Annotated in this window: 53 protein-coding genes; 33 read left to right on the forward strand and 20 right to left on the reverse strand. The window is 57.2% G+C overall.

Going from position 1 to position 57,671, the window contains the following annotated elements:
* The 4 genes from AKL27_RS20470 to AKL27_RS20480 form a co-directional block, all read left to right on the forward strand.
* A partial coding sequence (locus AKL27_RS20470) for a peptide deformylase (protein WP_198156031.1) occupies positions 1-154 on the forward strand: 154 nt, incomplete at its 5' end.
* A 507-nt stretch (positions 155-661) separates the two neighbouring features.
* Positions 662-820 (forward strand): hypothetical protein, encoded by a 159-nt coding sequence (locus AKL27_RS27890; RefSeq protein WP_157057028.1) that lies wholly within the window; start codon positions 662-664, stop codon positions 818-820.
* A gap of 143 nt (positions 821-963) precedes the next feature.
* Positions 964-2,235, forward strand: a complete 1,272-nt coding sequence (locus tag AKL27_RS20475) for an HlyD family secretion protein (protein ID WP_157057029.1) — start codon at positions 964-966, stop codon at positions 2,233-2,235.
* A gap of 11 nt (positions 2,236-2,246) precedes the next feature.
* A complete protein-coding gene (locus tag AKL27_RS20480; protein ID WP_050464787.1) occupies positions 2,247-4,379 on the forward strand; it encodes a peptidase domain-containing ABC transporter in 2,133 nt (710 codons plus the stop codon).
* On the opposite strand, the gene AKL27_RS20485 is transcribed toward AKL27_RS20480, so the two are convergent.
* Positions 4,363-5,436 (reverse strand): MBL fold metallo-hydrolase, encoded by a 1,074-nt coding sequence (locus AKL27_RS20485; RefSeq protein ID WP_050464723.1) that lies wholly within the window; start codon positions 5,434-5,436, stop codon positions 4,363-4,365. The two genes, AKL27_RS20480 and AKL27_RS20485, sit on opposite strands and share 17 nt — an antisense overlap.
* Before the next feature lie 220 nt (positions 5,437-5,656).
* Here AKL27_RS20485 and AKL27_RS20490 point away from each other — a divergent pair, with 220 nt between their 5' ends.
* The 11 genes from AKL27_RS20490 to AKL27_RS20540 all read left to right on the forward strand — a co-directional run bounded on the left by AKL27_RS20490 (position 5,657) and on the right by AKL27_RS20540 (position 17,660).
* Complete coding sequence (locus tag AKL27_RS20490; RefSeq protein ID WP_050464724.1) at positions 5,657-6,088, forward strand: MerR family transcriptional regulator; 432 nt, start codon at positions 5,657-5,659, stop codon at positions 6,086-6,088.
* A 121-nt stretch (positions 6,089-6,209) separates the two neighbouring features.
* Positions 6,210-7,394, forward strand: a complete 1,185-nt coding sequence (locus AKL27_RS20495; RefSeq protein WP_050464725.1) for an isovaleryl-CoA dehydrogenase — start codon at positions 6,210-6,212, stop codon at positions 7,392-7,394.
* A gap of 102 nt (positions 7,395-7,496) precedes the next feature.
* Positions 7,497-9,299, forward strand: a complete 1,803-nt coding sequence (aceK, locus tag AKL27_RS20500) for a bifunctional isocitrate dehydrogenase kinase/phosphatase (protein ID WP_050464726.1) — start codon at positions 7,497-7,499, stop codon at positions 9,297-9,299.
* The gene (locus AKL27_RS20505) at positions 9,296-10,492 is read left to right on the forward strand and encodes an acetyl-CoA C-acetyltransferase (protein WP_050464727.1); all 1,197 of its coding nucleotides are present in this window, start codon (positions 9,296-9,298) and stop codon (positions 10,490-10,492) included. The genes aceK and AKL27_RS20505 overlap by 4 nt, the downstream gene beginning before the upstream one ends.
* A gap of 50 nt (positions 10,493-10,542) precedes the next feature.
* Positions 10,543-11,145 (forward strand): 2-hydroxychromene-2-carboxylate isomerase, encoded by a 603-nt coding sequence (locus tag AKL27_RS20510; RefSeq protein WP_050464728.1) that lies wholly within the window; start codon positions 10,543-10,545, stop codon positions 11,143-11,145.
* Positions 11,146-11,571 (forward strand): YchJ family protein, encoded by a 426-nt coding sequence (locus tag AKL27_RS20515; RefSeq protein ID WP_050464729.1) that lies wholly within the window; start codon positions 11,146-11,148, stop codon positions 11,569-11,571. It abuts the gene before it with no gap.
* Positions 11,572-11,640: 69 nt separating this feature from the next.
* Positions 11,641-13,263: a carboxyl transferase domain-containing protein gene (locus AKL27_RS20520; RefSeq protein ID WP_050464730.1), complete on the forward strand. Its 1,623-nt coding sequence runs from the start codon at positions 11,641-11,643 to the stop codon at positions 13,261-13,263.
* Positions 13,264-13,516: 253 nt separating this feature from the next.
* A complete protein-coding gene (locus AKL27_RS20525) occupies positions 13,517-14,650 on the forward strand; it encodes a dienelactone hydrolase family protein (protein ID WP_050464731.1) in 1,134 nt (377 codons plus the stop codon).
* 157 nt (positions 14,651-14,807) lie between these two features.
* A complete protein-coding gene (locus tag AKL27_RS20530; protein ID WP_050464732.1) occupies positions 14,808-15,740 on the forward strand; it encodes an MBL fold metallo-hydrolase in 933 nt (310 codons plus the stop codon).
* A gap of 76 nt (positions 15,741-15,816) precedes the next feature.
* Positions 15,817-16,746: a 2-hydroxyacid dehydrogenase gene (locus AKL27_RS20535; RefSeq protein WP_050464733.1), complete on the forward strand. Its 930-nt coding sequence runs from the start codon at positions 15,817-15,819 to the stop codon at positions 16,744-16,746.
* 2 nt (positions 16,747-16,748) lie between these two features.
* On the forward strand, positions 16,749-17,660 hold the full coding sequence (locus tag AKL27_RS20540) for a hydroxymethylglutaryl-CoA lyase (RefSeq protein WP_050464734.1): 912 nt from the start codon (positions 16,749-16,751) through the stop codon (positions 17,658-17,660).
* A gap of 20 nt (positions 17,661-17,680) precedes the next feature.
* On the opposite strand, the gene AKL27_RS20545 is transcribed toward AKL27_RS20540, so the two are convergent.
* A complete protein-coding gene (locus tag AKL27_RS20545) occupies positions 17,681-19,498 on the reverse strand; it encodes a methyl-accepting chemotaxis protein (protein WP_083439187.1) in 1,818 nt (605 codons plus the stop codon).
* A 253-nt stretch (positions 19,499-19,751) separates the two neighbouring features.
* Positions 19,752-19,934 (reverse strand): hypothetical protein, encoded by a 183-nt coding sequence (locus tag AKL27_RS27895; protein ID WP_157057030.1) that lies wholly within the window; start codon positions 19,932-19,934, stop codon positions 19,752-19,754.
* Positions 19,935-20,164: 230 nt separating this feature from the next.
* On the opposite strand from AKL27_RS27895, the gene AKL27_RS20550 reads away from it, so the two are divergent.
* Together AKL27_RS20550 and AKL27_RS20555 are read left to right on the forward strand one after the other, a co-directional pair.
* Positions 20,165-21,127: an NAD(P)H-dependent flavin oxidoreductase gene (locus AKL27_RS20550; protein ID WP_050464735.1), complete on the forward strand. Its 963-nt coding sequence runs from the start codon at positions 20,165-20,167 to the stop codon at positions 21,125-21,127.
* A 91-nt stretch (positions 21,128-21,218) separates the two neighbouring features.
* Complete coding sequence (locus tag AKL27_RS20555) at positions 21,219-21,473, forward strand: hypothetical protein (protein ID WP_050464736.1); 255 nt, start codon at positions 21,219-21,221, stop codon at positions 21,471-21,473.
* 52 nt (positions 21,474-21,525) lie between these two features.
* Here AKL27_RS20555 and AKL27_RS20560 read toward each other — a convergent pair whose 3' ends face one another.
* The 4 genes from AKL27_RS20560 to AKL27_RS20575 all read right to left on the reverse strand — a co-directional run bounded on the left by AKL27_RS20560 (position 21,526) and on the right by AKL27_RS20575 (position 25,724).
* The gene (locus tag AKL27_RS20560) at positions 21,526-22,221 is read right to left on the reverse strand and encodes an alpha/beta fold hydrolase (RefSeq protein WP_050464737.1); all 696 of its coding nucleotides are present in this window, start codon (positions 22,219-22,221) and stop codon (positions 21,526-21,528) included.
* A complete protein-coding gene (locus AKL27_RS20565) occupies positions 22,218-23,702 on the reverse strand; it encodes a sensor domain-containing diguanylate cyclase (RefSeq protein WP_050464738.1) in 1,485 nt (494 codons plus the stop codon). The genes AKL27_RS20560 and AKL27_RS20565 overlap by 4 nt, the downstream gene beginning before the upstream one ends.
* A 44-nt stretch (positions 23,703-23,746) precedes the next feature.
* On the reverse strand, positions 23,747-24,475 hold the full coding sequence (locus AKL27_RS27265; RefSeq protein ID WP_157057031.1) for an META and DUF4377 domain-containing protein: 729 nt from the start codon (positions 24,473-24,475) through the stop codon (positions 23,747-23,749).
* A 94-nt stretch (positions 24,476-24,569) separates the two neighbouring features.
* Complete coding sequence (locus tag AKL27_RS20575; RefSeq protein WP_050464739.1) at positions 24,570-25,724, reverse strand: MFS transporter; 1,155 nt, start codon at positions 25,722-25,724, stop codon at positions 24,570-24,572.
* Between the two features lie 118 nt (positions 25,725-25,842).
* Between AKL27_RS20575 and AKL27_RS20580 the strand changes: the two genes are divergently transcribed.
* Together AKL27_RS20580 and AKL27_RS20585 are read left to right on the forward strand one after the other, a co-directional pair.
* Positions 25,843-26,403: an HD-GYP domain-containing protein gene (locus tag AKL27_RS20580; protein ID WP_050464740.1), complete on the forward strand. Its 561-nt coding sequence runs from the start codon at positions 25,843-25,845 to the stop codon at positions 26,401-26,403.
* Positions 26,404-26,554: 151 nt separating this feature from the next.
* Positions 26,555-27,784, forward strand: coding sequence for a YbfB/YjiJ family MFS transporter (locus AKL27_RS20585; RefSeq protein ID WP_050464741.1), 1,230 nt, complete (start codon positions 26,555-26,557; stop codon positions 27,782-27,784).
* Here the strand turns inward: AKL27_RS20585 and hisC are convergent.
* A complete protein-coding gene (hisC, locus tag AKL27_RS20590) occupies positions 27,756-28,823 on the reverse strand; it encodes a histidinol-phosphate transaminase (RefSeq protein WP_050464742.1) in 1,068 nt (355 codons plus the stop codon). The two genes, AKL27_RS20585 and hisC, sit on opposite strands and share 29 nt — an antisense overlap.
* A 182-nt stretch (positions 28,824-29,005) precedes the next feature.
* On the opposite strand from hisC, the gene AKL27_RS20595 reads away from it, so the two are divergent.
* Entirely contained in the window at positions 29,006-29,584 is a 579-nt protein-coding gene (locus tag AKL27_RS20595; protein WP_050464788.1) for a DUF4337 domain-containing protein, read from the forward strand.
* Here AKL27_RS20595 and AKL27_RS20600 read toward each other — a convergent pair.
* Both AKL27_RS20600 and AKL27_RS20605 read right to left on the reverse strand, forming a co-directional pair.
* Positions 29,514-30,164 (reverse strand): helix-turn-helix transcriptional regulator, encoded by a 651-nt coding sequence (locus AKL27_RS20600; protein ID WP_050464743.1) that lies wholly within the window; start codon positions 30,162-30,164, stop codon positions 29,514-29,516. The two genes, AKL27_RS20595 and AKL27_RS20600, sit on opposite strands and share 71 nt — an antisense overlap.
* Before the next feature lie 113 nt (positions 30,165-30,277).
* Positions 30,278-30,961 carry a Crp/Fnr family transcriptional regulator gene (locus tag AKL27_RS20605; protein ID WP_050464744.1) on the reverse strand — a complete coding sequence of 228 codons (684 nt, stop codon included), beginning with the start codon at positions 30,959-30,961 and terminating at the stop codon, positions 30,278-30,280.
* A 122-nt stretch (positions 30,962-31,083) separates the two neighbouring features.
* On the opposite strand from AKL27_RS20605, the gene AKL27_RS20610 reads away from it, so the two are divergent.
* Complete coding sequence (locus AKL27_RS20610) at positions 31,084-32,721, forward strand: acyl-CoA synthetase (protein WP_050464745.1); 1,638 nt, start codon at positions 31,084-31,086, stop codon at positions 32,719-32,721.
* A gap of 29 nt (positions 32,722-32,750) precedes the next feature.
* Here the strand turns inward: AKL27_RS20610 and AKL27_RS20615 are convergent, their stop codons facing one another.
* On the reverse strand, positions 32,751-33,344 hold the full coding sequence (locus AKL27_RS20615) for a molybdopterin-dependent oxidoreductase (protein ID WP_050464746.1): 594 nt from the start codon (positions 33,342-33,344) through the stop codon (positions 32,751-32,753).
* 293 nt (positions 33,345-33,637) lie between these two features.
* Between AKL27_RS20615 and AKL27_RS20620 the strand changes: the two genes are divergently transcribed.
* Positions 33,638-34,579 carry a bestrophin family protein gene (locus AKL27_RS20620; protein ID WP_050464747.1) on the forward strand — a complete coding sequence of 314 codons (942 nt, stop codon included), beginning with the start codon at positions 33,638-33,640 and terminating at the stop codon, positions 34,577-34,579.
* Between the two features lie 53 nt (positions 34,580-34,632).
* On the opposite strand, the gene panS is transcribed toward AKL27_RS20620, so the two are convergent.
* The 6 genes from panS to AKL27_RS20650 all read right to left on the reverse strand — a co-directional run bounded on the left by panS (position 34,633) and on the right by AKL27_RS20650 (position 43,952).
* On the reverse strand, positions 34,633-35,589 hold the full coding sequence (gene panS / locus AKL27_RS20625) for a ketopantoate/pantoate/pantothenate transporter PanS (RefSeq protein WP_050464748.1): 957 nt from the start codon (positions 35,587-35,589) through the stop codon (positions 34,633-34,635).
* A 320-nt stretch (positions 35,590-35,909) separates the two neighbouring features.
* On the reverse strand, positions 35,910-37,577 hold the full coding sequence (gene ettA / locus AKL27_RS20630) for an energy-dependent translational throttle protein EttA (RefSeq protein ID WP_050464749.1): 1,668 nt from the start codon (positions 37,575-37,577) through the stop codon (positions 35,910-35,912).
* A gap of 54 nt (positions 37,578-37,631) precedes the next feature.
* A complete protein-coding gene (gene rarD, locus AKL27_RS20635; protein WP_050464750.1) occupies positions 37,632-38,510 on the reverse strand; it encodes an EamA family transporter RarD in 879 nt (292 codons plus the stop codon).
* 157 nt (positions 38,511-38,667) lie between these two features.
* The gene (locus tag AKL27_RS20640; protein ID WP_050464751.1) at positions 38,668-39,888 is read right to left on the reverse strand and encodes a Bcr/CflA family multidrug efflux MFS transporter; all 1,221 of its coding nucleotides are present in this window, start codon (positions 39,886-39,888) and stop codon (positions 38,668-38,670) included.
* A gap of 206 nt (positions 39,889-40,094) precedes the next feature.
* On the reverse strand, positions 40,095-42,836 hold the full coding sequence (locus tag AKL27_RS20645) for a DbpA RNA binding domain-containing protein (protein ID WP_083439189.1): 2,742 nt from the start codon (positions 42,834-42,836) through the stop codon (positions 40,095-40,097).
* Between the two features lie 213 nt (positions 42,837-43,049).
* Positions 43,050-43,952 (reverse strand): DMT family transporter, encoded by a 903-nt coding sequence (locus tag AKL27_RS20650; protein WP_050464752.1) that lies wholly within the window; start codon positions 43,950-43,952, stop codon positions 43,050-43,052.
* A gap of 165 nt (positions 43,953-44,117) precedes the next feature.
* Between AKL27_RS20650 and AKL27_RS20655 the strand changes: the two genes are divergently transcribed.
* The gene (locus AKL27_RS20655) at positions 44,118-44,900 is read left to right on the forward strand and encodes an AraC family transcriptional regulator (protein WP_050464753.1); all 783 of its coding nucleotides are present in this window, start codon (positions 44,118-44,120) and stop codon (positions 44,898-44,900) included.
* 19 nt (positions 44,901-44,919) lie between these two features.
* Here the strand turns inward: AKL27_RS20655 and AKL27_RS20660 are convergent, their stop codons facing one another.
* Positions 44,920-45,807: a LysR family transcriptional regulator gene (locus AKL27_RS20660; RefSeq protein ID WP_408609780.1), complete on the reverse strand. Its 888-nt coding sequence runs from the start codon at positions 45,805-45,807 to the stop codon at positions 44,920-44,922.
* 111 nt (positions 45,808-45,918) lie between these two features.
* Between AKL27_RS20660 and AKL27_RS20665 the strand changes: the two genes are divergently transcribed.
* Complete coding sequence (locus AKL27_RS20665; protein ID WP_050464754.1) at positions 45,919-47,085, forward strand: mandelate racemase/muconate lactonizing enzyme family protein; 1,167 nt, start codon at positions 45,919-45,921, stop codon at positions 47,083-47,085.
* An 89-nt stretch (positions 47,086-47,174) separates the two neighbouring features.
* Here the strand turns inward: AKL27_RS20665 and AKL27_RS20670 are convergent, their stop codons facing one another.
* A complete protein-coding gene (locus AKL27_RS20670) occupies positions 47,175-47,786 on the reverse strand; it encodes a S24 family peptidase (protein WP_198156032.1) in 612 nt (203 codons plus the stop codon).
* Between the two features lie 264 nt (positions 47,787-48,050).
* On the opposite strand from AKL27_RS20670, the gene AKL27_RS20675 reads away from it, so the two are divergent.
* On the forward strand, positions 48,051-49,052 hold the full coding sequence (locus tag AKL27_RS20675) for a 2-hydroxyacid dehydrogenase (protein ID WP_050464756.1): 1,002 nt from the start codon (positions 48,051-48,053) through the stop codon (positions 49,050-49,052).
* A 12-nt stretch (positions 49,053-49,064) separates the two neighbouring features.
* On the opposite strand, the gene AKL27_RS20680 is transcribed toward AKL27_RS20675, so the two are convergent.
* Complete coding sequence (locus AKL27_RS20680) at positions 49,065-49,316, reverse strand: hypothetical protein (protein WP_050464757.1); 252 nt, start codon at positions 49,314-49,316, stop codon at positions 49,065-49,067.
* 544 nt (positions 49,317-49,860) lie between these two features.
* Here AKL27_RS20680 and infA point away from each other — a divergent pair.
* The 8 genes from infA (at position 49,861) to urtA (ending at position 57,641) form a co-directional block, all read left to right on the forward strand.
* Positions 49,861-50,124: a translation initiation factor IF-1 gene (gene infA, locus AKL27_RS20685; RefSeq protein ID WP_050464758.1), complete on the forward strand. Its 264-nt coding sequence runs from the start codon at positions 49,861-49,863 to the stop codon at positions 50,122-50,124.
* A gap of 11 nt (positions 50,125-50,135) precedes the next feature.
* Positions 50,136-50,447, forward strand: coding sequence for a hypothetical protein (locus AKL27_RS20690; protein WP_232311056.1), 312 nt, complete (start codon positions 50,136-50,138; stop codon positions 50,445-50,447).
* A 230-nt stretch (positions 50,448-50,677) separates the two neighbouring features.
* Positions 50,678-50,887, forward strand: coding sequence for a cold-shock protein (locus AKL27_RS27270; RefSeq protein ID WP_083439190.1), 210 nt, complete (start codon positions 50,678-50,680; stop codon positions 50,885-50,887).
* A 701-nt stretch (positions 50,888-51,588) separates the two neighbouring features.
* A complete protein-coding gene (gene epsC / locus AKL27_RS20700) occupies positions 51,589-52,509 on the forward strand; it encodes a serine O-acetyltransferase EpsC (protein ID WP_050464760.1) in 921 nt (306 codons plus the stop codon).
* Positions 52,510-52,581: 72 nt separating this feature from the next.
* Positions 52,582-53,499, forward strand: a complete 918-nt coding sequence (locus AKL27_RS20705; RefSeq protein ID WP_050464761.1) for a family 2A encapsulin nanocompartment shell protein — start codon at positions 52,582-52,584, stop codon at positions 53,497-53,499.
* The gene (locus tag AKL27_RS20710; RefSeq protein ID WP_050464762.1) at positions 53,486-55,219 is read left to right on the forward strand and encodes a family 2A encapsulin nanocompartment cargo protein cysteine desulfurase; all 1,734 of its coding nucleotides are present in this window, start codon (positions 53,486-53,488) and stop codon (positions 55,217-55,219) included. Before AKL27_RS20705 ends, AKL27_RS20710 begins: the two co-directional genes overlap by 14 nt.
* Positions 55,220-55,363: 144 nt before the next feature.
* Complete coding sequence (locus AKL27_RS20715; RefSeq protein ID WP_050464763.1) at positions 55,364-56,020, forward strand: HD domain-containing protein; 657 nt, start codon at positions 55,364-55,366, stop codon at positions 56,018-56,020.
* A 367-nt stretch (positions 56,021-56,387) separates the two neighbouring features.
* A complete protein-coding gene (gene urtA / locus AKL27_RS20720; protein ID WP_050464764.1) occupies positions 56,388-57,641 on the forward strand; it encodes an urea ABC transporter substrate-binding protein in 1,254 nt (417 codons plus the stop codon).
* The last annotated feature ends 30 nt before the right edge of the window (positions 57,642-57,671 follow it).

Consider the following 57,671-nt stretch of genomic DNA (forward strand, 5'->3'; position numbering starts at 1 on the left):
GGAAGCCGATGGTTTGCTGGCGGTCTGCATTCAGCATGAGATGGATCATCTGAAAGGCAAGGTATTCGTCGAGTATCTGTCGCAACTCAAACGCAATCGCATCAAGACCAAGATGCTGAAAGAAGAACGCGAACTGCAGCGCAATACCCGGTAATTCCTGAAGTGCCGCTCCGGCACCATCGTCACGCAAGCGTTGCTGCAGTCGCCGGTTCAATGTCTGCACCACGCTTGCCGCCCTCCCTGAATGCATCACCAACTGGCGGTACCTCCATGGCGTGCCAGGTATTCGCGCGCCACATCTGCTCGGGCGTGAATTGCCTCGCGCCGGCACCTCGTTCGTCAGCGCATCTCCGCGCAAGATAAGGCGAAAGAACTACGTCCCCGACGCTGAAAATTCACACAAAATCCTGTCGTGTTTTTTTGTCTTTTCCGCTCACAGGTATCCGAAGCGGCGCTTCCGGTCAACCCTGCGCAGTAGCGTGCCAGCACGCCGCACAATGCTTGCCACCGCATTTGCAATGCGCTCATCAAACAACCTGGCGACAGCATTCCCTTTCCCAATTTATTCTATATACAAGATTCCCGATAAGAAAGATTATGTGGCCACGCACTGGATCCATGTGTGTTTCCGTCACTCGATAACTTTTACTCAGAAGCCAATATGCAAGTACTGAATCGGCAAGAAGTAAAGGAGGGGTCTGGTGGTGTCGAATTATTCCCTGGCATTCCCGGCCTGGGTGGTGGCCAGGTCACCATTTTTAGCAACGTGACGCTGGGTCTGGCCCGGATTCTTGGCGTTCCGGCGCCCAGGCTGCGTTGATGCAGACACCCGATAATCGCGGGCACACGTAGCCTGATCTCTGGCCGCCATCGGGCAACGCCACCCGCGACGTGGTCGGGTCGGGCCGGCCGACACGCGCAGCAGTCGGCCCGAAACTGAATTGGTCCACTACCTGATACGACATGAGCAATGAACGCCAGCTGTTCCGTCCCGAAGTCATTGAGTTCAACCAGCCCAGGTGGTTAGGCGACATTGTTCTGATACGGCCGCTGTCATTCCGGATTTATGCCGCAATGACACTGATGCTGATTACCCTGATTGCCACCTTCTTCATCGCCGGCAGCTATACCCGACGCAGCACCGTCAGTGGTGAGCTGGTCCCCACCAGCGGCGTCATCAAACTGTATTCGCAGCAACCGGCAATCGTGCAAGAGATGCAGGTCACGGAAGGACAGGAAGTCACGCGCGGCCAGCTTCTGTACGTGCTATCCGGCGAACGCACCAGCAAGACCATGGGCGATACGCAGGCCGCGATCAGCCGTCAGGTCGAACTGCGCAGGCAATCGCTGACGCAGGAGCTGGGTCAGACCAGAACACTCTACAACGATGCGCAGCGCGCGCTGACCTACAAAATAGAAACACTCAAGGACGATCTGAAAACCCTGGAGGCGCAACTCGAAGGACAGAGCACGCGCACCAGACTGGCGGAAGAAAACACCACGCGTAATCAACATCTGTTCGAACAACATTACATCTCCAAAGACATGCTCCAGCAAAAGCAGGGAGAATTGCTGGAACAGCGCCAGCGTCAGCAAAATCTGCAGCGTGATCTGATTCGCGCCAGACGCGAACTGCGCGAACAACAGAACGAACAGATCAACGCCGCACTGAAACAACAAATTCAGGTGTCCCAGCTTGATCGCAATATGGCGACCATCGAGCAGGAACTGGCAGAGAGCGAAGCCAGACGCCGTATCGTCATCAGCGCACCGGAAGACGGTATCGTCACCGCCGTCAATGCGCAGCAGGGGCAACTGGTCGATGGCGGCAAATCGCTGCTCAGCATCGTGCCGCGCAGCAGCGTATTGCAAGCCCAGTTATATGCGCCGAGCAAGGCCATCGGCTTCATCAAGACCGGTGATCCGGTACGACTGCGCTATCAGGCCTATCCCTATCAGAAATTCGGCCACGGCAGCGGCCGCGTGATATCGGTTTCGAAAACCTCGATCTCCGGCGCTGAACTGAGCGCCGCTGCCTTGCCGACCTCGCGCGCCGGCACTTCCGAACCGCTTTACCGGATCACGGTCGGGATCGAACAACAAACCGTCAATGCCTATGGCAAGCCACAAGCATTGCAAGCCGGGATGTTGCTCGAAGCCGATATCTTGCTTGAAACCAGACGCTTGTTCGAGTGGGTGCTGGAGCCGCTGTACAGCATTTCCGGAAAACTTTGACCACGCCTGCCATGTCCATTCTGAATCGCCTGCATCTCTCTTCGTCATCGCGTCTTCCGGTCCTGCTGCAAACGGAAGCAACCGAATGTGGTCTGGCCTGTCTCGGCATGATCGCCGCGCATCACGGCTACCACAGCGATCTGGCCTCGCTGCGCAGCCGGTTTCCGGTATCGCAGAAAGGCAGCACGCTATTGCATCTGATCCAGATTGCCGAACAGATGCAATTGGCCAGCCGTCCGCTCAAGCTGGACCTGGACGAGCTGGGCGATCTGCGGTTGCCCTGCATCCTGCACTGGAATCTGCAGCATTTCGTGGTCTTGAAAAGTGTCAGGAAAAATACCGCCGTCATTCATGACCCGGCATTCGGCGTGCGCAAATTGTCGCTGGCCGAAGTATCCAATTCGTTCACCGGGATCGCGCTGGAATTGTGGCCGAATGCCGACTTCAAACAACAGGAAGTCAAACAGCATATTTCATTGCGCGCGATGATGGGCCGGATCACCGGACTTAAAGGAGCGTTGACGCAAATCCTGTTGCTGGCGTTCGGACTGGAACTGTTTTCACTGATCAGTCCGTTATACATGCAATGGATACTGGATAACGTACTCGTCACCGCCGATACCAATCTGCTGACCACGCTGGCCGTCGGTTTCGGGTTACTGGTGCTGGTGCAGCAGACCATCAGCACCTTGCGCTCATGGATGCTGATCTACCTCGGCACGACCCTGAGCATTCAATGGCGCAGCAATGTCTTCACGCATCTGATCCGATTGCCGGTACAGTATTTCGAGAAGCGCCATCTGGGCGATGTGGTGTCGCGCTTCGAATCGGTCGGCACCATTCAGGGCACGCTGACGTCGTCGTTTCTGGAAGGCATTCTCGATGGCGTCATGGCGATCCTGACACTGACCATGATGTTCATCTACAGCACCACCCTGCCCTGGGTTTCGTTGTCGGCGATGCTGCTCTATACCGTTGGACGCTGGCTCTGGTATGCGCCGTTACGCAACGCCACCGAGGCGCAACTGGTGCACGCTGCCAAACAGCAAAGCCATTTTCTGGAATCGATGCGCGGCGTCAAAACCATCAAGCTGTTCCAGAATCAGGATGCCCGCCGTGCTTCCTGGCTGACGCTGCTGATCAATCAGATCAACGCCGATTTGCGGACCCAGAAACTGCAACTCGCCTACAAGGCAATGAATGGTGTCCTGTTCGGGCTGGAGCGGGTGTTGCTGATCTGGCTCGGCGCCTCGTTGGTGATTGATGGCAATTTCACTGCCGGCGTCTTGATTGCATTCATCAGTTATCGCGAGCAATTCAATGGCCGCGTCAGCTCCCTGATCGACAAATTCTTTGAGCTCAGGATGTTGCGCCTGCATGGCGAACGCCTGGCCGATATTGTCTTTAGTGAACCAGAGAATCTGACCGGCAAGAACCTGTCCGGCGAACGTCTGACGTTACAGCCATCAATCGCCATACGCGATCTGGCATTCCGCTATGCAGAACAGGAACCGCTGGTACTGGATGGCATCACTGTGTCTATCGCGGCGGGCGAATCGGTAGCGATTGTCGGGCCGTCCGGCTGCGGCAAATCAACGCTGGTCAATATCATGCTCGGTATTCTTCCCCCCACCCGCGGTGAAGTGCTGATTGGTGATATGGAATTGAGCAAGATCGGGCTGGCCGGTTTGCGCGATATGGTGGGTACCGTGATGCAGGACGATGTCCTGTTTTCCGGGTCGATTGCCGACAACATCAGCTTCTTCTCCCCCACGGCCGATCCGGAGTGGATTGCGCAATGCGCGGTAATGGCGGCGATCCATGATGAAATCATGATGATGCCAATGGGTTACAACACGCTGACCGGCGATATGGGCACGGTGCTGTCAGGCGGCCAGAAACAACGCATCATTCTGGCACGGGCCCTGTATAAACGACCGAAGATTCTGATTCTGGATGAAGCCACCAGTCATCTCGATATCGCCCGCGAACATCAGGTCAACCATGCAGTCAATCACTTGAGCATTACCCGCATCATCGTTGCGCACCGGCCGGAAACCATTGCGTCCGCCAGCCGCGTGATCGTTCTGGAGAATGGCAAGGTGGCGGCCGACCAGCAGTTGCCGGTCAAGCCTGAGCGTTGACCACAAAACGGATGATGCCGTCGGCGCCGATCTTTCTTTGCAACACGCCATCAAACCAGAGCTTGTGCAAATGCGCGAGCGCTTCGCCGAGGGCAAAACTGAGCTGATGGGTATCGAGCGGACGACGGAACATCACCGGCAGAATATCCACCGCCGATTGCGGCGTGGCACATGCCGCCACCACTTCCGCCAGACGATCGCGATGATGATCATTCAGTTGCGTGATGCGGGTATGCAAACCACGGAACGGTTTGCCATGCGATGGCAACACCAGTGCATCGGCCGGCAGGCCGGCGTATTTCTTGAGTGAGTCCAGATACGATTGCACCGGATTGGCTTCCGGTTCGATGGCCAGCACCGACACATTGGTCGAAATGCGCGGCAATACCATGTCACCCGAAATCAGCAGATTCAGATCGGCACAATATAGAGAAGCATGTTCGGGCGAATGGCCGAAACCGGTGATGACGCGCCAGTCATGACCACCGATGTGCACCAGTTGGCCATCCTGCATGCGCCGATACGCCAATGGCATGGTCGGCACCAGTGTCTGATAATAATTATTGCGTCCCTGCAGCTTGCTGATGGTTTCCGGATCGACCAGACCGTGACGCTGAAAATGCGGCGTGGCCGCAGTGCCTTCGGCCCCGGGCAACGCTGCCGACATCACGCGCGCAAAGGCATATTCACCGGTCGTCATCCATAACTGTACATTCCAGCGATTGCATAGCCAGTCACCGAGGCCAATATGATCAGGATGGCAATGCGTGGCAATGACGCGCACAATCGGCAGGCCGCGCAATTGCGTCGCGAATATCTGTTCCCAGCCGGCACGCGTGGCGTCGTTCGAGATGCCACAGTCAATCACGGTCCAGCCGCGTACGCGGCCATCGAGGGTTTCGACTTCGTCTTCCAGCAGCCACAGATTGATATGATCCAGTGCGAACGGCAACACCATGCGCAACCACAATACCCCCGGCGCCACTTCCAACGTGGTGCCCAATTCGGGCAAGGTGTCGCCAAAGGCGTATTCGAGCTGGGATTCAAGAGCGTTCATGAGTTACCTGACGTGAATTTACGGAATGGGTGTTGCCGGCATGTGCGTATCGCGGCGTCAACCGCACCGCGCAGACAGCCCACATTGTACGGCGCGCATGCCGGCCTGTCCCCGGCGTGCTTTCCATGTTTGTCCTGTTTACTTTTTTTCAGAGCAGCCTACAATATACTTTACGTTAACGTAAAGTGCCAACACTCCCTGAAAACCGCCAACCACGACCATGCCGACTTACACCATTACTGAACTGGCGCAGGAATTCGACATCACACCGCGCGCAATCCGGTTTTATGAAGATCAGGGCCTGCTCAGTCCCAAACGCGAAGGCATCGGCGGCCGCAACCGGGTCTATGCGGCGCGTGAACGGATTCGTCTGAAACTGACCTTGCGCGGCAAGCGGCTGGGCCTGACATTGTCCGAAATCAAAAGCCTGGTGGACATGTACGAGTCGCCCAAGGATACCGATGCACAACTCAAGCGCTTCCTGAGCGTGTTGACCGAACATCGCGAAAAGCTGGAAAGACAGCGTGAAGATCTCGATCTCACGCTCTCTGAAATTGCCGCACACGAAGCAGAATGCCTGCAAGCGATCGCCGCGAATCGCGCTGAAAAATCAGGCAAGAAGCCGGCATCCGCCAGCAGAAAAACTGCCTGAAAAAAATCATTGCCATTCTTCAACAAAAGGTTGCATTGACGATTTTGGTTAACGTTAACGTCAATTAAGCGTATTATTTTGCAGCACCCTGATTTGCCTACAACAACGAGGAGACAACTGCATGATCCACTTGCCCGGACTCAGCTTCGATCACGGCGAAGACATTGCCGCATTGCGCGCCAGCGTCGCCGCATTTGCCCAGGCGGAAATTGCTCCGCGGGCAGCAGAAATTGATCGCAGCGATCAATTCCCGATGGACCTCTGGAAAAAGATGGGCGATCTCGGCGTGCTGGGGATTACCGCAGAAGAAGAATACGGTGGCGCCGCCATGGGCTATCTGGCGCATATCATCGCCCTCGAAGAAATTTCACGGGCGTCGGCATCGGTCGGCTTGTCCTATGGCGCCCACTCCAATTTGTGCGTCAATCAAATCAAGCGCAATGGCACTGCAGAGCAAAAAGCCAAATATCTGTCGAAACTGATTTCCGGCGATTTCATCGGCGCACTGGCAATGTCGGAACCGAATGCCGGCTCCGACGTAGTGAGCATGAAATTGCGCGCTGATCTGAAAGGCGACCGCTACGTTCTGAATGGCAGCAAGATGTGGATCACCAATGGTCCCGACGCCGATGTGCTGGTGGTATATGCCAAGACCGATCCGGCTGCAGGCGCACGCGGCATGACGGCATTCCTGGTGGAAAAGGGCTTCAAAGGATTTTCGGTAGCGCAAAAACTGGACAAGCTTGGCATGCGCGGATCGCATACCGGCGAATTGGTATTTCAGGACTGTGAAGTCCCGCTGGAAAACGTCCTGGGCGGTATCGGCAAGGGCGTCAATGTCCTCATGTCCGGCCTCGACTACGAACGCACCGTGTTGTCCGGCGGACCACTCGGCATCATGCAAGCCTGTATGGATGTGGCAGTGCCTTACATTCATGACCGCAAACAGTTTGGCCAGTCCATCGGCGAATTCCAACTGATGCAAGGCAAGATCGCCGACATGTATTCGACCATGATGGCCTGCAAGGCCTATGTCTATGCCGTCGGCCAGGCCTGTGACCGCGCTGCTACACCCGATGCGGCACGGGCCTTGCGCAAGGATGCTGCCGGGGCGATTTTGTATTCGGCAGAAAAAGCCACCTGGATGGCCGGTGAAACCATTCAGATATTGGGCGGCAACGGCTATATCAACGAATACCCGGCCGGTCGTTTGTGGCGCGATGCCAAACTGTATGAAATCGGCGCCGGCACCAGCGAAATCCGGCGCATGCTGATCGGTCGCGAATTGTTTGCCGAGACCCTGTAAGGTCTCGTGAACGGAACCACCATGCAGGCACAAATCGACATCGTTGCGACGTTGCGCATGCTGCATGGCCGGTTCCGTCGCTACGAAAGATAGAACGCATTCATGCAAGCCGCCACTTTCCCCAAACTGTTGTCGTCCCAGATCGCATTCGATACTGCGCGTACGATTCTGGATGGGTTCGACAAACACTATCGCTTGTTCCGGCGCGCCAGCCAGGCCGCCAAACAGTATTTCGAGAGTGGCGACTGGAAAACCGCGCAGACGGCGGCGCGTGATCGCATTTCCTTTTACGATCAGCGGGTCGTCGAATGCGTCAATGTGCTGGAAGATGAGTACGACCAAAGCGACCTGACCGATGAAGTCTGGCGCGAAGTCAAATTGCATTACATCGGTTTGCTGATCGATCACAAACAACCGGAACTGGCAGAAATTTTTTTCAATTCGGTGTGCTGCAAAATCTTGCATCGCACGTATTTTCACAACGACTTCATCTTCGTGCGCCCGGCCGTCTCGACCGAATATCTCGACACTGCCGAAATCGCGCCCACCTACCGGGTCTACTATCCGGGCGCGGATGGCTTGCACTACACGCTCAAACGCATCGTCACCAACTTCCAGTTGCAATGTCCCTTCGCGGATCTGGATCGCGATGCGGCCCTGGTCGAACAACGTCTCAATACCCTGCTGGCCGCCGATCAGCATGCCGACTTTCAGATTCAGGTGTTGGCCAGCCTGTTCTATCGCAACAAGGGCGCCTACATTGTCGGCAAGATCATCAACAACACTCGCGAGTATCCGTTTGCGGTGCCGATCCTGCATAACCGTGAAGGCAAACTGTTCATCGATGCGGTGCTGGCCGACAATCGCCTGCTGACACTGCTGTTTTCATTTACCCGGGCTTACTTCATGGTCGACATGGAAGTGCCTTCGGCATACGTGCAATTTCTGCGCACGCTGTTGCCGAACAAGCCGCGCAGTGAAATCTATACCATTCTCGGTTTGCAAAAACTGGGCAAGGCCCTGTTCTATCGCGACTTTCTGCGCCACCTGCGTTATTCATCGGACCGCTTCGAAATTGCTCCCGGAATTCGCGGTCTGGTGATGGTGGTATTTGCCTTGCCTTCGTTTCCTTACGTATTCAAGGTCATCAAGGATTATTTCCCGCCACCGAAAGAAACCACCACGGCGCTGGTCAAGGAAAAATATCAACTGGTCAAATATCATGATCGCGTCGGACGCATGGCCGATACCCTGGAATACTCCAGCGTGGCATTTCCGCGTGCGCGCTTTTCGGAAGACTTGCTGGCCGAGCTGAAGCAGGTAGCGCCATCCATCGTTGAAGAAGACGGCGACGAAATCATCATTCGCCATCTGTATATCGAACGGCGCATGGTGCCGCTCAACATGTATCTGTCGCAGGCCGAAAAAAATCAGGATGAAGCCGCGCTGGAACACGGCATACGGGAATACGGCAATGCCATCAAGGAACTGATCGCCGCCAATATCTTTCCCGGCGATATGCTGTACAAGAATTTTGGCGTCACGCGCCACGGCCGGGTGGTGTTTTACGATTACGATGAAATCGAGTACATCAGCGACTGCAATTTCCGCAAAATTCCCGCGCCGCGCAACGAAGAAGATGAAATGGCTGCCGAACCCTGGTATCCGGTGGCAAAGAACGACGTATTCCCGGAACAGTTCGGTACTTTCCTGCTCGGCAATCCGAGCGTGCGAAAGTATTTCATGCAACATCATGCCGACCTGCTCGACTACACCTATTGGCAACAGCACAAGCAGCGGATTCAGGAAGGCCATCTCGGCGACGTCTTCCCTTATCCGCAGGAATTGCGCTTTGGCTATCGCCCTCCCGATCCCACCCTCACCTTTCCCGGAGAACAAACATGAATGATCCTATCGTTATCGTCGGCGCTGCGCGTACCCCCATGGGTGCCTTCCAGGGCGAACTGTCATCGCTGACGGCCAGCGACCTCGGCGCGGCCGCCATCAAGGCCGCACTGGAACGTGCCGGCGTTGCGCCGGAACAAGTGCAGGATGTGCTGTTCGGCAATTGCCTGATGGCGGGACAAGGACAAGCACCGGCACGACAAGCAGCGATCAAGGCCGGCATCCCGGTATCGGCAGGTGCGGTTACCTTGTCGAAGATGTGTGGTTCGGCCATGCAAGCCACGATGTTCGGCTTCGATTCGATTCTGGCCGGCACCAATGACGTCGTGGTGGCTGGCGGCATGGAGTCGATGACCAATGCCCCTTACCTGATTCCGAAAGCACGCGGCGGCTATCGCATCGGTCACGGCATGATTTACGACCACATGATGCTGGATGGTCTGGAAGATGCCTATAGCCGCGACGAAAAAGGCGGCGGCCGCGCGATGGGTACTTTCGGCGAAGACTGTGCTGCCAAGTACGGTTTTACCCGGGAAGATCAGGACGCCTTCGCGATTGCCTCCGTCAAGCGCGCACAGCAAGCTGCCGCCGATGGTTCCTTCGCGTGGGAAATCGCACCGGTAACCGTTGCTGCGCGTGGCGGCGATATCGTCATCGACAGCGATGAAGGTCCGCGCAAAGCCAAGCCGGAAAAAATTCCCTCGCTCAAGCCGGCGTTCAAGAAAGACGGCACCATCACCGCCGCGTCGTCTTCCTCGATCAATGACGGCGCTGCGGCATTGGTACTGATGCGCGAATCGACTGCAAAAAAACTCGGCTGCAAGCCAATCGCCCGCATCGTCGGTCATGCCCGCCACTCGCAAGAACCGAACTGGTTTGCCACGGCGCCGATCGATGCCATCAACAATCTGTACAAGAAAATTGGCTGGACCACTGCGGATGTCGATCTGTTTGAAATCAATGAAGCCTTTGCCACCGTACCGATGGCGGCCATGAAAGAATTGGGCATCAGCCACGACAAGGTCAATATCCACGGCGGCGCCTGTGCCCTGGGACATCCGATCGGTGCTTCCGGTGCACGTATCATCGTCACCTTGATCGGTGCGCTCAAGAAGAGCGGCGGCAAGCGCGGCGTGGCATCGTTGTGCATTGGCGGCGGTGAAGGTACCGCACTGGCCATCGAACTGGTCTGACCCCCCATGCGCCGCAGCAATGCGGCGTCTTCCCTCTCCAAAGGATAAACATGAGCGCGCCCATCGATTTCTACTTTGACTTCAGTTCTCCTTATGGCTATTTCGGTTCCTTGCATATCGAGAAACTGGCCACGCAATACGGACGCACGGTCAACTGGCATGGCATCTTGCTAGGACCGGCATTCAAACTGATGAGTACCGCACCGCTGGTCAATACACCGCTGAAAGGCGACTACTCGCGGCGCGACATGGAACGCACGGCGCGCTTTCACAATATCTATTTCAAGCAACCGGATGCGTTTCCCATCGGCACCCAGAATGCGGCCCGCGCACTGCTGTGGATCCAGCAAAACGACGCGGCCAAGGCGGTGACGTTCATTCACACGATTTACAGTGCCTACTTCACCGAAAACGTCGACATCAGCGGCAATGCCACCGTGCTGCGCATCGCCGGCGACCTCGGTGTCGATACTGCGGCCCTCGGCGCAGCGCTGGAAGACAACGCCATCAAGGAGCAGCTCAAGAATGAAGTAGCAGCGGCACTGGAACGCGGCGTGTTCGGCTCGCCGTTCACGATTGTCGATAGCGAAGCATTCTGGGGTTTCGACCGGTTCGATCAATTGGCCGCATTCCTCAAGAACGGGAAGATCTGAATGATTGAAAAGCTCAAGGGTAAGCCAGCCCTCACCGACTGCCCTTGCGGCGGCGGCACTTACATCAAGTGTTGCCAACGCTTCATCAGTGGCGCAGAAGTACCGAAGAATGCGCTGGAACTGATGCGTTCACGCTATACCGCCTTCGTGTTGCAAGATGAAAAATATTTGCGCGACAGCTGGTTTCCCGACACCTTGCCGGAAGAGCCGATTACCGGTGAAGACGGTGTCAAATGGATCGGTCTGCAAATCGTCAAGCATGTGCACGTCGCTGCCGCCGATCAGGCTACGGTTGAGTTCGTGGCGCGCTTCAAGGTCAGCGGCCGCGCCCATCGCTTGCACGAAATCAGCAACTTCGTGCGCCAGGCAGATGCCGCCGGCGTGGTGCGCTGGTTCTATGTCGATGGCAGTTTTCCAGACCAGTGATGCAACGCATGCATTGCTGCAGCAGGCAATATTGAGGTCAGTGCGACTGACAACCACCAAGGAACAGATATGCCGCAAATCGAAAGCAAACTGAATACGCGCAGCGAAGATTTTCAGAGCAACGCCGCCGCGATGCAGCTCATCGTCGATGATCTCAAGCAAAAGATCGCCGCCATTGCCACCGGTGGCGGTGAGAAGGCACGCGAAAAACATTTGAGCCGGGGCAAGTTGTTGCCGCGCGACCGGGTCCAGATGTTGCTCGATCCCGGCAGCCCGTTCCTCGAGTTTTCACAACTGGCAGCGTACGGCATGTATCAGGACGACAAGGGCGTCGATGCCGCCCCCTGCGCCGGTATCATCACCGGCATCGGGCGGGTGGCCGGACAGGAATGCGTGATCGTCTGCAATGACGCCACCGTCAAGGGCGGCACCTATTATCCGGTGACCGTCAAGAAACACTTGCGCGCGCAAGAGATTGCCGAGTTCAATCATTTGCCCTGCATTTATCTGGTCGACAGCGGCGGTGCCAATTTGCCGAATCAGGATGAAGTGTTTCCTGACCGTGATCATTTCGGCCGCATCTTTTTCAACCAGGCCAACATGTCGGCCAAGGACATTCCGCAAATCGCCGTGGTGATGGGTTCGTGCACTGCCGGTGGCGCTTATGTGCCGGCCATGAGCGATGAGTCCATCATCGTCAAGGATCAGGGCACCATCTTTCTGGCCGGGCCGCCACTGGTCAAGGCAGCAACCGGCGAAGTGGTCAGCGCCGAAGATCTCGGCGGCGGCGATGTGCATACCCGCCTGTCAGGCGTAGTCGATCATCTGGCGCAAAACGATTCGCACGCACTCTCGATTGCGCGCAGCATTGTCGGCAACCTCAATCGCATCAAGCCGCAACAACTGGCGCTGCGGCCGCCGGCGGAACCAAAGTATCCGGCTCATGAACTGTACGGCATCATCCCCAGCGATACCCGCAAGCCGTTCGACGTGCGTGAAGTCATTGCCCGCATCGTCGATGGCAGCGAATTCGACGAATTCAAGGCGCGCTATGGCACCACGCTGATTTGCGGCTTTGCCCATCTGTACGGCATGCCGGTCGGCATCATCGCCAACAACGGCATCCTGTTTTCGGAATCCGCCCTCAAGGGCGCACATTTCATCGAGCTGTGCTGCCAGCGCAAAATCCCCTTGATCTTCCTGCAGAACATCACCGGCTTCATGGTCGGTCGCAAGTATGAAAACGAAGGCATCGCCCGCAACGGCGCGAAGATGGTGACCGCCGTTTCCACTGCGGCAGTGCCAAAACTGACGCTGATCATCGGCGGCAGTTTCGGCGCCGGCAACTACGGCATGTGCGGCCGCGCCTATTCGCCGCGTTTCCTGTGGATGTGGCCCAATGCACGGATTTCAGTGATGGGCGGCGAACAGGCAGCCAGCGTGCTGGCAACCGTCAAACGCGACGGTATCGAAGCGCGCGGCGGCAACTGGACAGCAGAAGAAGAGGCCGCATTCAAATCGCCGATTCGCGAACAGTACGAACATCAGGGCCACCCCTATTACGCCTCGGCCCGGCTGTGGGATGACGGCGTGATCGACCCCGCAGCTACCCGTACCGTACTCGGTCTCGGATTGAGCGCGGCACTCAATGCGCCGATTGAGGAGACGCGGTTTGGGGTGTTCCGGATGTAACGCAATCGATGTCCGCCGGCATGGTCGGATAACCGCCATGACCGGCCACGCCGGGGCTGATTCATCGCCTGAGACAAGGGCAAACTCTGTTTATAATCTATGCGCGCTATTTCCGGCCCGGTGCTTTGCATACGGCCCTTGGTGTCCGAAAGCATATTGGCATATCGGGATTGCTCCTTGATGCCTGACTGGCAAGACGCTTCAGCAACATTCTGCATGTAACACCTGACCCACGACACCGACGCTGCCAATCATGAAAAAACCGCTCGTTTCTTGCCTGCTGCTGGTCATCGCTTTATGTACCGCCCACGGTCTGGCCGCTGCGGCCGCGCCGGCTCTGAACAAAGACATGCGCGAAGAAATCGTCATGGTCAAAGTCGGTTCCGGTCTTGGCAGCGTGGAACTTGAGACCACCATTTTCCGGCCGCCGGGTCCGGGTCCGTTCCCGCTGGTACTCATGAACCACGGCAAGGCGCCCGGCAATCCGGCATTTCAGGGGCGCTCGCGATACATCGATATCAGCCGCGAGTTCATTGAACGCGGCTATGCGGTGGTGATTCCCATGCGCCGGGGATTTTCGAAATCGGGCGGACAGTACATCGACGGCGGCTGTAATCTGGAGGGCAATGGCAACGCTCAGGCCGATGATGCAGAGGGCGTGTTGCGCTACGCGATACAACAGCCGTGGGTGGATCCGAGCCGGATCCTGGTCATGGGGCAGTCGCATGGCGGTCTCACTACCATTGCGCTCGGTGCGCGCAACATCGCCAACGTCAAGGCGCTGGTCAATTTTGCCGGCGGCTTGCGCCGCAATGAAATCGGCTGTCAGTGGCAACTCTCATTGATTGATGCATTCGCGGATTTCGGCAAAAAGACCAAGGTTCCGAGCGTCTGGTTTTATGGCGCCAACGACAGTTACTTCAATCCGGAACTGGCGCGCAACCTGCATGCGGCATATACCAAAACCGGTACCGATGCCAAACTGATCGCCTACGGTCCGTTCAAAAACGACTCGCATGGCATGAGCAGCAGTCCGGAAGGCGTTGCAATCTGGTGGCCGGAAACGGAAGCGTTGCTCAAGAAAGTCGGTTTGCCGGTGGAGAAAGTCATGCATCTCGCGCGGTACAACGATTTGCCTGCAACCGGTTTCGCCAACATTGAGAATGTAGACGCCATTCCCTATATCAAGGCCAGCGGCCACAGTGGTTACACCGTGTTCTTGCAAAAGAATCCGCCCCGCGCATTTGCGATTTCTGCAGGTGGCTATTGGGGTTGGGCCAATGGTGGCGATAACCCGTCCGAGCGGGCCGTGGCAAACTGTCAGGCGAAGTCATCGCAACCCTGTCAGGTATATGCCATCGATGACCATGTCGTCTGGTCGAAGTAGCCAATCCGACGACCATCGGAACGACAGCAAGCGAACAATAATCAAGGTGCATTGCACCGAAGGAGACTGGCATGTCGCATCACGTACGCTACCCGTTCTGCCAGCCCGGCGCTGACATGCGATGCGTGCCGGAAGTATACCTCGCCTGGACGGTAGCATGACATCGGTGTCCCGCAATCCGTTGCAGCTGCCGGCGAGCATACACGTGTTCGAACGCGGCTGGCTGTCATCGAATAACGTGCTGTTTCTCGGGCGTGAAGAAACCGCATTGATCGACAGCGGTTATGCCACCCATGCCGCACAAACATTAACGCTGCTGGCGCATGTATTGCAGCAACGGCCGCTGGACCGGCTGATCAATACCCATCTGCATTCCGACCATTGCGGCGGCAATCACGCAATACAACAAACCTATCGCTGCCGCACCAGTATCCCCACGGCCGAAGCCGGCAAGGTGCGCGACTGGGATGAAGATGCACTGAGCTATCGGGCCACCGGACAGCAATGTCCGCGTTTCGGTTTTGACGATACCTTGGCGCACGGCGCGACCCTGACGCTCGGCGATCTGTCCTGGCAGGCACTGGCCGCACCCGGCCATGATCCGCATTCGCTGGTGTTTTATTGCGCGACCGAAGGTATTCTGATTTCGGCCGATGCGTTGTGGGAAAACGGTTTTGGCATCATCTTTCCGGAACTGGAAGGCGAATCCGGTTTTGCCGAAGCGCGCGCCACACTGGAACTGATCGCGACACTGGATATTCGTCTGGTCATTCCCGGCCACGGCAAACCGTTCACCGATCCCCAAGCGGCACTGGCGCGAGCCCGCTCGCGTCTCGACTACCTGCAAGCCGATCCAATGCGCAATGCGCAGAACGGCGCCAAGGTATTGCTCAAATTTCTGCTGCTGGAACGGCAACAAATAGCCATCGGCGAAATTCCCGGCTTGCTGGCGACCATTCCATTGCTGGCCGAGAGCAACCGGCGTTATTTTCAAATCAGCGACGCGGCGTTCGCCGACTGGATCGTGGCGCAACTGATCAAGGCCGGCGCTGCTGCCAGTGACGGCACGACACTGTTCAATGCAGGCTAAACTACGACAAGCTCTTTGTACCATTGCGTCACACCAGACTTTTCTCTGATCATTTTCTTGTAACCACGAGCAACCAATGCGCATTCTTTTTTATAACGCCGACAACCAACATGACGATATCTGGCTAAGCAATCTGCGCGCAGTATTGCCGCAGGCAGATATCCGCACCTGGCATGCCGGCGACCACGAGCCGGCCGACTATGCCGTAGTGTGGCGACCGCCCGCTGCTGTATTGCAGGAACGCGCCGGTCTCAAAGCCGTATTCAATCTTGGCGCCGGGGTTGATGCCATTCTGCAGTTGGGTGCATTGCCTGCCAGTTTGCCGCTGATTCGTATCGACGACGGCGGCATGGCGATACAAATGGCGGAGTATGCGACCCACGCGGTACTGCGCTATTTCCGCCGCTTTGATGATTACGAACGGTTGGCGGACAAGAGCACCTGGGAGCAACTGACGCCATTCGACAAACCCGATTTCGGCGTTGGCATATTGGGCATCGGCGTGCTCGGTACGCGTATCGCCGGCAGTCTGTTGCATTTCGGTTTTCCGGTCCACAGCTGGAGTCGCACGGCCAAAGACACACCCGGCGTGAAGAGTTATGCCGGTGTGCAACAACTGGATGACTTTCTGGCTGCATCGCGGGTATTGATCTGCATGTTGCCGCTGACACCGGAAACGAGCGGCATTCTCAATCGCAGCACGCTGTCGAAATTGCCACGCGGGTCTTACCTGATCAACGTCGCCCGCGGCGGCCATCTGGTGGAAGCCGATCTGCTGGCGCTGATACATGAAGGCCATATCGCCGGCGCTACGCTGGACGTATTTGGCGAAGAACCATTGCCACCCGCACATCCATTCTGGCAAGAACCGCGCATCAGCATCACGCCGCACATTTCGGCATTGACGGTCCGTGCCGAGGCCGCACGTCAGGTGGGTGGAAAAATCGCTGCGCTTGAGCGCGGCGAAGTGGTCGCTGGTACCATTGACCGCACGAAAGGGTATTGAAAATGACACTGCCATCAAAAGTAAAAATCGTTGAAGTCGGTCCGCGCGACGGTCTGCAAAACGAAAAGGAGACCATCCCCGCCGATATCAAGATCACGCTGGTTGATCAGCTCAGCGCTGCCGGTTTCGTCAACATCGAAGCGGCGTCGTTTGTCTCGCCCAAATGGGTGCCGCAAATGGCCACCTCGACCGAAGTCATGGCCGGCATCACACGTCGTCCCGGCGTCATCTACTCGGCACTGACACCCAACATGAAGGGTTTCGATGCAGCGCTGGCCGCCGGGATCGATGAGGTGGTGATCTTCGGCGCCGCGTCCGAAGCATTTTCACAAAAGAACATCAATTGCTCGATTGCCGAATCGATAGAACGTTTCCGCGATGTCGCACTGGCCGCGAAACAGCATAACAAGCGATTGCGTGCTGCGGTCAGCTGCGCCTTCGGCTGTCCTTATCAGGGTGAAGTCTCCCTGGCGTCCGTTGCCGACGTGGTGGCGCGTCTGCGTGATCTGGGTTGCGACGAAATCGATATCGCCGACACCATCGGTGTGGCTACGCCAAACAAGGTCGCTCCGGTCATGGATGCGGCGGCCCGGGTCTTTCATCTGGATGGCTTGTCCGGACATTTTCACGATACCTACGGTCAGGCCCTGGCCAATATCTACGCCAGCCTGGAAGTCGGCGTCACGATCTATCATGCCTCGGTCGCCGGCCTCGGCGGTTGCCCGTATGCCAAGGGCGCGACCGGCAACGTGGCGACTGAAGATGTGTTGTACATGATGCAGGGCCTCGGCATTGAAACCGGTATCGATCTCGATGCCGTGGTTGATGCCGGCCAATTCATTTCCCGCCATCTCGGACGCAAGGCAGTCAGTCGTGCCGGCAATGCCATCGCTGCCAAGCGCGCCAGCGCTTAGCAACGTCTCCCGGGAAGAATTCAGAACTCTTCCCAGTCTTCGCTGTTGCCGCCATTCTTATTGGCAGCAGCAGCCGGTTTGGCCGGTTTGTTCTCCACCGCAACCACAGCGGCAGATGCCGGCACGGCCCTGACAGCAACACGCACCGGGACCGGCCGCGACAACGCCGGCTTCAGTGGCGCCGCGCTGACACGTGGCCGGCTCACGACACCATTGCCGCGTTCATCACCGGCCAGCTTGAATACACTGACCGCTTGCGACAGGCTCTCCGATTGTTCCTGCAAACTTTCCGCAGCGGCGGCAGCCTGCTCCACCAATGCCGCATTCTGTTGCGTTATCTCATCCATCTGCGTAATGGCCTGATTGACCTGCTCGATGCCGGCGCTCTGCTCCTGGCTGGCGGCAGTTATCTCACCCATGATATCGGCCACGTGCTTGACCGACGTCACGATCTCATTCATCGTCGCGCCGGCCTCATCTACCAGCTTGCCGCCGACGTTGACTTTGCCCACCGAGTCACTGATCAGTTGCTTGATTTCCTTGGCCGCACTGGCCGAACGTTGCGCCAGACTGCGTACCTCGCTGGCCACCACGGCAAACCCGCGCCCTTGCTCTCCGGCACGTGCCGCTTCAACCGCCGCATTGAGTGCCAGAATATTGGTCTGGAACGCAATGCCATCAATCACACTGATGATGTCGACAATCTTGCCGGAACTCTCCTTGATCGACCCCATGGTCTGAACCACATTGCCCACCACCTGACCGCCGCGGATTGCCAGTTCCGAAGCCGAATTCACCAGTTGATTGGCCTGACGTGCATTGTCCGCATTTTGGCGGACGGTCGAGGTCAGCTCTTCCATCGAACTGGCGGTTTCTTCCAGACTGGATGCCTGTGATTCGGTACGACTGGAAAGGTCGGCATTGCCGGTCGCGATTTCGCGTGAAGCGACATTGATCGTCTCCGAACCGCTGCGCACATTACTCACCACGGTTGCCAGTCCCTGTCCGATACCGTTGATGGCCGCCATCAGGCGACCGATCTCGTCATCCCGCTCGACCTTCAGTTCAGCGGTGAGATCGCCGGTCGCGAGTTTCTGCGCCGCTTGCAAACCATGATCAAGCTGCTTTCTGATCAATACAAACAGGGCATACAAGACTGCCACCGACATCGTCAGCATCAGACCCAACATGACAACACCGACGATATATGCGCGCGCGCCATTGGCCTTGGCTTTTTCCTGTTCCCCCCCGGTACGGCTATCCATCAGCTTCACAAATTCATCGATCGGTTTGGTGATGGCAGCCGCGCTTTTTTCGTAAACATCGTCATGTACCAGCTTGCGCGCCATGTCCAGATTCGGCGCATCTTTTTTGGTGAATTTGCCGCTGCCGGGCGTCTCTTCATACTCGCCCTTGACTGCATGCATCGCGACATCTTCGGTTTTTACCAGCGACGTCGACAATGCCTGCGCCGCACTCAGTTTGCCGAATTCTTCCTTCGTGAAGCCGGCTCGCTTCATCAGTTCTTGCAAGGGCACGGTACGCCCGTCCGCACGCGGTGCCTTGCCGTTGGCAATATCAATGATTTTCCAATACTGCTTTTCATAACGCGGGTCAGCGGTCACGACATAGCTGCGCACGGCACTGGTCAATCCCTGGGAATTCTGTCGCACTTCATTCGCCAGCAAATATGATTCATAGCGGGAATCACTGGCACGCTCGATTTCGGCTTGTGCTGCCGAGATCATTTGCAATGCAAAGAACATCAATGCCGACAACACCGCCAGCACGATAAAGAAAAACAGAAAGCTGCGTTTCAGCGTGAAGATTTTTTTCATATGGTTCTCTCGGATCGGCAGGCGATGGCAAGTCGCGGGACATGCAAACAACAATGTCGGAAGCCGTCACGAGCGCAGCAAGGAATGCTCATCGCGGATAGCCGCAACGCATGCGCCGGCAATTGCCCGGTAACAGGCAGCCCCCGGGCACCGCAGATTACGGAATCACGGTGGCACCAGATCATGGGCGCTCAGACGGATCAATAGCACGCAGACGGCACGCAAGTCTGTGCCGTGCGCTGTTTATTGTTTTTTAGAAAAGTGCGCGATTGCGCGGTCGGTATCGCTGCTTGCGCGCGACACGCACGCGCCATGGCAGGATTTCGGCGTGATGGCGGACAATCACCACCAGCGCCACAAATGCAGCGAATGCTGCGGCATAGATAACAAGATTGGGAACGACGTCCATAACACTACCCCCTTCGACGAATAGCATGACAAACATTCAGGGCAAGTCTTCGCACTCTGGCCGGTGCGTCGTATTTCATCTATTTTGTTTCTGATGAATTCTGATAAAACATAGCATATATTTTTCTCGGCACAACTTTTCCGGATTGGCTTTGCAGAAAAATAAAATGCGGCGATCAAAAAACAGACACAAAAAAAGAACGGTCGTAATATTTTGTCCTATAATCGCCAGACCACTAATAACGACGAGACCCTGCCATGCCCTTGCCTGTTGCTCTGGAAAACCTGCGCCTGCCAGTTATTTGCGCCCCCATGTTCATTGCCAGCGGACCTGCGCTGGTAGCAGCCCAATGCAAAGCCGGACTGGTCGGCGCCTTTCCCGCACTGAACGCGCGGCCAGCCGAACAACTGGATGTGTGGCTGACGCAACTGCAAACCGAGCTGGCGACTTATCAGGCTGCCAACCCGGGTGCCAAGACAGGACCGATTGCCGTCAACCAGATCGTCCATCAATCGAATGACCGCCTGGCCCACGACGTTGAAGTCTGCGTCAAGCACCGCGTACCCATCGTCATTTCAAGTCTGCGCGCACCACCACCGGAAATGCTGAATGCAATCCACAGCTATGGCGGCATCGTGTTGCATGATGTCATTTCGCTAAGACATGCCAACAAGGCGCTGGAAGCCGGCGTCGATGGCCTGATTCTGGTCGCCGCCGGTGCCGGCGGCCATGCCGGCGGCTTGTCGCCGTTCGCGCTGGTGGGTGAAGTGCGCAAGATCTTCAACGGTCCGCTGGCGCTCTCGGGCGCCATTGCGACGGGCGACGCCATTCTGGCAGCACAAGCCATGGGCGCGGATTTTGCGTATATCGGCTCGCGCTGGCTGGCGACCAAAGAATCCAACATCGATGATGCTTATCGCCAGGCCATCATCAATTCCAGCGCCGCCGATATCATCTATACCAATCTGTTTACCGGCGTGCACGGCAACTATTTGCGTCAGTCCATCATCAATGCCGGTCTCGATCCGGATAACCTGCCCGACGCCGACAAGTCCAAGATGAATTTCGGTTCCGGCAGCACCAGCAAAGCCAAAGCCTGGCGCGACATCTGGGGCGCCGGCCAGGGAGTCGGTCTGATGACCGATGTGCCCACGGTAGCAGAACTGACGATACGGCTCGAAGCAGAATATCTGGCAGCGCGACGCCGTCTGGCCTTGTAGGACAGGTGGCAGTGGTATGAAATTGTAACGGGCGGCACTTATGCCGCGCCGGCGTGTCGTACAGGTTCTGTGACCTACTCACGAGGACCTCATGACCAGCTTTCTCCGTACCCGAAAAGACCGTCATCCGAAAACGGAAGGCAAAGCCCCGCTGCCGCATGAAGCGGATCAGTCCGGCAATAACAGGAACGGCAGCGTGGAGCGCCCTGAAATCCGTCGCGCCTATCAGGACATCAAGGAAGGTCAGCTTGACACCGATTTGCGTGGCAGCGGCGGGCTTGATGAAATCAACAAGAAACCGGACCCGTCGTTGCGTAAAACCAGCGATCAGAACCGCCAGCGCTGACACTGGCAACGACTTGATTCAGCCACGGCGTTCAGACATTGCAACGCTCAATTTACAAGGCTGAACCGGCAATCCAGTTGCTGATGATGCGGCTCAGTTCGTGCGGTTTTTCGAGCGGGGTCATGTGGCCGCATTCCCGCACGATTTCAAAGCTGGCAGTCGGAATGCGCTGTGCCATTTCGGCTGATTCTTCCACCGTCCGCAAGCGATCTGCATCGCTGGCGACGATCAGCGTGGGGCAATGGATCTGATGCAGATCGGCATAACTGCCATCACGCAAGGTGGATAGCTGACGCAAAAAAACTTCTTTGCCATTTTCCAGTGCCATTGCCTGCAAACGATCCAGCAAGCCACGATCCGTGGCGCGGTCCGGGTGCAGCGAGGAGGCCAGGGCGCGCGAAGTCAGACCTTTGAATGGTGTGCGTTGCGCCAATGCCAGTTGCGCGGCGGTGGCTGCCGATTCGGCCTCGCTCTGGGGACGCGATGAGGTATTCAGCAAACCGAGACCGAGTACCCGCTGCGGCGCCTTCAGCGCGATTGCCTGCGCGACAAACCCGCCCATCGAAAAACCGAACAGGATGAATTGCTCCGGTGCATTCTGCAAGACACGGTCGGCCATTGCCGCCAGTGAACTATCCTGCCCCAGATCGCCAAAATGGACATGACCCAGTGCTGACAGATCGGGCAACATGTCATCCCACAGCGACTGATTCAGCATGAATCCCGGCAAAAAAACCAAATCCCTCATGTTGTCATCGTCTCCGTTGTCGGCAAGCGCGGTGAAACCGTCACCCGATTGCGGCCATTGGCCTTTGATTGATACAAGGCCTGGTCTGCCCGCGAAAAGAACGCCGTATGATTTTCACCCGGCACCAGTTCCGCCACGCCGAGACTGATCGTGATTTTTTGCGACGGCTCAGGCAAACCAAAGTCGTGTTTCTCCACTGCCCCAAGCAAGGCAGTCGCAATTTCGGTGGCCTTTTCCAGGCTGCAATTCTTGAGCAGCAACAAAAACTCTTCCCCCCCCCAGCGCACCACCACATCGCTGTCGCGCACGGCGTGTTTGGCCAGTTGCGCCAACTCTTTCAGAACCCGGTCACCGGTCAGATGGCCATAGCCGTCATTGATCTGCTTGAAGAAATCGATATCCGCCAGAATTACCGACAATGCGCGCTGCGTGCGCTCGGTATCCCGGATCGATTGCTGAAACACGAATTCGAATGCCTGGCGATTCAGCAATCCGGTCAGTGAGTCCGTGCCGGCTACCAGTTCCAGCCGTTGTTGATAGCGGTGAATCGCGATCCACGCGATCAGCAAGACCAATGCCGTGATCACGCTGCTGATCGCCAGATTGATGACCAGGACGCGGGTGATCGGCAACATTTCTTCCGATACATTTTGCTCCACCAGCAAATACCAGCCCAGCTCCGGCAAGTAACGGGAATTGAGCATGACCGTTTCATCGCCGCGCTGAAACTCAAACTGACCTTCGCCGCGATTGCTGGCAAGCACCCGGATGGCCACCGTCTCCAATCCCGGCAAATTATGAATATTGCCTTTGAGATGCGCCATGCTGCGGCCACTCAGAACGATCTCGCCATCGGGATTGACGAAATAGATATTGCGATGGAAACGCTGCTGGTAACTGTCAATGAGATGCGCCATGGTATCGAGCGTAAGGCCGATACCGGTCGCGGCGAGAAAATTGCCGTGGTAATCCATCACTTTGTGGTTGATGAAAATCGTCACGGCATCGCTGTTTGCCATATCGACGTCCACATTGATTTCATACGGCTCGGCCATTTTACGTACCCGGAAGTACCAGATATCGCGCGGCTCTTCCGGCCGCACGGATTTCAGGGTGCCATCCGCGTAGTAGTATTTGAAGCTCCGTTCCGACACCAGGAAACTGCTGATCGCACCGTACTTGGTTTTGACTTCTTTCAGATAACGCACCAACTGTTCTTCATTGCGTTCACCATCCAGCAACCAGTCACGCACGAAGGTGTCATGCGCCATCGATGAAGAAATGAAAATCGGTTTCAGCAAATCCTTCTGGATTTCCGAATAGATGTTGTCACCGGTGAGCGGCAACGCTTGTTGGGAAATGCTTTGTCGGATGGCGTTGCGCGATACGACAAAGCTGGCAATGCTGATGAACAGGAAACCGACAATCAGTACCAGACTGATCCATCCAAGCAGGCGATATTTTTCGAATTTGTTGCGCATAAACCCTTTGATGTCGAGCGGTACAACGCCGCCGTTTCAGCAGCTTATTCTGGCAGCGCCTGCTCGACCACCAGATCCAGCGTCCATTTGATCGAACTGGCATCAGCCGGAGGATTGGCGACTTGTTCTTCCAGGATCCGCAACCGATACGCGGTTCCCGGCTTGAAATCAAAACCGTGAATATTGTCGTACCACAGCTGCCACGGATCTTCCTTGCGTTCACGAATCTGCAAGCAGGTGGTCTGCATGACACCGGCCGTGCAAGGGACTTTCTGCGGCGCGACGTAAATGAACTTTACCTTCGCTTGCGGGCTGACTTTTTCGCGAGCATGGAACATGAGCACCTCGCCGTCGGCGGTATTGACCTCCATGGTGTTGCCGCTGATGCGGTAGGAGGTGATCGCTTCCAGTTTTTCCAGGAATGCCGATTCAAACTGCATCGCCGGTTCCATGCAAGCCATGCGCGTCGACGCTGCCCGGCCGATGGTCAGCTTGCCGCCATCGCGCAAGGCATAGGAAGCAGTAAACCGGTTACACCAGGAGCGACCGCTGACGCGGGATTCGCCGCCTTCATTTTGAAAGTTGAGGATAACCGGTTCGCCATTATCGCCATGGGGAATCACGTGACCCGGCCAGCGAACCAGTTCCCAGCGCGACGCCGTCAACGCTGTCTGCGATTGGTCAGGACCGCTGGCACCGCCGCCGGTATCGGCGCACGCACTCAAGGTCGCCAACATGATGACGGCAAACAAGGTTTTCATTATGGGGTTCATGAGCAGTCACTCCTCTGTCGTATGAAACAATGCGAACAGCGGATTTTACCGCGTGAACATGCGCCCGGTGTTTGCAAAACGACAATGCGCAGCACTATTCCAGCCATTTGGCGCGACTGGCAGCAACCGCTACCGCGCAACACAACACCCCGACGAATGCCAGTGCCGCCTGCAAACCCCAGCCATGTGCCAGAAAACCAACTGCCGGCGGCCCGATCAGACCGCCGCTGTAACCCAGCGTGGCAACCCCGGCCAACGCGGTCGAGCCGTGCCGGCCGGCGGCGCTGAACACGAATGGAAATACCATCGCCACGCCGGCGCCGGCAATTGCAAATCCCAGAATCGCCACCGGAATCTGGCTCGCCGAAACGGCAAGGAAGATACCGCCGGCCGCCATCAGTGAACCATAGCCGACGACCTTGCGCGCGCCATGACGCTCTTTGAGGCGATCACCGACCAGACGCGCAATCAGCATCATGCCGGCAAATCCTGCATACGCCAGCGGCGCCCCGCCATTCCCGGCGTGCATATGGTCACGCATATACAGTCCGCTCCAGTCGGCCACCGAACCCTCGACAATCGCGCCGCAAAATCCGATGATGCCCAGCGCCACCAGATGGCCGTGCGGGATGGCAAAGATCTTGTGCGCCGGATCGCGTAGCGGGCGGTCATTCGGCAATGCCGAGTAACCCATGCGCAAGGGCATTGCAAACAGCAGGCTGAGGAATAGGAAATGCCATAGCGGCGCTATATCGAGCGCGGCAATGGCGCTGCCGAGCAACGCACCGCAAAAGGTGCCGACGCAAAACCAGGCATGCAACATGGACATGATGGAACGGCCGGCTTTTTTCTCTGCCTCTGCGCCCAAGGCATTGATGGCGACATCGAAGCAGCTGGATGCCGCGCCATAAAACAGGCTGACCACCATCAACAGCGGCAGATTCGGCGCCAGCGCGATGGCCGGCAATGACAACAGCAACACGATGCCGCCATACCAGGCGCTGCGGCGCGGGCCGTAATGCGCATTGAGCCAGGCAGCGAGCGGAAACGAAGCCACCGCCCCCAAGCCGCCACATAGCAATGCCAGACTCAGGCTGGCAGCGTCGAGTTGCAGCGCATCGCGAATCGATGGAATGCGCGAAGCCCAGCTGGCATAGACGATGCCCAGCAACAGAAATAAGGCCGGAATGGCAACTTTTCGCCAACGAAGACGCAAAGATGATGCAGATACAGACAGTTCGGTTGTCATTAAGTCGATTGAAAGTTAAAATTCCGGTTGGCAATACTATCCTGCAATCAACAAATTGATGGCAGGCAACGCCACTCTGACAACATCAACTGCGAGACCGCCGCAGTCATTTTCCCGCATGCAAAACTCTGACATAGAACGACAAGCCCTTTCCGCGCTGGTCGCGATGCAACACTTGACCGACAATTACACGCCACTGCATGAAGACCGGGTGGCGCAACTGGCGGTGCGCATTGCACAGCAAATGAACCTGGCGTCGGCTCGGATCGAAGCAATCAGCATGGCCGCCGCGGTACACGATATTGGCAAGGTCGATATCCCGCTCAAGATTCTGAACAAGCCGGGCCGCCTGACTGCGGCTGAGTTCGATCTGATCAAAACCCATGTGCAGGTCAGCTACGACGTTCTGAAACTCATCAACTTTTCATTGCCGGTGCCGGAAATTGTCTGGGGCCATCATGAATACATGGATGGTTCAGGCTATCCGCGCGGTATCAGCGGCGACCAGATTTTACTGGAATCGCGCATCCTGACGGTAGCCGATATCGTCGAATCCATGTCGGAAGACCGTCCCTATCGCAAAAGCCTGGGCATGGACCTGGCAGTACAGGAGATCAAACGACTGAGCGGCAATCGTCTTGATCCCGACGTGGTCGAAGCCTGCCTGCAAGTAGTCTGAGCCACCACCGCCGGCATGATCCGGCGCGCACAATCCCGCAATCCTTTACACTCTTGCCATCATCCGGACGCAATCGCTGCTGACCGGATGGCAAACAACGCCTCCGACATGCACGGAGGCGAATAAAACAAGAGACCAACGATTGCCACGCATGCTTGACCCGACCTCCCGCACCGACCACGATTTCATTACCCGCCATCCTTTGCTAGCCGCGCTCGCGCTGTCGCTCGGGACTGCCATCGCACTGGGCATTGCCCGCTTTTCCTATGCGCTGCTGCTGTCGCCGATGCGGGAAGATCTCAACTGGCCTTATCTGATTGCCGGTGGCATGAATACCGGCAATGCGCTCGGTTATCTGATCGGCGCCCTGATCACGCCGATGCTGAACCGGCACTGGGGTCTGCATCGGACACTGACCGGTGGCGCCATCGGTACCGCCATCTGCATTGTGCTGTCCGGCCTGTTTCTGGATACCGCCACATTACTCGTGCTGCGCATCCTGACCGGCGTCGTCAGCGCCTTCATCTTCATCTCCGGCGGCATTCTGGTGACGCAACTGGCGACCCTGCATCCGCAACGTGCCGGCTTTCTGATCGGCATGTACTACGGCGGCACCGGTTTCGGCATTGTCGCGGCCTCGTTGCTAGTACCGTTTGCCATCAACACGGCCGGCACGCTTGGCGTTGCCCACGGCTGGCAATGGGCGTGGCTGCTGATGGGCGCACTGAGTCTGGTTGCCACCCTCTTCATGGCACTGGCAGCGCGGCGCATCCCGGCGCCGGCACTGCGCAATCAACATGCGGCCCGCTTCCGTCTGCGCAAGATCGGCATCGGCCTGACGGCTTACTTCATGTTCGGCCTCGGCTATATCGGTTACATGACTTTCGTGATCGCCCTGCTCAAGGAACAAGGCATGCCGGCCACCACCATTACCCTGTTCTATACGCTGCTGGGATTGGCGGTATTGAGCTCATCGCGCTTGTGGGCAGGCATGCTGGATAAATTCAAGGGCGGCGAATCGCTGGCCATTTTCAATATCTTGCTCAGCATCGCCACTCTCTTGCCGGCACTGACTGCTTCGGTGCCGGCAGTATTCCTGTCGGGCTTGCTGTTCGGCGGCGTATTTCTGTCGGCGGTGGCATCCACCACTGCACTGGTCCGGCACAATCTGCCGCTGGCCAGCTGGTCGGTGGGCATCAGCGCGTTCACCATCGTGTTCGCGGCCGGTCAGATTGTCGGTCCGACTATCGTCGGCTGGATCGCCGACCGCGCCGGCGGTTTGCAGCAGGGCCTGATATTTTCGGCGCTGGCGCTGCTGCTCGGCGCGGTGCTGGCATGGCGCCAGCGACCGCTTACTGCAGATGCGTCGTCAGCGAATTGACCAGCGCCTGACAAGCCTGGTCGGTGCCGACCGTGATGCGCAGGAATTGCTTGATGCGCTCACTGCCGAAATGACGCACGATGATGCCGTCGCTGCGCAAGGCCGCAGCCAGTGTCGCCGCATCATGTTGCGGATGACGGGCAAAGACGAAATTGGCGGCTGACGGCAATACGTCAAAACCCAGCGCAGTCAGATCCGTCACCAGTTTTTCACGGCTGGCGATCACTGCCTGCCGGGTCTGTTCAAAATGCGCTTCATCTTCGATGGCGGCGGTAGCGCCGGCAATCGCAATCCGGTCCAGCGGATAAGAATTGAAACTGTTTTTGACGCGCTCCAGGGCACTGATCAGATCGGCATGTCCAACCGCAAAACCGACCCGCAATCCGGCCAGCGAACGCGATTTCGACAAGGTCTGCACGACCAGCAGATTGGCATGGCTGCACACCAGTTCGATGGCGCTGACACCGCCGAAATCGATATAGGCCTCATCCACAATCACCACCCGGTCGGGATTGCCGGCCAACAGACGCGTGACCTGATCAAGCGGCATCAGGCATCCGGTCGGCGCATTCGGATTGGGGAAGATGATGCCGCCGATGGTGCTGCCGTGACCGAGATAATCGTCAACCGTGATACTGAAGTCAGCCGCCAGCGGCACGGCGCGGAATGCCACTTCGTACAAGCCGGCGTAGGTCGGATAAAAACTGTAAGTGATGTCGGGGAACAGGATCGGCGCATCATGCTTGAGCAAAGCTTGAAATGCGTGCGCCAGTACCTCGTCGGAACCGTTGCCGACAAATACCTGCGCCGGACTCAAGCCATGCCGTCTGGCGATGGCCGCCTTCAGCGGCTCGGCATCCGGATTCGGATACAACCGTAGTGTCTCCCCCACCTCGCGCGCCATGGCAGCCAATGCCAGCGGCGACGGACCATAGGGATTTTCATTGGTGTTGAGCTTGATCAGATTATTGATCTTGGGCTGCTCGCCGGGGGTGTAGGGGGTCAGACGACCAACCAGGGGACTCCAGAATTTGCTCATGAGATATAGAAACGCAAGGTGCTTGTTGGGATGCCAGACGCCAATGGTAACAAACCCGGCGCGCTTGCGGCGCGGGTCAACTTAAAGTGCGGCTCGCGCATTATGGTCTGGCGTCGCAGCAAACGCGTTTTCGGAACACCGGTTCAGTGCCATCCGGCAACAATCATCCTAGCGAGAATTTCATGGCAGAAGAGTTTGAAGTCCCCAGTCCCCACGAACACCACCTGGAGCATGTCACCGAGACCGCGCACGAAAAAGGCGACAACTTTGCCGGCAAGATTGCGGTCATGACGGCCATCATGGCGACCATGGGTGCCTTGTTCAGTTATCAGGCCGGCTCCACCGAGAGCGAAGCCGCGATGAACAAGAACAACGCCGCGATCAAGAAAACCGAAGCGTCCAATCAGTGGAATTACTATCAGGCCAAGTCGAGCCGCCAGAATCTGGCCGAGCTGGCCGCCACGATTCCCGGTGTCGACAAGGAAAAATACAATGCGGCCGCGGAGCGCTACAAGAAAGAAAAGGAAGATATCCGCAAGATCGCCGAAGGGCTGGAAGCACAATCCAGCGCCTGGGATGACAAATCAGAATTGAAATTGCACCAGCATCATCGCTGGGCGCAAGCCATGACGGCAATCCAGATCGCCATTTCGCTGGCCGCCATTACCTTGCTGACGCGCAAGAACTGGCTCAAAAAAATCTCCTATGGCGCGGCGGCGATAAGCCTCGTTCTCGGTTCGCTGGCAGCGTTTCATATCTGACCACGGTACGCAGCAGGTGATCGGCCGGCACCCGGGCAATCTCGGTGCAGGCCGCCGCAAACCGCGTGACCGAGGCAAAACCGGCGCGACTGGCCAGACTGCTGAGGTCCCGGGCGCCGGGATCGTCCATGCTGGCGGCAATGTGCAGGGCATGCACCAATCTCTGTTCCCGCACCAGACTGCTGAGGGTTTCGCCTTCGGCAAATAATCTGGCGCGCGCCTTTTGCGGCGTGACCTGCCAGTGTGCGGCCAGTTGTGCGGCCGTCCAGCGGCGTTGTGGCGCGGCAAAGATTTCACGCGCCAGCGGCAAACTCCAGAGTTTGCCGTCATCCACAACCGCGTCCGCAGCATCGGCGTCCGCCACCAGCGTCAGCGAAAACTCGGCCGGCCGTTGTGCCAGCGGCATCACTTCGCAATCGAAGCGCAGAAACGTCGGCACCACGAAACTCTGACCTTCTTCCAGAATGCGACATACGGTCTGGTTGCGCAGCGTAACGCGCCCTTTCCAGACTTTGACCTGCACCATCATGGGAAAGCGCAGCGCTGCCAGATGCAGTGGATGATTAACGACGATTGCCATGGATCTCTAATCTCTTCAGATTGGGCGTGCTGCGTATTGCAGGACGCCACACAATACTACTTCAGCGGGCAACGCACGTCTGTCATCGCGATGACGGCCGGCGCCGCACCCGTTCACAGCGCCGACAAGCCGAATTCCCGCAGACGCGGCAAATCGACGACGCGAATGGACTGATACGAAATACTGACCAATTGCTGCTCTGCCAGTCGTCGCAAGGCCTGATTGACACGCTGCCGCGACAATCCGGTCAGCAATCCGATTTCTTCCTGCGACAACTCCAGCACCGCCGAGGTACGCGGGTACAGCATGGGATGAAACAATTGCGCAATCGCCTGCGCTACCTGCGCATCGACCCCGAGCAAGCGCTGATTCTGGATGGTAGCGATGAATTGCCCCATGCGCTCATTGAGCTGGCGTACCACGAAGGCATTGAAAGGCAAACTTTCCGCCATCAGTGCATGAAAGATCTCGGTCGGCACCAGCAACAGATCGGAATCGCGCACGGCGATCACGTCATAGCGCCGCAACTCGCGTTTGAGCACACTGCCTTCACCGCACCAGCCGCCGGTCGGCACCCCGGAAAACGTCGCGCCGCGACCGTCCAGACTGTACACGGCGAGCTTGATCAGACCGGTCTGCACGCCAATCCAGTAACGCGAGGGTTCGCCACGGCGGGTCACGAAGCTGCCGGCGGCGCAGTGCTGCAATGCCGTGCCATCGACCAGCAAGGCCTGATGCGCGGGAGCCAGCGTCAAAAACCAGTCGTGCATCTGAAGTTGTTCGGTACTACTATTCATGGAGTCTTTGATCGCAATACAGTCATCATGACGACAAACCAATGTTGTTACCCATGCTAGGCTAAGTGCCATAAGCCCGGTGCAAACCAGGCCACGCCCATTTCTCTGGAGACACTCGCATCATGCCCCTCGATTTCAATACCGGCCTCGGCAAGAACTCTGCCAACTTTGCGGCCCTGAGTCCGATTGATTACATCGCCCGCTCTGCGGCAGTATATGGCAATCGCCTCGCTATCGTACATGGTTCCCTGCGCCAGAACTGGCGCGACACCTATGCGCGCGCACGACGACTGGCCAGCGCCCTGCAACGGTTGGGCGTTGGCAAGGGCGATACGGTAGCGGTGATGTTGCCGAATACACCGGCCATGGTAGAAGCGCATTTCGGCGTACCGATGTCGGGGGCGGTGCTGAACGCACTGAATATCCGTCTCGATCTGGCCTCGCTGGCATTCATGCTGCGCCATGGTGAAGCGCGCGTCTTGCTGGCCGACAGTGAGTTTGCCGATCTCGCCCGCCAGCTGGTACAACAGGTACCCGGTTTGTATGTGGTGGCCGTCAACGATCTGCTCGGCCCGGACAACGTCGCTCCGTTCGGCCAGACCGATTACGAAACCCTGCTGGCCGGCGGCAATCCCGAGTTCGAATGGCAGTTGCCGGATGATGAATGGGATGCGATCGCACTCAACTACACATCCGGCACTACCGGCGATCCCAAGGGCGTGGTCTACCATCATCGCGGCGCGGCATTGAATGCGATTTCCAATATTCTGGAATGGGACATGCCACGCCACGCCGTCTATCTGTGGACGCTGCCGATGTTTCACTGCAATGGCTGGTGTTTCCCCTGGACCGTGGCGGCCCGCGCCGGCGTCAACGTTTGTCTGCGCAAGTTCGAACCGAAACTGGTGTTCGATCTGATCCGCGAACATGGCGTCACTCACTATTGCGCAGCGCCCATCGTGCATGCGGCGCTGGCCAATGCACCGGAAGAGTGGCGTGCCGGCATTCAGCATGCCGTACGCGGCATGGTTGCCGGCGCTCCGCCACCAGCGGCGGTGCTGGCGCGTATCGAAGCGATGGGCTTTGATCTGGTGCACTCCTACGGCTTGACTGAAGTGTATGGCCCGGCTGCGGTGTGCGCCGAACAGGAAGAATGGCGCGCGCTGTCGCAAGATGAGCGCGCCGGCAAGAAATCACGCCAGGGTGTGCGCTACCATTTGCAAAGTGCGATTGCCGTACTCAATCCGGAAACCATGCAGGCGGTGGCTGCCGATGGCGAGGAAATCGGCGAGATCATGTTCCGCGGCAATATCTGCATGAAGGGTTATCTGAAAAACGAAACCGCCACGCATGATGCCTTTGCCGGCGGCTGGTTCCATACCGGCGATCTGGCGGTGATGTATCCCGATGGCTATGTCAAGATCAAGGATCGCAGCAAGGACATCATCATCTCCGGCGGTGAAAACATTTCCAGCGTCGAAGTGGAAGATGCGCTGTACCGGCACCCCGCCGTGCTGGCCGCAGCAGTGATTGCGCAACCGGATCCGAAATGGGGTGAGACGCCATGCGCCTTCGTCGAACTGAAAGAGGGCCACGACGTCAGCGCCGAAGATCTGATCGCGTTCTGCAAAAATATTCTGGCCGGCTTCAAGGCGCCCAAGGCGATTTATTTCGGACCGCTGCCCAAGACCTCGACCGGCAAGATTCAGAAATTCGAATTGCGCAAGCGCATGCGTTCGGATTCTGCGATTGACGTCTGAGGCCTGTCCGCAATCAACACAGAATCAGTTCAGGCTCTGGCCTCGATGTGATACAGACCCCACGGACAGAGCGCAAAACGCGCTGCCAGCGGGCGCTCCAGCATGTCGGGAAAGCTGTCCGCGTCATATACCGCCCATAACGGCCCCAGACCACCCAATGGCAACGGGTGGTCATCGATGTGAGTGGCGATGATGAAACGATGCTTTTTGGCTTCGGCAGCCGGCAGCAATACCGCGTAACCGTCGATGGCGCGTAACAGAGCGTCACTGCCGGCGTTGGCGCCGGCCGCCGTCAGTACATCGGTCAGCAATGGTCCGCTCAGGGTATGCGGTTTGCCATCGTATTCCAGCGTCGGCCTGATGGTTTGCTGCGGCAATGCCGCCAGCGCGGCTAAATCGAAAGTATGAGCGCGCGTGAATTGCAGCTTTTGCTTGTGCATCATCTGATCCAGTGCCGGATCGAGTGCACCGCGATTACCTTTGCCGATGGCACCGGTGATGGTCAGCAAGACCGGCCCGGCGGCACAAGGCGTAGCCGCCGACACCGCAGGTGCCAGACCGAGACCGGCAATGGCAGTCACTGTCCCCCAAGCACCGGCTTGCAGAAATGTCCGTTTCTTCATCTTGTTCTCCTGATGATAAGCAGCGTCATGATAATCCCGATCTGCGGTTTGCAGAGCCACATCAGGTGTTACACCAGCATGGTGTGCCGATTAAAAAACCACAGCAAAACCGATTCTGCGTTTGCCAGATCGGCAAGCGCCACCTATACTTTCCCGACCTCTCCAATTCCATTTCCCATGCCTCCCGATCTCTGCCCGCTTCCAATGCGGGATGCCCTTCTGACGATGATCCCTGATCATGCAGCAGTGGCCGCAAGCTCCGATACAAAAAACGTCACGTCCGGGAGAACCACATGATTGTGCGTGAACGTCCTTCCGGAATACGCCTGTTCCTGCTCTTGCGCGGTTCGGTTCTGCCGCGGATACGTCTGACCTTGCTGGTCAATACGCTGTTTGCCACGCTGGTGACGATATGGCACGGCGATCTGTTCGATGTGAAGATTACGCTGACCACCATTCCGTTTACGCTGATCGGTTTGCCGCTGGCGATTTTCCTCGGCTTTCGCAACAACGCTGCCTATGATCGCTATTGGGAAGGCCGCAAATTATGGGGAGAACTGGTGCATCGCAGCCGCAGTTTTTCGCGTCAGTGCCAAACCCTGATCGAAGCAGCAGTACCGGCCAGCGCCCAGCTCGGGCTGGAAGATATCCGCGTGCGCATGATCTACCGCGCCATTGCGTTTGCGCATGCGCTGCGCCATCACTTGCGCAATCTGCATCAACACGATGAATTGAAACCGTTTTTGCAAGAAGAGGAATGGAAGAAATCAGCCGGTGCATCGAATGTGTCCGACTTTCTGATGCTGCAAATGGGTCGTGACCTGCAACAGGCGTTGAGAGATAAACAAATTGAAGGCTGCCTCGCCGCCAACATCGACAGCACCTTGTCAGCGATGGCTGCAGCAGCGGCATCGTGCGAGCGCATCAAGAGTACGCCGATTCCGTTTTCCTATACCTTGCTGCTGCATCGGACCGCGTATCTGTACTGTTTCCTGCTGCCGTTCGGCCTGGTCGATTCACTCGGCTTCATGACACCGTTCGTGGTCGCCATCGTGGCGTATACCTTCTTCGGTCTGGATGCGCTCGGCGATGAAATTGAGGAGCCGTTTGGCAGCGATACCAACGACTTGCCGCTTGATGCGATCTGCCGCAGTATCGAAATCAATCTGCGTGAAGCGCTCGGCGATAAGCACGTACCGCCGGCGCTGAAGCCGGTCAATTATTGCCTGACCTGAAGAAATACTGCAGCGGCATGAGCAATGCCGCTGCCAGCTTCATACCGACTGCATCAGCCAGAGACCCGCGTCGAGACAGCGGCCCCGGCACCATCACTGTCCTGCGGCGGACGACCGCGCCAGTAACCTGCCAGCATCGATCCCGACAAATTGTGCCAGACCGAAAACAAGGCGCCCGGCAAGGCTGCCAGCGGAGTGAAATAAATCTTGCCCAATGCGGCTGCCAGTCCGGAGTTTTGCATGCCGACTTCAATCGCCAGCGTGCGGCATATCGCTTCATCGAAGCCGAGCAGACGACCGCCCCAATAACCGCCCAGCAAACCCAGCGCGTTATGCAGAATGACGCCGATCAACACCACCAGACCAACCGAGGCAATGTGCGCCTGGCTGCCGGCAACCACAGCCGCAATGATCAGCAGAATCGCTGCCATCGATACCAGTGACAGATACGGTTCAACACGACGCACCAGCTTGCCGCAAAAAATATTGACCAGCAGGCCGACCACAATCGGTACCACCACAATCTGCACGATGCTCATCAACATGGCATGCACGTCGACATGAATCGAGGCATCCACATACAGTTCGGTCAGCAGCGGCGTGGCAAACACGCTCACGAGCGCCGACAAGGTCGAGATCGTGACAGACAAGGCCACATCGCCGCGCGACAAATAAATCATGACATTGGATGCAGTGCCGCTGGCAACGCTGCCAACCAGCACCATGCCGGCAGTCAGATCGGGCGGCATATGGAACAGTTTGGCGATCAGCCATGCGGCCAGCGGCATCACCAGATAATGCAAGACGATGCCGGCAGCAACCGGAGCCGGGCGTTTGATGATGCGTTTGAAATCATCGACGGTGAGCGTAACGCCCATGGTCAGCATGATCAGGGTCAGCAAGATCGTGACGTAAGAACCGATGGGAGTGAATGTGGCGGGAGAAAAATAGGCGGCGGCGGACAATAGCAAAGCCCACAGCGGGAACAGCCGGGTAAGACCAGAGAACATGATGGAATGGAAAATGAGATGAAAAGCGGAATGAAATAAAAGGTCGATATCCGCGGATCACGCGCGATGGTGGTGACCGGCAGTGTTACCCAACGGCCCTGCGGCTGCGCCTTGTGGACGCGCCAGGCGGCCTATTTTACGCTCGCCGCCGGATTCTTGCCGGCGCCGTCCGGCATCGTTTGCGCAACGAAACATGCGCAGCACACTGATCGATGACGCCATCGCCAATTTCGGTTTCGATCACTCGCATTTGCTTGCGACCTGTTTGTCGCAGGCAAATTAAAAAGGCGAATCGCCAACCGATTCGCCTTTTTTGTACCTTAGCGGGTAACCGGTTTGTACCGGATGCGCTTCGGTTTTGCACCTTCTTCGCCGAGACGTTTTTTCTTGTCGGCTTCGTATTCCTGATAATTGCCGTCGAAGAACGAGATTTGCGAATCGCCTTCGAATGACAGGATGTGCGTTGCAATACGATCAAGGAACCAGCGATCATGGGAAATCACCAGTACCGTACCGGCGAATTCCAGCAAGGCATCTTCCAGCGCACGCAAGGTTTCCACATCCAGATCATTGGACGGTTCATCGAGCAGCAAGACGTTACCGCCTTGCAACAGCGTCTTGGCCAGATGCAGACGGCCGCGTTCACCGCCGGACAGATTGCCGACGATCTTTTGCTGGTCGCCGCCCTTGAAATTGAAACGTCCCAGATACGCCCGCGACGGCATTTCAAAACGACCGACGGTCAGGATGTCAGCGCCATTGGCGACGTCTTCAAACACGGTCTTCTTGTTTTCCAGATCTTCACGCGACTGATCCACCAGCGATACCCGAACGGTAGGTCCGAGGGTCACGGTGCCGCTGTCCGGTTGCTCTTTACCCGCCAGCATGCGGAACATGGTCGATTTACCGGCACCGTTGGGGCCGATGATACCGACGATGGCACCGGCCGGAATCTTGAAGCTCACATCATCGATCAACAGACGGTCGCCGTAACCTTTGCTGACATTGGCGAATTCGATGACTTCGTTACCCAGACGCTCGGCCACCGGAATGAAAATTTCCTGGGTTTCATTGCGCTTCTGGTATTCGTGTTCGGACAATTCATTGAAGCGTGACAGACGGGCCTTGCTCTTGGCCTGACGTCCCTTCGGATTTTGCCGCACCCACTCCAGTTCCTTGGCGATGGTTTTCTGGCGCGCCGATTCGCTCGACTCTTCTTGCTTGAGGCGGGCGTTCTTTTGTTCCAGCCAGGAGCTGTAGTTGCCCTTCCATGGAATACCATGGCCGCGATCCAGTTCCAGAATCCATTCGGCAGCGTTGTCGAGGAAGTAACGATCATGGGTAATTGCCACCACGGTGCCGGGGAAGCGCAACAGGAATTGTTCCAGCCAGTCGACCGATTCCGCATCCAGATGGTTGGTCGGTTCGTCGAGCAGCAGCATGTCGGGCTTGGACAGCAGCAAACGGCACAGCGCCACGCGCCGCTTTTCACCGCCGGACAGCACGCCGATCCTGGCGTCCCATGGCGGCAAACGCAACGCATCGGCGGCCATTTCCAATTGCTGGTCGATGTTGTTGCCATCGCTGGTGGAAATGATGGCTTCCAGACGCGCCTGTTCGGTCGCCAGTGCATCGAAATCGGCATCCGGTTCGGCGTATGCAGCATAAACTGCATCGAGCTTGGCACGGGCTTCGAATACTTCGCCGAGTGCACCTTCGACGGCCTGACGCACGGTCTGTTCCGGATCCAGTTGTGGTTCCTGCGGCAGATAGCCGATGTTCAGGTTCGGCGCCGGCGTTGCTTCGCCTTCGATTTCCTTGTCGATACCGGCCATGATCTTGAGCAGCGTCGATTTACCCGAACCGTTCAAACCCAGCACGCCGATCTTGGCGCCGGGGAAGAAGGAGAGCGAAATGTCTTTGAGAATCTGACGCTTCGGCGGCACGATCTTGCCGACGCGGTTCATTGTAAATACGTATTGAGCCATGTTTATCTTGTCAGTTAATGATGAAAATGCAACGCCGACGGCAGCCGGTGCCGGTCAGGCCTTGATCGGACGGGTCTTGTTTGACCACAGCTTCCACAATCCTTCCAGCGAGTATACAGCCAGCGCCGTCCAAATCACCACAAAGCCGGTCAGACGCTGTCCGTCGAATGGTTCGTGATACAGCCAGACCCCGGTCAACAGTTGCATGGTGGGTGAAATGTATTGCAGCAGGCCAAGCAGCGACAAGGGAATCCTGCGCGCCGCGCGCGCAAACAGCAACAGCGGGATCGCAGTCACCGGACCGCCGAGTACCAGCAGCACCTGTGTTTGCCACGAGGCACCGAGAAACACATTGGTGCCGCGCAAGGTGCTGATGGTCAAAATCGCCAGCACCAGCGGAAACAGCAACATGGTTTCCAGCGCCAGCCCGTGCAAGGCGCCGAGTCTGGCAGTCTTGCGCAGCAAGCCGTAAATACCGAAGGTCGCGGCGATCAGCAAACCGATCCACGGCAGCGCGCCATTGACCCAGGTCAGCCACAGCACCGCGCTCAATGCCAGCGCCGCCGCCACCCATTGCAAGGGGCGCAGACGTTCTTTCAGGATCAGATAACCCAGCAGCACGCTGACCAGCGGGCTCATGAAATAGCCAAGGCTGGCATCGACGATGCGACCGCTGTTGACAGCCCAGACATACAGTACCCAGTTACCGGACAACAGCAAGGCACTGAGCAGGAAACCCAGCAATACCTTCGGTTGCCGCACCACTTGCCGCAACCAGTCCCACTGCCCGCGCCAGAGCAGTACGCCCATCAGAAACAGCAACGACCAGAAGATGCGTTGCACGACGATGTCGAACGATGGCACGTCTTGCAGCAACTTGAAGTAAAGCGGGAACAGTCCCCACAACAGGAACGAAACGATGGCGTAAAACATGGTGACCCGAAAGTGGTGATTCGTGCGGTTAACGTCCGCCTCTGCTTATGTCACGATGACAATTTCATTTGAGCAACGCCATTATTGCAGGAATTCGCTGTTACAGCAGAGGGCCACCGCGGCGGCGCTTTACAGACAGCGGTCCTGCGGCTCCGGTTCAAGCCGCAGCAGATTTGCTGGCGTGCTTGGCGACCCGGTGATACAGCAGGTAAGCGGCACCGGCACACACCGCCATCACGGTCACCAATGGCAAGGCGGTGCCGTCATGCCAGACACTCATCACCAGACCCGACAACATGCCCATGCTGAATTGCACGGTGCCCATCAGCGCCGCTGCAGTGCCGGCCTGACGTCCCTGCTGGGACAGCGCGATGGCCGCCGTATTCGGGCTGATGAAACCGTAACACGACAAGAAGCCAAAGAATGTGGCCAGCAGCAAATACAGATTATTGACGCCGAAGGCCACCAGAATCGCGCTCACGATACACAGGCTGGCCGGGAACCACAGCACTTTGCCCAATACGCGGTCGGATGAACTCTTGAACACCAGACGCGCATTGATCTGGGAACAGGCAATCAGGCCGATGGCATTGGCGCCGAATACGAAACCGAAATTCTGCGGTTTGATGCCATGCAATTCGATCAGCACGAACGGACCGCCTGAAATATACGCAAACATGCCGGCTTGCATCAGGCCGCCGCACAAGACATACGCCATGAATTGCCGGTGCTTCAGCAAACCGTAGTACTGCCGCAAGATGTTCCCGAGATGCAGCGGCACCACGTGTTGCTGGTCCAGCGACTCTTCCATGACGCGATGAGTGCTGAACAAACACAAGGCGCCAAACAGGGTCAGCAAGACAAAGATCGCGCGCCAGGTCGATACCGTCAGCAACAGACCACCGATGAACGGCGCCAGAATCGGTGCCAGACCAAACACCAGCATCAACAGCGAAAAGGCCTTGGCCGAACCTTCGGCGCCCATCTTGTCGCGCACTACCGCGCGCGAAATCACCATGCCGGAACAGCCGCCCAACCCTTGAAAGAAACGCAATACCACCAGGGTTTCGATGTTGGTCACAAAAACACAGGCGAGCGACGCCAGAACGTAGAGAGAAATACCGAAATACAGTGGCGGCTTGCGCCCGAAACGGTCACTGATCGGACCGTAAAACATCTGGCCCGCGGCGAGCCCGATCAGAAATGTCGACAGCGTCAGTTGCACCATATTGCTGCCCACGCCCAGATCGTTCGCGATAAAGGCGAAGCTGGGCAAATACATATCGATCGACAAAGCGCCCATCGCCGTCAGCCCGGCCAACAGTATCAGCCAACCGGGAAAACGTTTGCCCTGGAAGGGCGAAGAGTTTGTGTGCATGAACAATGACGGTCGGGCCGATACCGGGCGGCAGCGACAAAACCTGGGGGAAAGTGAGAACAGACAAGGGGGAATTATAGCGTCTGCCGTCAATTCCTGATGGCAGCGGCATGCAGAGCGGTCAGCGACCGCTCCGGAATGAGACAACCTGCGCCGGCAGGTTGCCTCCCGACGACGCTGTAAAAGCGCCGTCAGAAACAGCAAGATCAGTCCTTGCTACCTTTGCGATGTGCCTTGGGCTTGACGTATTCCGTCTTGCCCTTGGCTGGCGCGCGCTTGTCCGAACGCTTGTCGCCCGGCCGGCCGGCACGGGCGTGCAGGGTCGGCTTGGTCAACGGCGTTTTCAGCGGCGTCTTGTCATGATGCTCGGTACCGACACCGACCGGAGTGATCTTCAGCGGCTGGCCCATCACGCGCACGGCCTTCAACTGATTCAGCAATTGCTTCGGCATGCCGGTCGGCAAATCGAGCGTGCTGTGATCATTTTGAATATCGATGCGACCGATCAGCTTGGCGTCGAGCCCTGCTTCATTGGCAATCGCGCCGACGATGCCGGATGGCGTCACCGAATGCACGCTGCCGACTTCAATCCGGTAAGTTTGCATCTGGAAGCTCGGCTTGCGCTTGCGGTCATCCGATGGCTCCGGCTTGCGTTCGAGGTATTCGCTAACTTCTTCACGGCTGCCATGGCTGTCACGTTCGGCAGGCGCGCCGCGTTCGGTACGCGGGCTGCGTTCTTCACGTGCATCTTTGCGCGGTGCGCGATCGCTGCGCGCCGGTGCAGGCGCTGGTGCGCCTGCGCCAGCCGGGCTGATGCGCAATTGCTGACCGGCGACCCACACTTTTTGCAGATGTTCGAGCAACTCGCCTGGCATGTCGTCCGGCAAATCGAGTGTACTGTGGTCATCAAAAATTTCGATACGGCCGATGAACTTGGCATCCATGCCGGCTTCATTGGCAATCGCACCAACGATGTTGCCCGGTTTGACGCCGTGTTCATGACCGACTTCAATCCGATAGGACCTGGTCGCGAAATCAGCCGGACGAGCGCGGTCTTCGCGCGCTGGACGCTCTTCGCGACGTGGCCGTTCTTCACGTGCCGGACGTTCTTCGCTGAAGGCGCGTTCAACGCGGTCGCTGCGATCATTGCGTTCGCCGCGTGCCGGACGTTCGGTGCGCTCGGATCGTTCTGCACGTTCAGCCGGTTCACGACGCGGCGCCGCAGCGCCCTGCTCGCCGTCACGCACGATCTGCAATTGCTGACCGGCGACCCACACCGACTTCAAGTGCGTCAGCAATTCGGCCGGCATATCGTCCGGCAAATCGAGCACACTGTAGTCGTCGTAAATTTCGATGCGACCGATATTCTTGGCATCCATGCTGGCTTCATTGGCAATCGCGCCAACGATGTTGCCCGGCTTGACGCCGTGCTGATGGCCCACCGCAATGCGGAAGGTCTGCATGCCGGGATCGGACTCGCGCGCGATGCGTTCCTTGACCGGATACGATGGCCGCTCGGCGCGATTGCCACGATCACCGCGTTCTTCACGCATACCGCGCTCAGGACGATCGCCACGGGCCGGACGGTCATTCGAACGGACAAATTCGGTATGCGGTTCGCGCTTGTTCTTGTCCAGCAGCAGCGGTACATTGCCGCGCGCCATCTTGGCCAGCGCCGCAGCAATTTCCACCGCCGGCACATTTTGTTCGCGCTCGTAATCTTCGATCAGGGAGCGGAACAGTTCGAGTTCGCCAGCGGCCAGCGTTTCGCCGATCTGCTCCTTGAAGCGGGCGATACGGACGTCATTGACGGCCTGAATCGTCGGCAGCACCATTTCGGTAATCGGCTGACGGGTGGAACGCTCAATCGCTTTGAGCAGATTCTTTTCGCGCGGCGTGATGAACAGGATCGCTTCACCGCTGCGACCGGCACGGCCGGTACGACCGATGCGGTGAGTATAGCTTTCCGGATCGTAAGGCACGTCGTAATTGATGACGTGGCTGATGCGCTCGACGTCGAGTCCGCGCGCGGCGACGTCGGTGGCGATCAGGATATCGATGTCGCCATCTTTCAATTGCTGGATCGTGCGTTCGCGTTGCTGTTGCTGAATATCGCCATTGATGGCGGCAGCCGCAAAACCGCGCGCCAGCAGTTTGCCGGCCAGTTCTTCAGTGCCGAGCTTGGTGCGCGCAAAAATGATCAGGCCATCGAACGGTTCGACTTCCAGAATGCGGGTCAGTGCATCCAGCTTGTGCATGCCGCTGACTTGCCAGTAACGCTGACGAATGTTGTCGGCAGTACCGGTCTTGGCGGCAATCGTGACTTCTGCCGGATCGCGCAGGTAAGTCTTGGCGATGCGCTTGATGACGGCCGGCATGGTGGCCGAGAACAATGCCGTCTGGCGCGATGCCGGGGTCTTTTGCAGAATCGCTTCAACGTCGTCGATGAAACCCATGCGCAGCATTTCATCGGCTTCATCCAACACCAGCGTCTTCAGTTGCGATAGATCGAGCGAATTCTTTTCCAGATGGTCGATCACCCGGCCCGGGGTACCCACCACTACGTGAACACCACGGCGCAAGGCGCTCAGTTGTGGTCCGTAGCTTTGGCCGCCGTAAATCGGCAAGACGTGAAAACCGGGAATATGGGTGGCATAACGCTGGAATGCTTCGGCGACCTGGATTGCCAGTTCGCGGGTCGGCGCCAGCACCAGTGCTTGCGGTGTTTGTTGCTTGAGATCGAGACGGGACAGGATCGGCAGCGCAAATGCCGCTGTTTTGCCGGTACCGGTCTGGGCTTGGCCGAGAACGTCGCGGTTGCTCTGGAAGATGGGAATGGCGGCGGCCTGGATAGGCGACGGCGATTCGTAGCCGAGCTCTTTCAGGACCCGCAGCAGCGGTTCCGTCAGATTGAGGTCGGTAAATAGGGGGATGGGTGCTTCAGACATAGCGTGCTCACTGTTTTTCTCGTCGCACGGCGCGATGAGATGTTGACGGCAGTTTACTCGCTTGTGAGGAAATGGAGGATTTAAGTTTGCCGCCGGTCCGTGTGGAAACAATGCCTTACGGCATGTTTCCACCACCGGCGACCGCTTTTTCAGCGCAATAAAATAGCTTTAAGACAACATATCGGTTGCGTCCGGCCCCATCACATACCGGCTTCAGCCTTGTGATGTCAGGCGTGCGCGCAACAACGGCCGCTGTACGGTCTGAGCAATCAGCACACCGATCAGACTGATGCCGCCGCCGATGATGTGATACGACTGCATCGACTCATGCAGCCACAGAATCGCGAAAATGGCGGTCAGGATTGGCAACAGGTTGATGAAAATACTGCAACGGTTCGGTCCCAGCAACTTGACGCCTTCCATCCAGAAGAATGACAGCATGATGGACGAGCCAATGCCGGCGTACAGAATCAGCGGCACGGTTTTGGCATCAAGCGCGGACACCCCCGGTGGCAACGACAAGAAAATCGGCAACATGAAGATCGCGGCGACCACCGCCTGTACATATACCGCCTGCCACGCCGGCACGCCCATGCGCCAATGCCGCAACAGTACGCCATACAAGGAAAACGACAAGGCCGCCAGCAACATCAGGGCATCACCAATATGCACACCGTCGCGGGCAATCGCTGTCAGATCGCCGTGTCCGACCAGATACAGCAAACCGCCGAATGACAGGATGCCACCGGCCGTCATGCCGACCGTGACCGGTTCGCGCAGCACGATCGTGCTCAAGATGGCCGTCAGCAACGGAATCAGCGCCGTCACGATTGCCATGTTGGTGGCGGTCGTGCTTTCAGCGGCACGGTAAGACAAGGCCTGGAACACCACCATCGACATCAGGCCGCCAAGCGCCAGTTTCCAGAAATGGCGCCGGATCAGCTCGCGGTTGCGCCATAAGGGCCGCAGCATGAACGGCGTCATGATCACCAACACCAGCACCAGCCGGTAAAAGGTAATGGCACTGGGCGCAATCGCCGACGCCGCCATTTTGGATGCGATGACATTACCGGCCCACAAGACAATGGCAAGAAAGGGATAAAAATAGGGGGACATGCGTGACATTCTCCGGAGGTCAAAGAGAATCATGGTCTCGGATCGGCAAGAGTCTGTCGCACGTCAAAATGACTTTAATCATCGCAAAACAGACAATCACTCTGCATTTGCTTAGAATAGCCGACCAATTACCGCGCTTGTTGACGTTCAAACTCTCATCGCTCCATGGACAACGATATCTTTTCCGCCGGCTCGCCCTGGCAAGGCCCGGGACGCCCGGTTGCCGTGTTGGCGATCAACCGCCCATCCGGTCATACCTTCACCAGCCACAGCCATCGGCGCGGCCAATTGATGCACGCGATTTCCGGGGTGCTGGTGGTGCACGCGGCCGAAGGCAGTTGGGTGGTGCCAACTGATCGCGCCGTCTGGTTGCCGCCGCTGGTGGAACATGAGGTGAGCGTGGCCAGTGAAGTCGAGATTCGTGCCGTCTATGTCGAACCCGACGTTTGCCCCGCGCTGCCGCAGCAATGTCGGGTCATTCCGGTGTCGGCCTTGTTGCGCGAGTTGATCATTCGCGGGGCAGACATGCCGCAACACGCGGTCAATCCGGCGCATGAGCAACGCGTCATGGAGTTGATTCTGGATGAAATCGGTACTGCGCCGTCGCTGTCGCTGCACGTACCGATGCCGCGCCATGCCGGCTTGTCGAGACTGTGCCAGCGTCTGCTGGAACAGCCCGCCATCGGATTGAGCATCGGCGATCATGCCGGTCAGCTGGGAATGAATGAGCGCACCTTCGCGCGCTTGTTCAAGCGTGAAACCGGCATGACCTTCGGCGTCTGGCTGCGTCATGCACGTTTGTTGCTGAGCCTGCCGGCGCTGGCGCGCGGCGATTCCATCCTGAATGTTGCACTCGATCACGGCTATGACAGTCCCAGTGCATTCACGGCAGCGTTTCGCAAGACCTTCGGTTTGCCGCCCAGCGCTTATTTGGCAAAACCGCATTGATGCTGCCGCTGGCTCCGCATCACAGCGGTTGCCGAAAGTGCGCTACCAGAAAATCGATAAAGGCTCTGGCGCGCGCACTCTGATTGCGGCGATTCGGGTAGTAGACGAACAAGTCCGCCGACGGCAGGTGAAAGTCCGGCAACACGATTTTCAAGCGGCCGCTTTCCACATACTTGGCCAGGTCCCATTCCGAGCGAATCAGAATGCCGTGTCCGTCGAGCGCCCAGCCCAGGACAATATCGCCGTCATTGCTCGATAACATGCCCTGCACTTTGACCACCTCGCTTTGGTCAAGATGCGTGAATCGCCAGACTGCATGTGCCTCATCGTTTTGCCGGTGAATGATGCAATGATGCGTGGTCAGATCGGCCAAGGTCTGCGGTGTACCATGTCGCGCCAGATATGCCGGTGAAGCGCACAGAAAGCGCCGGTTGGTCATGACGCAGCGGGCGTTGAGACGGTTGTCGGGCAACGTGCCGAAACGGATTGCCAGATCGAATCCGCTGTCGACCAGATCGACTGGCTTGTCGGTGACCTCCAGTTGCACTTCCACCTGCGGATAGCGCCGTGCAAATTGTGACACCAGCGGCGCAATCGTGGTACGACCAAAACCCAGCGTTGCATTCACACGCAGCAAACCGCGTGGTGCCGACCGATGCGGTGAGACCGCATCTTCCATTTCCCGCATCTGCTCCAGAATGCGCGTCGCGTAATGCAGATAAATTTCACCTTCCGTGGTCAGGCTGATGCTGCGCGTGGTGCGGTTGATGAGCCGCACGCCCAGCCGGTTTTCCATCTGCGCCAGGCGCTTGGTCGCCGCCGGCGGCGTCAAATCAAGCGCGCGGGCAGCGGCAGACAGATTGCCATGACGCGCGATCAACACAAAGAACTCCAGTTCGGACGTCATGTCGGCTTTCACCAAAAGTTAATAATCAAATGAGTTGGATTCAAGTATAAACCGCGCCGCGAGGCCTAAGCTACTGACTCCGATCACTCTGACCCCACGCAGGAGACCAACATGAAAATCGTTGAAATTCGCGAAAAGACCATCCCCATCAGTTCACCGATCCGCAATGCCTATATCGATTTCAGCAAGATGACGCTGAGTCTGGTGGCAGTCATCACCGACGTCATTCGCGATGGCAAGCCGGTGGTCGGCTATGGCTTCAATTCCAACGGTCGCTATGGTCAGGGCAAGCTGATGCGCGAGCGTTTCATTCCGCGTCTGCTGGAAGCCGATCCGGATTACCTGCTGGACCAGAGCGGACAGAATCTCGACCCGCACAAGATCTGGGCCACCATGTTCACCAATGAAAAACCCGGCGGCCATGGCGAACGTTCGGTGGCCATCGGCACCATCGACATGGCGGTATGGGATGCGGTGGCGAAAATCGCCGGCAAGCCCTTGTTTCAATTACTGGCCGAACGCTATCGGGATGGGCAGCCGGACCGCAAGATTTTTGTGTATGCCGCCGGCGGTTACTATTACCCGGGGCAGAATCACGACAAGCTCAAAGATGAAATGCGCAGTTATATCGATCGCGGCTACACGGTGGTCAAGAAAAAGATCGGCGGCGCCTCGCTCGACGAAGATTTGCGCCGCATCGATTCTATCTTGAGCGTGTTGCAGGACGGCCAGAAACTGGCGGTGGATGCGAACGGACGTTTCGATCTGGATACCGCCATCCGGTATGCCAAGGCCTTGTCCCAGTACGATCTGTTCTGGTATGAAGAAGCCGGCGATCCGCTGGATTTCGAGTTGCAGGCGACACTGCGCAACTACTACGCCAATCCGATGGCGACCGGCGAGAATCTGTTTTCGATGCAGGATGCGCGCAATCTGATTCGCTACGGCGGCATGCGCGCTGACCGTGACTGGTTGCAATTCGACTGTGCGTTGAGCTACGGCCTGGTGGAATATCTGCGCACGCTGGACATGCTCAAGGAACATGGCTGGTCCGCCAGTCGCTGCATTCCGCATGGCGGCCATCAGATGTCGCTCAATATTGCAGCCGGTCTCGGCCTTGGCGGCAATGAATCCTATCCCGATCTGTTCCAGCCGTATGGCGGCTTCCCCGACGGCGTGAAGGTCGATAACGGCTACATCACCTTGCCCGAGCTGCCCGGCATCGGCTTCGAAGGCAAAGCCGATCTGTATCTGGAGATGCAAAAGCTGACTGCCTGATGCGGCTGAGCGTTCAGGCAACGTGCAGCGTCCGGGTCAGGGAAATGATCGGGTGACGCTGCACGATACCGGCGCCGTCACATCTGCATTCACATCTTTTCCCGTTGCAGCATCACTACCCGGCCGATCACGATGCAGCCCGGACCTTTGCATTCCTGTCGCTGATAGTGTTTTTGATTGGTGTTGTCGGAAACCAGAAACCATTTGCCGAGATCTCTGACTGCACGTTTGATGATTTGACCGCCTTCGTAATTGAAAGCGTAGATGGCGCCGTCGCTGAGCCGGGTATCGCAGGTATTGATGACTACCGCGTCGCCGGCAATGATGGTCGGCGCCATGCTCTTGTCACGGGCGATGGTGGCGATCAGCTTTTCCGGCTGGAAGCCACGCGCCTTGAACCACTCGCACCGAAACCCGATCAGCCGGCCATCGCTGTCATCCGCCTGAATGGTGAAGTCGGGATCACCCGCCGTCAGCGTCAGCGCGACGTTGCGGATTTCGATATAGTCGCAACCCACTGCAGACGATTGCGCAACCCGCTTGTATGCATTGGCGCCGGAAGATGCCGATGCCGCAAAAAGATCGAAATACAGCAATTCGATACCGAGAAGAATTTCGAGATTGCGCGCCGCTTTTTCGCCAAACCCGTAGCCGCCCCGATAGGTCGGCGAGAGTAACTGCGCCAGGCGCGATTCGCTCATTGCAGAATGATCACAAAAAAGCTGACGGCTGCCGTCATACTGATCTTCGATTAATGCGAGTAAGCGTTTGCGTCGATGTGCGTGCATATTCATGCTGGCATTTGACCGTATATTTAGCAGCTGGTAAATCAAATGATGCTATACAACCGAATACCCAATGCTAAATTAGTAACTCCCGAAAAAATGCGAGTAGAAATCCAAAATTATTGATTTGTTCTGTCTCGACAAATGACGGATACTGGCCGCAACTCACTGGAACTAATCATGAAAGTTACATTCTTCAGCGCGCAGCGTTACGACCAGCATTTTTTCGATGCCATCAATGCGAAGACATTTGCCGCCAGCGGCTTTTCTTTGCATTATCAGCAAGCCACATTGAATACCGAATCGGCCGCGCTGGCCCATGACAGCGATGCGGTCTGCGTATTCGTCAACGATCAGCTGGATGCGGAAGTATTGCGACAATTGAAGCAGTATGGCGTGCGCGCCATACTGCTGCGTTGTGCGGGGTACAACAACGTTGATCTGCGTGTCGCCACCGAGCTCGGCATGTTCGTCGCCCGCGTACCGGCGTATTCACCGGAAGCCGTCGCGGAACATGCGGTAGCCATGATCATGACGCTCAACCGACATACGCATCGCGCCTATAACCGCGTGCGTGAAGGAAATTTTGCGCTCGACGGCCTGCTCGGCAGAACCATGCACGGCAAGACCGTCGGCATTGTCGGCAGCGGCCATATCGGCCTGGCTACGGCGCGCATATTGAAAGGTTTTGGCTGCCGCGTGCTCGGTCACGATCCGGTGCAATCACCGGCGTTCGAAGTATTGGGGGACTATGTTGCACTCGACGTGCTGCTGCGCGAGGCCGATATCGTCTCGCTGCATTGCCCGTTATTGCCGGCCACCCGGCATCTGATCAACACTGACAGCTTGCTGCACATGAAACCCGATGCCATGCTGGTCAACACGTCACGCGGCGCATTGATCGATACGGCGGCCGTCATCGACGCCCTCAAGGCGCGTCGCCTCGGTGCACTGGCAATTGATGTCTACGAACAGGAAAGTACGCTGTTCTTTCAGGATCACTCGTCGGAAATCATTGAGGATGATGTGTTTCAGCGGCTCATGACCTTCCCCAACGTGCTGGTCACAGGACATCAGGGATTTTTTACGGAAGAAGCATTGACCGAGATCGCGGTGGTTACGCTGGAAAATCTGCGCTGCCATGCGGAACAGCAGGAATGCACCAACACGCTGTCACTGTAGCGACAAACGACCTTACTGAAATGTATGCGGACCCAGCAATAACGGGGTACCGCCTACGCCGGCATGCACCAGACGCCGTGCCACACCGCTGATATTGGCTTCCATCACGCGAAAAGTCTGCATCGGGCCAATGATGGAATACATCTGCTCACCCAGTTTGATCAGCGCTTCATTCGAAATGAAGCATTCCCGGTGAATGAAATCGACGCAAACCGTGAAACCTATCCCGGCTTTCGTCTGCTTGACTGCAGCTACCTTGGTCATCGTGCACTCCTTTCCAGTAGTGGAAATGTGAAAACTGATCCAACGATAGTGCCTCCATGTTCTGGCAATTGCAATCAAAATCATGCAAATAGCAGCGTTCCTGACTTTCCATGACAAATGCATTGCAATTTGACAAGTTTCACCGAAAAGCGGCTTTTGACAGCACCGTCTTATCGCCGCCACGAAAGGTGTCGTCTGCATGGCACAACACGACGTGGTACATATGTCAATCCTGCATGTGCGGTATAATGCGACCACGTGGGCAAGTTGTGTCTTGTCTGACTGGTCTTCAGTTTTTTAGTCTCTCTCCGTTACCGGTCGCATGCTTGTCGCAGCTTGAAGCGTAGCGGCTGTTCCCGATCTCAAGTCGTTCAACAAGCTACCTGCGTGAGTCTCTGCCAGCGTGCCTGCCGGCGAGAGGACTGAGAGTAAATCGTCAAATCGTGCCGGCTGCAATCAGCCGGCTGGCTACTGCGAATCACCGCTGCACTGGATGCAGCTTGCGGGTAATTGCTTCGGCGACCGCCTTATATGGAAAGAAACAATGGCAAAAGAAGAACTGCTTGAAATGAATGGTCTGGTTGAAGAAGTGCTGCCGGATTCGCGTTTCCGCGTCAATCTGGACAATGGTCATCAGTTGATCGCCTATACTTCCGGCAAAATGCGTCAGAATCACATCCGTATTCTGGCCGGTGACAAAGTCACGCTGGAACTCTCGCCCTACGATCTGAGCAAGGGTCGCATCACCTTCCGTCACCTCGAAAAGCGCGGCCCGATTCCAGGCGGCCAACAACGTCGTCGTTACTGATCGCCGCAGCCATGAGCCAGGAAATGCGCATCGACCGCCAGGTGGGTGCCGATGCCATCTCGGCACGGGCTATTGCCATCGCGCTCGCTCAAGGCGTGCAGATATCGGAAACCACATGGGATATCGGCACTGACCTGACACACGAGCATGCGCACCGGCTGGAGCTGGTCACCCTGGCAAAAACGGTTCGCGTCTACTTTCCCGATCCGGAACTCTGCACCAGCGGTCACCCCATGCGCAGCAAAAGAACGGAAGAGCGTTTGCAACGTGCCATCGCGCAGCTGTTACCGCATGTACCGCAACCGACCTACGCTTACCGCTGATCTGCCCGTCGCGGGAACATTTCCCGCGACAACAGCGTGGTTCTGAAATGAGTGCTAGGTAATCCCCGGGTTAACCTGTATATTGAATTCTGCACTTATATCAAGTCGTCTTATTGTCGGTCTCTTTCTCTTGTGCTCTTTCAGAGCCATACCTGTTTGAATCCCTTCGGTTACATCTTGGTCTCGGGTGCGCTTCGGGCGTTGTCCCTCATTTTTTACAAGGAAGTAACATGACTACTCAAACTGGTATCGTCAAATGGTTCAATGACGCCAAGGGCTTCGGCTTTATCACTCCTGATGCAGGTGGCGATGATCTGTTCGCTCACTTTCAAGACATCCAATCGAGCGGCTTCAAGAGCCTGGCTGAAAACCAACGCGTATCGTTCGAAGTTGGCACAGGCCCTAAAGGCGCCAAAGCTACCAATATCAAGCCTGTCTGATTGACTGGCGATCTCTCCGGAGACCGCCACCAGGATGATGCCGGTGCCAGGGACCACGTCGCCGGCACCGGCCGGCAGTATCGATACAAGCAATACCTGCAGTAATCGCAACGATGACACCCGGCAGATAGCCTGGGTCACTGAACAGTCCGGACACCTCGCCGATAGCAAGGGTCCGCGCTCTGCGTAATTCACCTCCCTCCCGTATTTCATCTTCCCTCCTGTCGTATCTTTCATCTGTATTTCCCACCCGCTTCCGCTCTCACTGTTTGTTCCTGTCATCGCTGTACCCCACATGCATCTTTGCTTTGCGTGGCCACTCGCAACGCCGTCGCATATACAAATACGAATTCCTTCGTTCCTCGCATTCGCCGATCCGCTTAGTCTCATCCGTAACACCGGTCACACGCTGACCTGCCAAAAAAACAACCTGGCATATATGCGCTTTTGGACGTGATGACTGCATTCTTCATGCAAGAACGGATGAGGCTGCATGAAATGCCGTTCATGTCGCACGAATATGCCTCCTTATGAAATTGGCAAATTAGTTTATGCGTTTTTCGAGCATAAAAATTCGTAGTAAAAGCAACCGTGCAAAGCCACAATGCGCGGGCCTTCTGATATGCCGCAAAGCCTTCATGGATGCGGCTTTCGTCCGTTCCGTGATAGCGCCGGAACGGATGCCTTTGCCAGGATAAAGTATGAGCATTCGTCATTTCTTCGAACCGTTGATGGACAGTTCCACGCTTGGCCTTGATGCAGTTGTATCGGGCTTGCGTACCTCGCGCGAGATCACCAACAAGATCCGGCACCGCGGACACATCCGCGAACTGCCATCGCGCGAAGCCCTCGCTGAAGTCTTGCAAGGTTTATCGGCAGCCTTGTTCCCGACGCACTACGGGCGCACCGATCTGAATGACGAAACCATCGACTACTTCGTCGGCAATACGCTCAGCTTTACCTTGAATGTGTTGTCGGAACAGGTCCGACGCGGCCTGTTGTTTGTACTCGAAGAAAATACCCCTGACGCCGATATCAGCAGCAAGGCCATCGATATCACCCGCCAGTTTGCGGCACGTCTGCCAGCCATCCGCGATGTACTGGCCAGCGACATCCAGGCCGCCTTTCACGGCGACCCTGCAGCCACCAGCGTCTCGGAAATCCTGCTGTGCTACCCGGGCACCACCGCCATCATCTATCACCGTCTGGCACATGCGCTGCACACCTTGGGCACACCGTTGCTGGCGCGCCTGATTGCCGACATCGCGCATTCGGTGACAGGAATCGATATTCATCCGGCAGCACAGATCGGCGGCAGCTTTTTCATTGATCACGGCACCGGTGTAGTGATCGGCGAAACCACCATCATCGGTCATCGGGTACGCCTGTATCAGGCCGTCACGCTCGGCGCCAAACGTTTTCCTACCGACGACAACGGCGTACTGATCAAAGGCAACCAGCGCCATCCCATCGTCGAAGACGATGTCGTCATCTATGCCGGCGCCACGATTCTCGGCCGCGTCACCATCGGCCAGGGCTCGACCATCGGCGGCAATGTCTGGCTGACCCGCAGCGTACCGCCCGGCAGCAATATCTCACAGGCCCAGATGCGCAACGACTGAATGTGTTCTCACGGCTTACTTGCATCTCTTTATTGATCTTTCTCACCACCAACCTTTCATCACAGGAAAACCATGGCCAGCAAACCCGAAGTCAATACCGCACTTGGCGATGTCGCCGCCCGTCAACTTGCGATTGCGACGCGCACCGTCCCGCAGATGTCGTCGATCACGCCGCGCTGGCTGACCCATTTGCTGCAATGGGTGCCGGTCGAGTCCGGTATTTATCGCCTCAATAAAGTCAAAGATGCTTCCAGCGTTGCCGTCGACTGCTCGGCGCGCGACGAACGCGAATTGCCGCAAACCTTCGTCGATTACATCGAAAATCCGCGCGAGTACATGCTCAGTGCGGTCAACACCGTGCTCGACGTGCACACCCGCGTTTCCGATCTGTACAGCAAGCCGTATAACCAGATTTCGGAACAGTTGCGCCTGACCATTGAAACCATCAAGGAGCGTCAGGAAAGCGAACTGATCAACAACAAGGAATACGGCCTGCTGCACAGTATCGTTGCGTCGCAACGCATCAAGACCCGCACCGGTGCGCCGACCCCGGATGATCTCGACGAATTGCTGATCAAAGTCTGGAAAGAACCCGGCTTTTTCCTCGCCCATCCGGTCACGATTGCCGCCTTCGGCCGCGAATGCACCCGTCGTGGCGTACCGCCGCCGACGGTTTCGCTGTTCGGTTCGCAATTCATCACCTGGCGCGGTGTACCTCTGATCCCGAGCGACAAGGTTCTGATTGAAGATGGCAAATCCAAGATCATCCTGATTCGTACCGGTGAAAGCCGTCAGGGCGTGGTCGGCCTGTATCAGCCGGATCTGCCGGGCGAACAAAGCCCGGGCTTGTCGGTGCGCTTCATGGGTATCAATCACAAGGCCATCGCTTCGTATCTGGTGTCGCTGTATTGCTCGCTGGCTGTGCTGACCGATGACTCCATCGCCGTGCTGGAAGATGTCGAAGTGGGCAAGTACCATGAGTACAAGTAATTCTCCCGGCCCCGGTTTGCCTGACGTCGCCGCACTGGCGCAGTTGGCCAATCAATTCTTCAGCAGCTTGCCGTCATCCGCACCGGCCGCCGGTGCAAATGGTTTGCCGGCTGGCTTGTCGCATTTGAATGCAGCGCCGCCGGCATTGCCAGCCGGCGTATCCGCACCCGGTGCTGGTCTCGGTTTTTCGCCGGCGGCGGCACCGCAAGCCGGCGCTGGCAGCGTACCCAACGCGCTCAACGGTGACTTGCCGTTGTCCGGCCCTGGCTCGCGGGTATCGCCGACCGAATTCGGTGTACCCGGCGATGAAGAACTGAAACATTTGCTGTCCTCTTCGTCGCTCAGCCATCCGCGTCCGGCGGTATTGCCAGAGACCGGCGCCAGCGGCCCGTCCTATTATTTTCTGGCGCACGCCCGGCCGTTTCCTTCCGGCCTCAATGTTCCCGGTTTGCAAACCGATAGTCTGCATCCGGACAAAGGAAACACGGTACGCGCGCCGTTCGATATCCATCAGGTACGACGTGATTTTCCGATCTTGCAGGAACGCGTCAACGGCAAGCAACTGATATGGCTGGATAACGCGGCCACCACGCATAAGCCGCAATCGGTGATCGACCGGCTGGCGTATTTTTATGCGCACGAAAACTCCAACATTCATCGGGCCGCACATGAACTTGCTGCACGCGCCACCGATGCCTATGAAGGAGCGCGTGAAAAAGTACGCGGCTTCCTGAATGCCCGCTCGGCCAATGAAGTGGTGTACGTGCGCGGCACGACGGAAGCCATCAATCTGGTGGCGCAAAGCTGGGGCCGCGCCAATATCGGTCGCGATGATGAAATCATCGTCAGCCATCTGGAGCACCACGCCAACATCGTGCCGTGGCAAATGCTGTGCGCTGAAAAGGGAGCGCGACTGCGCGTGATTCCGGTCGATGATGACGGCCAATTGCAACTCGATGAATACGCCAAACTGTTGAACCCGCGTACCAAGCTGGTGGCGTTCACTCAGATTTCGAACGCGCTCGGCACCATCACGCCGGCCAGACAGATCATCGACATGGCCCATGCTGCCGGCGCCCGGGTCTTGCTGGATGGTGCGCAATCGGTCTCGCATCTGCGGGCTGACGTGCAGGCGTTGAATTGCGACTGGTTCGTATTTTCCGGTCACAAGGTGTTCGGTCCTACCGGTATCGGTGTTTTGTACGGCAAAGAAGCTTTGCTCAACGACACGCCGCCATGGCAAGGCGGCGGCAACATGATTCGCGACGTCACCTTCGAGCATACGCAGTACCACGATGCGCCGGGCCGCTTCGAAGCCGGCACCGGCAATATCGCGGATGCCGTGGGACTGGGCGCGGCCATCGACTACGTCAATCGTATCGGTATTGATACCATCGGCGCCTATGAGCATCAGTTGCTGTTGTACGCGACCGACCGTCTCAAGGAGATCCCGGGTCTGCGCCTGATCGGCACCGCCAAAGACAAAGCCGCCGTATTGTCGTTCGTGCTGGCCGGTTACAAGACCGAAGAAGTCGGCGCCGCGCTCAACCAGGATGGCATTGCCGTACGTTCCGGCCATCACTGCGCGCAACCGATCTTGCGTCGCTTCAGTCTCGAAAGCACGGTGCGGCCGTCATTGGCTTTTTATAATAATTGCGCCGATGTCGATGCGCTGGTCGCGTCGCTGGCTCGCCTGAAAAGCGGTCGCAACAATTTCTGACGCCCCATCGGCAATCGTTGTGACTTGACCGGCAGGAAAGCAATTTCCTGCCGTTTTTTTATGCTTCTTCAAACCCGACCGCTGCCGTGAAACATCATCGGCGATCCGTTATCATCCCCGCTTGTTCATTGCCGATAACGATTCATGTCTTTTCATCCCGCTACATGGCAAACCCATCTGATCACACTGGCGAGTGCTGCCGCCGGCAACGATGGCGCCCATGATCTGAGCCACCTGCACCGCGTCTGGCGCACCGCACAAACCCTGCTGACTTCCTATCCGCAAGCCGATCCATTGGTTGTTCAGGCCGCCTGTTATCTGCACGATCTGGTCAACCTGCCCAAGGATCATCAGCAACGCCATCAGGCTTCCCGTCAATCGGCGCAGCTTGCCTGCACGCAACTGAGTGCACTGGGTTTTCCTGCCGGGAAATTGACGGCGCTGGCGCATGCCATCGAAGCGCACAGCTTTTCGGCCGCCATCAAACCGACGTCCATCGAGGCTTGTATTGTGCAAGATGCGGATCGGCTGGATGCTCTTGGCACGGTCGGACTAGCGCGGCTGTTCTATACCGCCGGTCGCATGGGCAGCGCACTGGCACATCCCGATGATCCGCTGGCGCAATGCCGCGAGAGTGATGACAAGCGTTATGCACTCGACCATATTGGAATCAAGCTGGCCGCATTGCCGGCATCGATGCAAACCGGGGCCGGCCGTCTGCTCGGCCAGCAACGCCTGCAACTGCTGCTCGACTTCCGCAGCGCTTTCGTATCGGAATGGAGCGGCGACGCAAGCCTCTGAGCACCATGCCGTAACGCGCTTCTGCACCATGTTATCGCACGCAGCAGGCATCGGCATCATCTGCGTTGCGCCGCTGTGAACAAGGTGCAGCGGCCGATTTCTCGAAAATTGACGGGCTGCAACAATACCGTCCGTGGCATCCCGTGCCCTCTTCCCCACCCATTCAACTTGCCCCACCGCCCCGTTTCGGGGCGGATTCCTGATGTCTATGTCATGGCCCCGATCCGGAGCGCCAAAGTAGTGCAAAGCAATTCCGGACAGCGATAAACACGCCCTTCCTCATCCTCGCAGCCATTGGCACGCATTCTGCTAAAGCAACTGTGCAGTCAACTACTCTCATCGATTCTTCTCACCGTAGGAGCACTTCATGTCACGTCGCACAATACTTAAAGCAACAGCACTCGGCGCGTTCGCACTTGCAGCTTCTTCCTGGCTCCCTGCCGCGTTTGCCGCGGATACTATCAAGGTAGGCATCCTGCACTCCCTGTCGGGCACCATGGCGATTTCGGAAACCTCGCTCAAAGATGTCGCCCTGATGACGATTGCTGAAATCAACGCCAATGGCGGTGTCATGGGCAAACAACTGGAACCGGTGATCGTCGATCCGGCCTCCAACTGGCCACTGTTCGCCGAAAAAGCGCGCCAGTTGATTTCGCAAGACAAGGTATCGGTGGTATTTGGCTGTTGGACCTCGGTATCGCGCAAGTCGGTACTGCCGGTTTTCAAGGAATTGAACAGCTTGTTGTTCTACCCGGTGCAGTACGAGGGTGAAGAGCTGGAAAAGAACGTGTTCTACACCGGCGCCGCGCCTAACCAGCAAGCGATTCCGGCGACCGAATATCTGATGTCGAAAGAAGGCGGCGGTGCCAAGCGTTTCGTTCTGCTCGGTACCGATTACGTTTATCCACGCACCACCAACAAGATTCTGCGCGCCTTCCTGCACAGCAAGGGCGTCAAAGACAGCGATATCGACGAAGTCTACACACCGTTCGGTCATTCCGACTACCAGACCATCGTCGCCAACATCAAGAAATTTTCCGCTGGCGGCAAGACTGCCGTGATCTCGACCATCAATGGCGACTCCAATGTGCCGTTCTATAAAGAACTCGGTAATGCCGGCCTGAAGGCAACCGACGTGCCGGTGGTTGCATTCTCTGTCGGTGAAGAAGAATTGCGCGGCGTCGATACCAAACCGCTGGTCGGCCATCTGGCGGCATGGAACTACTTTGAATCGGTGAAGAATCCGGTCAATACCGCCTTCATCAAGAAGTGGAAAGCCTACGCCGTCGCCAAGAAACTGCCGAATGCCAACACCGTCGTCACCAACGATCCGATGGAAGCAACTTACGTCGGCCTGTACATGTGGAAGCAAGCCGTAGAGAAAGCAAAATCCACCGATACCGACAAGGTAATCGCTGCCATGGCCGGCCAGAAGTTCAAGGCACCGTCAGGCTACGAGCTGGAAATGGACGCCACCAATCATCATTTGCACAAACCGGTAATGATCGGCGAAATCAAGGCTGACGGTCAGTTCAACGTGGTCAACAAGACCAAGACCACGATCCGTGCGCAACCATGGAGCCCGTACATCCCGGGCAATGAAGGCAAGCAGAAGATGTAAGGTTTGAGCGCAGTACCCGTCGCTGCAGCG

It is taken from the genome of Herbaspirillum autotrophicum, from assembly GCF_001189915.1.
In the GTDB taxonomy this organism is placed as follows: domain Bacteria; phylum Pseudomonadota; class Gammaproteobacteria; order Burkholderiales; family Burkholderiaceae_D; genus Herbaspirillum; species Herbaspirillum autotrophicum.

Excerpts from the sequence above, each read along its gene's own strand:
- AKL27_RS27890 (WP_157057028.1), top strand. The coding sequence starts at position 662 with ATGCAAGTACTGAATCGGCAAGAAGTAAAGGAGGGGTCTGGTGGTGTC.
- AKL27_RS20475 (WP_157057029.1), top strand. The coding sequence starts at position 964 with ATGAGCAATGAACGCCAGCTGTTCCGTCCCGAAGTCATTGAGTTCAAC.
- AKL27_RS20480 (WP_050464787.1), top strand. The coding sequence starts at position 2,247 with ATGTCCATTCTGAATCGCCTGCATCTCTCTTCGTCATCGCGTCTTCCG.
- AKL27_RS20485 (WP_050464723.1), bottom strand. The coding sequence starts at position 5,436 with ATGAACGCTCTTGAATCCCAGCTCGAATACGCCTTTGGCGACACCTTG.
- AKL27_RS20490 (WP_050464724.1), top strand. The coding sequence starts at position 5,657 with ATGCCGACTTACACCATTACTGAACTGGCGCAGGAATTCGACATCACA.
- AKL27_RS20495 (WP_050464725.1), top strand. The coding sequence starts at position 6,210 with ATGATCCACTTGCCCGGACTCAGCTTCGATCACGGCGAAGACATTGCC.
- aceK (WP_050464726.1), top strand. The coding sequence starts at position 7,497 with ATGCAAGCCGCCACTTTCCCCAAACTGTTGTCGTCCCAGATCGCATTC.
- AKL27_RS20505 (WP_050464727.1), top strand. The coding sequence starts at position 9,296 with ATGAATGATCCTATCGTTATCGTCGGCGCTGCGCGTACCCCCATGGGT.
- AKL27_RS20510 (WP_050464728.1), top strand. The coding sequence starts at position 10,543 with ATGAGCGCGCCCATCGATTTCTACTTTGACTTCAGTTCTCCTTATGGC.
- AKL27_RS20515 (WP_050464729.1), top strand. The coding sequence starts at position 11,146 with ATGATTGAAAAGCTCAAGGGTAAGCCAGCCCTCACCGACTGCCCTTGC.
- AKL27_RS20520 (WP_050464730.1), top strand. The coding sequence starts at position 11,641 with ATGCCGCAAATCGAAAGCAAACTGAATACGCGCAGCGAAGATTTTCAG.
- AKL27_RS20525 (WP_050464731.1), top strand. The coding sequence starts at position 13,517 with ATGAAAAAACCGCTCGTTTCTTGCCTGCTGCTGGTCATCGCTTTATGT.
- AKL27_RS20530 (WP_050464732.1), top strand. The coding sequence starts at position 14,808 with ATGACATCGGTGTCCCGCAATCCGTTGCAGCTGCCGGCGAGCATACAC.
- AKL27_RS20535 (WP_050464733.1), top strand. The coding sequence starts at position 15,817 with ATGCGCATTCTTTTTTATAACGCCGACAACCAACATGACGATATCTGG.
- AKL27_RS20540 (WP_050464734.1), top strand. The coding sequence starts at position 16,749 with ATGACACTGCCATCAAAAGTAAAAATCGTTGAAGTCGGTCCGCGCGAC.
- AKL27_RS20545 (WP_083439187.1), bottom strand. The coding sequence starts at position 19,498 with ATGAAAAAAATCTTCACGCTGAAACGCAGCTTTCTGTTTTTCTTTATC.
- AKL27_RS27895 (WP_157057030.1), bottom strand. The coding sequence starts at position 19,934 with ATGCTATTCGTCGAAGGGGGTAGTGTTATGGACGTCGTTCCCAATCTT.
- AKL27_RS20550 (WP_050464735.1), top strand. The coding sequence starts at position 20,165 with ATGCCCTTGCCTGTTGCTCTGGAAAACCTGCGCCTGCCAGTTATTTGC.
- AKL27_RS20555 (WP_050464736.1), top strand. The coding sequence starts at position 21,219 with ATGACCAGCTTTCTCCGTACCCGAAAAGACCGTCATCCGAAAACGGAA.
- AKL27_RS20560 (WP_050464737.1), bottom strand. The coding sequence starts at position 22,221 with ATGAGGGATTTGGTTTTTTTGCCGGGATTCATGCTGAATCAGTCGCTG.
- AKL27_RS20565 (WP_050464738.1), bottom strand. The coding sequence starts at position 23,702 with ATGCGCAACAAATTCGAAAAATATCGCCTGCTTGGATGGATCAGTCTG.
- AKL27_RS27265 (WP_157057031.1), bottom strand. The coding sequence starts at position 24,475 with ATGAACCCCATAATGAAAACCTTGTTTGCCGTCATCATGTTGGCGACC.
- AKL27_RS20575 (WP_050464739.1), bottom strand. The coding sequence starts at position 25,724 with ATGACAACCGAACTGTCTGTATCTGCATCATCTTTGCGTCTTCGTTGG.
- AKL27_RS20580 (WP_050464740.1), top strand. The coding sequence starts at position 25,843 with ATGCAAAACTCTGACATAGAACGACAAGCCCTTTCCGCGCTGGTCGCG.
- AKL27_RS20585 (WP_050464741.1), top strand. The coding sequence starts at position 26,555 with ATGCTTGACCCGACCTCCCGCACCGACCACGATTTCATTACCCGCCAT.
- hisC (WP_050464742.1), bottom strand. The coding sequence starts at position 28,823 with ATGAGCAAATTCTGGAGTCCCCTGGTTGGTCGTCTGACCCCCTACACC.
- AKL27_RS20595 (WP_050464788.1), top strand. The coding sequence starts at position 29,006 with ATGGCAGAAGAGTTTGAAGTCCCCAGTCCCCACGAACACCACCTGGAG.
- AKL27_RS20600 (WP_050464743.1), bottom strand. The coding sequence starts at position 30,164 with ATGGCAATCGTCGTTAATCATCCACTGCATCTGGCAGCGCTGCGCTTT.
- AKL27_RS20605 (WP_050464744.1), bottom strand. The coding sequence starts at position 30,961 with ATGAATAGTAGTACCGAACAACTTCAGATGCACGACTGGTTTTTGACG.
- AKL27_RS20610 (WP_050464745.1), top strand. The coding sequence starts at position 31,084 with ATGCCCCTCGATTTCAATACCGGCCTCGGCAAGAACTCTGCCAACTTT.
- AKL27_RS20615 (WP_050464746.1), bottom strand. The coding sequence starts at position 33,344 with ATGAAGAAACGGACATTTCTGCAAGCCGGTGCTTGGGGGACAGTGACT.
- AKL27_RS20620 (WP_050464747.1), top strand. The coding sequence starts at position 33,638 with ATGATTGTGCGTGAACGTCCTTCCGGAATACGCCTGTTCCTGCTCTTG.
- panS (WP_050464748.1), bottom strand. The coding sequence starts at position 35,589 with ATGTTCTCTGGTCTTACCCGGCTGTTCCCGCTGTGGGCTTTGCTATTG.
- ettA (WP_050464749.1), bottom strand. The coding sequence starts at position 37,577 with ATGGCTCAATACGTATTTACAATGAACCGCGTCGGCAAGATCGTGCCG.
- rarD (WP_050464750.1), bottom strand. The coding sequence starts at position 38,510 with ATGTTTTACGCCATCGTTTCGTTCCTGTTGTGGGGACTGTTCCCGCTT.
- AKL27_RS20640 (WP_050464751.1), bottom strand. The coding sequence starts at position 39,888 with ATGCACACAAACTCTTCGCCCTTCCAGGGCAAACGTTTTCCCGGTTGG.
- AKL27_RS20645 (WP_083439189.1), bottom strand. The coding sequence starts at position 42,836 with ATGTCTGAAGCACCCATCCCCCTATTTACCGACCTCAATCTGACGGAA.
- AKL27_RS20650 (WP_050464752.1), bottom strand. The coding sequence starts at position 43,952 with ATGTCCCCCTATTTTTATCCCTTTCTTGCCATTGTCTTGTGGGCCGGT.
- AKL27_RS20655 (WP_050464753.1), top strand. The coding sequence starts at position 44,118 with ATGGACAACGATATCTTTTCCGCCGGCTCGCCCTGGCAAGGCCCGGGA.
- AKL27_RS20660 (WP_408609780.1), bottom strand. The coding sequence starts at position 45,807 with ATGACGTCCGAACTGGAGTTCTTTGTGTTGATCGCGCGTCATGGCAAT.
- AKL27_RS20665 (WP_050464754.1), top strand. The coding sequence starts at position 45,919 with ATGAAAATCGTTGAAATTCGCGAAAAGACCATCCCCATCAGTTCACCG.
- AKL27_RS20670 (WP_198156032.1), bottom strand. The coding sequence starts at position 47,786 with ATGAGCGAATCGCGCCTGGCGCAGTTACTCTCGCCGACCTATCGGGGC.
- AKL27_RS20675 (WP_050464756.1), top strand. The coding sequence starts at position 48,051 with ATGAAAGTTACATTCTTCAGCGCGCAGCGTTACGACCAGCATTTTTTC.
- AKL27_RS20680 (WP_050464757.1), bottom strand. The coding sequence starts at position 49,316 with ATGACCAAGGTAGCTGCAGTCAAGCAGACGAAAGCCGGGATAGGTTTC.
- infA (WP_050464758.1), top strand. The coding sequence starts at position 49,861 with ATGGCAAAAGAAGAACTGCTTGAAATGAATGGTCTGGTTGAAGAAGTG.
- AKL27_RS20690 (WP_232311056.1), top strand. The coding sequence starts at position 50,136 with ATGAGCCAGGAAATGCGCATCGACCGCCAGGTGGGTGCCGATGCCATC.
- AKL27_RS27270 (WP_083439190.1), top strand. The coding sequence starts at position 50,678 with ATGACTACTCAAACTGGTATCGTCAAATGGTTCAATGACGCCAAGGGC.
- epsC (WP_050464760.1), top strand. The coding sequence starts at position 51,589 with ATGAGCATTCGTCATTTCTTCGAACCGTTGATGGACAGTTCCACGCTT.
- AKL27_RS20705 (WP_050464761.1), top strand. The coding sequence starts at position 52,582 with ATGGCCAGCAAACCCGAAGTCAATACCGCACTTGGCGATGTCGCCGCC.
- AKL27_RS20710 (WP_050464762.1), top strand. The coding sequence starts at position 53,486 with ATGAGTACAAGTAATTCTCCCGGCCCCGGTTTGCCTGACGTCGCCGCA.
- AKL27_RS20715 (WP_050464763.1), top strand. The coding sequence starts at position 55,364 with ATGTCTTTTCATCCCGCTACATGGCAAACCCATCTGATCACACTGGCG.
- urtA (WP_050464764.1), top strand. The coding sequence starts at position 56,388 with ATGTCACGTCGCACAATACTTAAAGCAACAGCACTCGGCGCGTTCGCA.